We start from the raw sequence: 56,183 nt of genomic DNA on the forward strand, positions 1-56,183 counted from the left end.
CGCCGATGGTAGTGTGGGGTTTCCCCATGTGAGAGTAGGTCATCGTCAAGATTAAATTCCAAAAACCCTCATCGCTTACGCTTTGAGGGTTTTTGTTTTTTGGCTTTTGAAAACTTTACCCGCGCCCTTCGAACATAGCCTTGCGAGTTGATAGAATCTCGAACGAGTTTCAGGTCTTTTCCATGTCGCACCGCGAAATCATCAAGGTGCGAAATGTTTCACTTTCAATGCGCTAGGAAGGTCAGTCGTATGGTTAAAAAAGCTCCCTCCGCCAAGCCTGAAGCAGATCTGCTGGTGCTGTACATTGAGTTGAAAGAGGTTAAGCCCAAGGTCTGGCGTCGCGTCGTAGTGCCAGAGACCATTACCCTGGTCAAGTTGCATGCTGTCATTCAGCGAGTAATGGGCTGGGAAGGCGGGCACTTGCATGAGTACGAAATTGGCGGTGAGCGTTACGGTATTCCAGACGCAGATGGCGGCGAATCCTCGCTAAAGTCCCAGAGCAGGAAGACGCTGATCCAGACGCTGGCTGGTAAAAAGACATTTACCTACCTCTACGATCTTGGCGACTGCTGGGACCACAAAATCAAAGTCGAGAAGAAGCTGCCAGAAGAGTTCTGTCCTCAGGTGCCTTATTGCATTGATGGTGCCAATGCGTGTCCTCCAGAAGATGTCGGTGGCAGCTGGGGCTATGCGGAGTTTCTCGCTGCAGTCACAACGCCCAATCACCCCGAGCACGACAACATGCTCGACTGGTACGGCGATGATTTTGATCCTGCTTTCTTCGACCATACCCGCGTCAATTATCGGTTGTATGGTATGAAGGTCTGAATAACAGACAAAAAAAGGCCGCATTTTCATGCGGCCTTCCATATCAGCAAACAGCCCTTACGAAGCCAGCTCCGGCATCTCAGGCTTCACATCATCACGACGCTGAATATACTTCCAGTCCGCTTCATCGATGTAGATGCCATTAGGTCCGCTACCGCCTTCAAGATCAATAGCCACATGGGCCGAGACCTGCGGCTTGACGCTCGCCAGAATAGGGACAAAGCCCAGTTGCAGGCTGGTTTCCAGCAGTGCTGCCTGGTTTTTCTCGTCGATGTCGGCTGCTTCGTCGAGGTAGTAAGGCAAACGCACACGCCCGGCTTGATCGCGATCCATCAAGTGAAGCAACAAGTACATGTTGGTCAGTGCTTTGATGGTCATGGTTGTGCCGTTGGAGGCTGCGCCGTCGATGTCGGTATGAATGACCGGTTGACCGTTGACCTTGGTAATCTCGAACGCCAGCTCGAACAGGTCTTTCAGACCCAACTGGTTATGGTTGGCAGCCACCAGGCGTGCCAGATATTCCTTGGCCTCTTCGTTCTTGTTGTCCTGCTCGGCGCTCTGGCTGAGATCAAACACCGACAGCGTTTCGCCTTCTTCGTATTGCCCGGCGCTGTGGATAATCTGATCAATGTGCTTGAGCGCTTCCTTGTTCGGAGCCAGCACGATACGGAAGCTGGCCAGGTTCGACACCTGACGCTTGTTGATCTCCCGATTGAACAGCGCCAACTGGTGCTCGAGGCTGTCGTAGTCGCTACGAATGTTGCGCAGCGTACGGGCGATGTCTGTTACCGCAGCACGGCGCGCCTTGCCCAGCGTCAGCGCTTCCTCGCTGCGGTGCGCATAAGCGTTGATCAGCAGTTGCAGACGACGCTCCATGTCGTCCTCGCTGTCGAACTTCGCCACGCCCTTGAGGCGAACCTGAGCATAAAGCGCCTCTATCTGCCCATCGCTGCGCAGCAAACCTTGCCAGCTGTCCTGATAATCGTTGAGCAACGGCAGCAGGTTGTCCATCGAATCGTCAATCGGGTCCATGAACGGCGTGCCGAACGGCAGGTCCGCTGGCAACAACTGTCGGCGACGCAGTGCATCATCCAGTGTGCGTTGCTTGGATTCCATATCGCCGATCTGACGCGCAATCAGTTGCAGCTTGGCCGACAGCTGCTGGACGCGCTCGGTAAAGGCGTCACTGGAACGTTTCAGTTCATCCTGAGCCGCTTCCATCTGCGCCAACTCTTCCAGCTTGGCAGACTCTTCTACGCTCAGTGTCTGGCAGCGACGGAAGTCTTCCAGTGCTTTCTGGGCATCCAGCACCTGCTGATAAAGTGCCTCGGTCTGGAGCTTGCTCGCCGAACGGTCAGCGGCCACTGCTTGCTGGGTTTTCAGTTGCTTGAGTTCTTTCTCCAGACGTTCTTTCTGATCGCGCAGCGCGGCGCGGTCCGCCAACGCTTGCAAGGCGGGAGGTTCGATGCTCGACAGGTTGACGTTCAACCCCGGAACGGCAAACTGATCGCCTTTGAAACCGTCCAGGATGATTTCCAGCGATTTGACCCAGGCACCGTCATCGTCCAGCGCGATACCTTGCTCGCCCAGCGGCAGGCTGAACAGCGCACTGTTGAACAGGCGCATCAGGCGTTCTACGTCCGGCTGGGAAAACTCTTCACGCAAGCGGGCATAGCTGTTGTTGTCCGCGTGATCGAGTTGCTGCTTGACCGACTTGAGGCGTTTTTCCAGATCGCGCAAGCGTTCGTCCAGATCCTCGGCGCTGAACTGCCGGGACTGGGCCAGCGCACCGGCCAGTTCATCGTGCGCATCCTTGGCGGCCAGCAGTTGTTGCTCCAGCACCTTCACGTCGTCGACCAGCGCGAAGCGATTCTTGAGCACGGAAAGCTCGCCGATCCAGCGTTGAAGGCTGCTGATCTCCCGCTCCAGACGCATCAGCTCCTGAGTGCTGCTGCGCTGGTCGTTCTGCATTTCATCCTGTTGGGCACGGTAATGCTCGGCCTGGATAACCAATTCCTCTTTTCGCGCACCTGAATAGTCCGACCAGGTGCCAAGCAGCGAATCAAGGATGGGTGACAGGCGATGCAGCTTGCCACGCAGCACGTCGCGCTGTTTGACGCCAGCAGCCAGCGCTTCTACCAGCGGGCCAGCCAGGACCAGTGAGTTGTAATCCTGTTCCATGCGGCGCACATCGCGAAACGCTTCTTCGCAGGCGGCAATGTAGTCGACGCTGCCCGAGCGCAGGCTGTGTTCGAACGCATCCAGAAACAGTTGCTTGAGCTTGGCCGCCGTGATTTCACGCATATGCAGCAGGTTGATGAACAGCGCACGGAAGGTCTTGAGGCTCTGTTCGCTGGTGGAGCGCAGCGGGATCAGTGTCAGGTCCAACGGAATGGACGTATGGCCGCCGACCAGAAGACGGCGTAGCTCGTCGGGCTTGAGTTCGTAAGCTTTCAGGCCCTGGCTTTCCAGATTGCTGAACAGCTCTTTCTGACGCAGGCAGGTGTCGTTTTTCTGATAGTGACCCAGATCCAGTTCGCCGGCGTAGGCGAAGAACTGATGGCCGAAACCGCCGCCCGGCCCACGGCCTACCACGCCAATCACATGCGGGCCGTGGGGCAACGAGACTTCTACCAGGATGTAGCTGGTGTCGGAGGCAAAGTAGAAGCGTCGCGATTGTTCCAGGCTGTACTTGCCGAAGCTCATGTCCGACATGCGCGCCAGAATCGGGAATTGCAGGGCGTTGATCGAGGCGCTCTTGCCGAGGTTGTTCGCGCCATACACCGACAATGGGTTTTCCAGCGGGAACAGCCCCAAGCTGTAACCGGCCGTGTTCAACAGAGCAAAGCGGCGGATGCCATAACGTTCCTGGCTCATGTGTCCATCTCCTGTCGTTGCTCATCGGCGATTGCCCGGGCCAACGCTTCTTCCTCGGTCTCTTCACCGAATTCGGCGAGGTCCAGCGGGTCATCGGTTTCCAGCAGCTTTTCGTCGCTGTCGTCATCGATAAGCACTGGCGTCGGCAAGGGCAGGGCGCTGTGCAGGCTGGCCGCCAGGTCGCGGTCCTGTTGCACCGACAGGCAGACATCGAGAAAGCGGTGCATCGGCGGCAGGAAGCGGTAGATGCCGACTTCTTCGCTGGCGAAGCCCAGTTGAGTCATGCGGCGCATGATCTTCTCTTCCAGCTCTTCCTGGGTCTGCACTTCGGCCTGCAGGAACAGATCGCGGTACTTTTCCAGCATCGAAGGCAGTTCGTCGCGGCCCAGGCTGCCGCCGTCCAGCACCGACATCGGGTCACGGCCCTGATCGGCCAGGTGCTCGACGAGGATGAAGGTAAACAGCGCCAGACGCTGAGCGGTCTTGTTGACCTGCGCGGCCGCCAGCTCAGGCACGAAGTAATAAAAGCCACGGGTGTCACAGACCAGCTCGTAACCCAGCGCCTTGAACAGCGTGCGGTACTGGTCCTGACAGTTGGACAATTGGGCGTACAGCTCCGGATCTCGGCGGCTGATGTGATAGCCCTTGAATAGCTCGCGAAAGATCGGCGCAAGCTGGGACATTTCGGATAGATCAAGATGCATGAACAGGGCTCTCGGAATTCTCTGGCTGCTCGTCTTTTGGAGCGAGCAGGGCAAAGGAGCGCAGGCTGACGCGGTGCTCCCGGGTGAAATATTCGCGGCGCTCCAGGCGTTCGCGGGCAAAGCGCTTGTCACGCGACAGCCGCGAAAACCAATACAACAGCTCGTCGGTTTCGCCGGTCGGCTCCTGCTCCAGTAGCCAGACCATCAGGTCGGGCATCGGCAGAGCGTCTTCGCAGCGTTCAAGCATTTCCTTGACCGTACGTGGCGCGCGAGGCGGCTCGCCCTTGCGTGTGCCACTGGCCTTGGGAAACTTCGCAGGCTTGGGTTCGAAGCGCGCCAAGGCATAGACATAAGCCTCGACCTGGCTCGCGCTGCCCAGAAAGGTGCTTTGCGGCCGGGTGAACATCGGCATGGCAGCCTGCGGCACAGCGTCCAGCCCTTTGCGCCGGATCGCGGACAAGGCCAGCGCCGCGCCTCGGGTCACGGCATTATGACGACGCGCCTCTTCGCGCAGCGGCAACAGCAACTCACGCGCATGACGCAAGGTCAGCTGGGCGCTGGTCTGCATTTCCAGGATGCGCGCGTGGGTGCGCAGCAGCATGTCGTCGTCGACCAGGTGACCAAGCCGTTGCTGCTCGGTCAGAAGGCGCAGCAGGACGACTTCGACCTTGCGCACGCCTTGTTCGAAGGCGCCGTCGGCGTTGACCAGCTGGATCATCGGCTCGACGTATTCGTCCCAGGTGGCCAGCACTTCAGCGTAGCGCTGGCGCAGCGGAATCTGTCGATCACTGGTCTTGGCCCGGTCAGCGACCGCCACCAGTGCCTGTTCGTCGTTGGCCAGCTTCTTGAGTACGTCGCGAACGCGCATGTCCAGCAGCCGTAGTTGTCTGGCCAGGTCGTTGGCATCGCGAACATCGAAGGCGTCCTGAATGTAGCCGGCCAGCCGCTCCAGATGGCGCAGGTAGGCTTCGATTTCCAGACACAGGCCCAGCCGGTGTTCGCGGCGCAGATAGGACAGGAAGTCGTGGATCTGCGCATTCAGCTCGAAGCGGTTCGGGCTTTTCGCGACGGGCACCAGAATGTCCAGACGAATCCACACATCCAGCAGATTGGTGATGTCTTGCGGGGTGCTGTCCTGTTGCTGTGCGGCCAGTTGCAGACGCAGCTCGCTCAGGCTCAGCGTACCCTGGTCGAAATGTTCGCATAAGGGCTCAAGTAGCGCCCAGTGCTCGGCAAGGGCGCGCAGGACGCGCTTGGGTTCGATCATCGTTAGGCCGACTGTTGGCAAGTGAAAAGCAGCGATTGTACTGCATCAGTCGCCCGATATTTCACCTCGCAGCGATATGCTGCAGCGCGAAAAGGCGAACAACGCTAGAATTGCGCGCTCAACTTATCCACAGGTGGCTGACCCTTGCTCAACGAGTCCCGTCGCCGCGCTTACTTGACCGCCATGCAGGTGGTCAACTGGCTGCCGCGCACAGAACTGCCATTCGCCGCACCGTCGCGTCCGGAGCTGCTTGCGCCGTTGCCGCCGGTAGAGGTGCAAGGCCTTGCGCCTGTTGCCGCGCCGGTCGAGCAGGCTGCGCCGGCTGAAGCGTCGAACGTGGTGCCGATGGTTCGCCAGCCCGAGCGCCCGAAGATCGAAGTGCCGCGGCCGTCGCTGGCCAGTACCCGCACGGCCGCCCCGGTGACCGAAGAAGCCGAGCCGGCGCCGCCCAAGGCTCCTGTTGTGCCGCCGCCGCGCTTTGCCCTGCAACTGCTGCGCGCCGGGCACTGTCTGTTGCTGGTCGAACTGACCACCGGCCAGCCGTTTCAGAGCCGTGATCCTTCCTACCTGCTGCTCAAAGACATGCTGCGCGCTGCCGGGCTGCCCGACAGCCCGCAGATCATCGGCGAGCCGGTGCGCTGGCCATTGTTGGTGCGCGGGCAGATGGATCAGGGGCCGGAAGCCGCGCGCGATTTCGTGCAGGGTTTTGTCGGCGCCCGGCTGGAAGACGAAGCGTGCGCCTGCCTGTGGCTGGTCGGTCTGCCAGCGATGAAATACGCCGGTGAGGTGGATGCCGAGTCGTACAATCTGGAACTTCAGGTCGAAGGTCTGGGGGCTGCCTGGGCGCTGCCGGGCCTGGAATTAATGATGGACGAGCCGCAACGCAAGGCTGACGTCTGGAAAGCCATGCGTCGGCTGATGACGCGCTGGAAATCGATTGATGAGTGACGCCGTAACCTTCCGCCGCATGACCGAAGCCGATCTGGATGCGGTGCTGAAAATCGAATACGCGGCGTTCACCCACCCGTGGACACGCGGAATTTTTCTCGACGGGCTCAAATCCTACGAAATCTGGCTGATGTTCGAGGGGGCACAGCAGGTGGGCCATGGTGTGATTCAGGTCATCATCGATGAAGCGCATCTGCTCAACATCACCGTCAAACCGGAAAATCAGGGCCGTGGTCTGGGTTTGCTGCTGCTCGATCATCTGATGAAGCGTGCTTACCAGCTCAATGCCCGCGAATGCTTTCTGGAATTGCGTGACAGTAACCGGCCAGCCTATCGTCTGTATGAACACTACGGTTTCAACGAGATAGGCCGGCGTCGTGATTACTATCCGGCAGCGGACGGCGGCCGTGAAGACGCGGTGGTCATGGCCTGCACGTTGCTGGACTGACAGCGCGGGATCAGCGCTGATTACCGTCCAGCGGATCGACAATCGCCAGTTCTCCCTCGTCCAGCCCGTCGCCACCGCCAATGTCACCTTCGTCGACGACGGTCAGGTCCAGGTCGGCTGGATCGCCTTCGCCTTGTTCGGACGCAGAGTGGGCGCCGTCTTCATGGATCAGGATTTCCGGAGACAGGTCGTCGTCGGTCGAATGATGGTCGTCAGTCGACGCGCCGGTCAGCCCGGCTTCACGCACTCGCTGATCCGGAATTTCATGTTGCAGCTCGTCTTCAGGGATAAGATCGCCGATACGGGCCGGTTGTTCCTCATCGAAATCGAGTGTTTCCATGGAGCCCATGCGGTCTTCGTTGTCATCGATGGGTTCTGGTTCGGTGGCACCGAACGGGCGGTGTGAATCGTTCATGAGAAATCCTCATTTCAGGTGGTCGTAAAAAGTGGACCGGGCCTGACTTTGAAGATTCCTTTTTGTTGATAGGCAGTCGTTGACCGACGGACTTTCGCAGGTAGTGGCACAACGGCGTGACTTGAAGGATCGGACACCAGTCCAAGGCTGGGCATCATTATCGAGGCGTCAAAGCATGAACGAGCTACAAGACCTGATTGATAACAATGCACGCTGGGCCGATGCGATAAAGCAGGAAGACCCTGACTTTTTCGCCAAGCTGGCCCGCCAGCAAACGCCGGAATTTCTGTGGATCGGTTGTTCGGACGCGCGCGTGCCGGCCAACGAGATCGTCGGCATGCTGCCCGGTGATCTGTTCGTGCACCGTAACGTGGCCAACGTCGTGCTGCACACGGACCTGAACTGCCTGTCGGTGATCCAGTACGCGGTCGACGTGTTGAAAGTCAAACACATCCTCGTCACCGGCCACTATGGCTGTGGCGGCGTACGCGCCTCCATGCAGGATCGCCAGTTCGGCCTGATCGACGGCTGGCTGCGCACCATTCGTGATCTGTATTATGAAAACCGCGAATTGCTCGCCAAACTGCCGACCGAAGAAGAGCGTGTCGACCGCCTGTGCGAACTGAACGTAATTCAGCAGGTGGCCAACGTCGGTCATACCAGCATTGTGCAGAACGCCTGGCACCGTGGGCAGAGCCTGTCTGTACATGGCTGCATCTACGGCATCAAGGATGGCCGCTGGAAAAGCCTCGACGTGACCATCAGCGGTTTCGAGCAACTGCCGCCGCAATACCGCCTGCGCCCGCAGGACTGATCAGCGCGCGTTTGAGCGCGCTATCGCCTGCCAGTCCGTTTTCGAACGTGCTGGTGGGCGGTAATCAGACCATTACAAGACAAATCGTTGCACCATCGTATTCAAATCGGTCGCCAGCATCGACAGCGCGTTACTTGCAACGGTGGTCTGCTGTGCGCCTGAAGCTGTCTGGCTCGACAGGTCACGGATGCTGCTCAGGTTGCGATCCACTTCCCCTGCAACCTGCGCCTGCTGTTCAGCGGCACTGGCGATCAGCAGATTGCGATCGTTGATGGTCGCCGTCGAGCTGATGATGACGTTCAATGCCTCACCGGTTGCTGCGGCCTGCTCAAGGGTGAGGTTTGCCTGATTGGCCGTATGGCGCAGCGAACTGGCGGTCTGTTGAGTGCTTTGCTGCACGCCGTTGATCAGCCCCTCGATTTCTGCCGTGGACGCGCTGGTGCGTTGCGCCAACGAACGGACTTCATCGGCCACCACGGCAAACCCGCGTCCTGCTTCGCCCGCGCGTGCCGCTTCAATGGCAGCGTTCAACGCCAGCAGGTTGGTCTGGTTGGCGATGGCACGAATCACGTCCAGAATGCTGCTGATGCTCTGTGTACGTTCGGCCAGCCCTTCAGCCTGATGCGAAGAGTCGAGCACGTTTTCGGTGAGTTCCTTGATCGAACTGATGGTTGCCGACAGCTTGTCCTTGCCTTGTGCTGCCGCCTGGGTCGAAGCCTCGGATTCGGTCACGGTATTGCTGGCGTTACCCGCCACTTCCACGGCAGCCTGGCTCATCTGATTGACCGCAACGGCGGCCTGTTCGATTTCATCGTTTTGTAATTGCAGATTGAGCGCGCTGGCCTCGGCGATGCTGCCCATCTCCTGCACCGACTGCGATAACTGGGTCGCCGCCGCGTAAATCTGGTCAATGGTGCTGTGCAGGTTAGTGCGCATACGGCCCAGCGTGATCAGCAGTTGCGCAGTCTCGTCTTTGCCATCCGGGATCTGGTGCTCGCTCAGGTCGCCATCGGCAATCGTGCTGGCAATGTGCAAGGCGTGACGCACCGGACGGATAATGCTGACACTCAGCCGCCAGGCCAACAGCAGGGTCAGCGCCAAGGCTATGGCAATCGCGCTCAACGCGATGATTCGGGTCTGTTCGTAGCTGGCGCCTGCCACCTCGACAGCACTGGCGGCACTTTGCTTGTTCAGTTCGCGCAGCAGTTGCACTTGCATATCCATCAGGTCGCCTTGCAGCGACAGCATGGTGTTGGTCAGCATTCTGGCGTCATCCAGTTTGTTCTGTTCGATCAGTGCAGTCTGCTCCTGCAAGCCGGGCATGAACGCTTTGTAAGCATCCTGCAGCGCCACGATGGAATCGTGTTCGGTGCCGGACTGCACGCGCGCCAGGTAGTCCGCGAAACCTTTCTCGACCTCGTTTTTGAGCTGTTCGACGTTGATCTTGCTGTTGATGACCGCGCCCGGGTCATCGGCATTGGCAATCAGGCGGGTGGTTTCGCTGCGCAGTTTGACCAGGCCGATGGCGATGGCGTCGGCCATGGCGATACTCGGCAGCGCGCCGCTCTCGACAGCCTCGCCCTGTTCGCGGATAGCCTGCATTTGCAGCAGGCAGAACGCGCCCAGTGCGACCATCAGCATCGAGCTGATGCCGAAACAGATCACGAGCCGCGGGGTGATCCTGAAGCGGCGTAGCAGCGTCGTTGTGGTTCGCCGACGTAAAAAACCAGGCGTAAATCGTTTCACGGCACACGACCCCTATAAACACACGGACCTTCTCGGAGAGCCGTTTATAGGGCAGTTGCGTGATGTCTTTATGACATCTTTCGATTAATCCGAAAGCAGACGATGGCTTGCAATCAAGACGCGCCGATTTCCTCCATCAATTCGTCGAGAAAGCGCTTCAATCGAGTGTGTCTGACCTTCGCCATCTGCTCACCTGTGTGGGTTTTGAAGCCATCAGCGAGGTGCAGCAGCTTGGTGTGAAAGTGATCAACGGCAAACTGCTTGTCGTCATAAGGGCGCTGGCTGGCGTGAGGATCGGTCGGGTCGTAGAGCGATCTGCCCATCCGGCCTGATACATAAAAGGTTCGCGCCACGCCGAGCATGCCCAGTGAATCAAGGCGGTCAGCGTCCTGCAGAATCTTCGCTTCCAGCGTTAACGGAGTGATCGCCGCCGAGAAACTGTGCGCTTCGATGGCATGGGCGACCGCTGCGATGCTTTCTTCATCCCACCCCATGCCGGTCAGCAATTCACCGGCCCGTGCCGCCGCCAATCGCGATGCACCGGCGCGAAACGGTGAATCCTTTTCCACCGGCACGCAGTCGTGCAGCAGTGTGGCGGCGATCAGTACGCGCGCATCGCCGCCTTCGTGATTCCGGATGACACAGACGTTATTCCAGACGCGCAGCAAGTGCGAGACGTCGTGCGAGCCGTCGATTTTTTCGGCGTGGGTGTGTGGAATCAACCGCTCGGCGAGATCCTCGAATGGGGCAAAGCGTGCGGCGATCATCAGGTTTCCTTGTGCATCTGCATGGGCAGCAGCGTGACCAAAAATCCTGCCGTGAAAAAGCCTACTGCGCAAGCAACTGGCCGATCGGGCCGCCAAGCCGCGCAGCGCCATGGGCGTTGAGGTGATTGAAGTCCTTGTAATACGAGGTCAGGTTACCTATCAGGCATTGCCCGCCACTGCAGAATGCGTCGTCCAGGGTGACCAGTTTGATCTGATTCCGCTGGCTGGCCTGCCCGAACAGTTCGCGTGTGAAGTGTTGCAAGACATCATGCTGCTCGACAGAAACCGACAGTTCGCCGACCCGCTGCAATTTCTGCACGTCGCTGTCCGAGGTATCGCGCGCCAGGCGGTAGTAGAGGTTTTCCGGATTGATCAGTTGCTGCGGCACTTGCGCCACGATGAACACCTCGCTGCCGATATCGCGGTAGGCCTGAATGGTTTTTTCAAAGGCCTGTTTGAAGACGGCTCTTGAGGCAGCCCGGGTTCTTTCCTGATGATCGTCGGAGATCAGGAAATACTTGCTCATCTTTCTCTCGTCATAATCCCCATCGGTGTAAAGCGTCCAGCGTGCAACCAGCAACACGTTCCTGATCCGGTGCTGCCTGACGTATTCAAACTCGCGACTGGCCAGCGCCTGGCACACGCCGGGGTCGTAATTGCCACTGGCAACGTCCACGCCCAGCAACGGAAGGCAGCCGCCCAGGCCGATATGCACGAGGGTTTTGCCCTGTGCACGCGCGGCGCTGTCGAATGTCGACAACAGGGCTTCCGAATGACTGTCGCCAAACAGCGCCCAGTCCGGTGACTGCTCGGGATTGGCCAGACCAAACAGGCAGAAATCGATCGTCCAGCCCTTGCCGTTGTAGCCCTTATCACAGGTATCGCGTGTCTGCGGGTCGGCGAACGCTTGGTGCATCGCAGCCGGGTTGACGTTGAAGCGCTGAGTGAAGCCGTTGTTGAGATAACCGGTCAGCCCTAGGGCGATGAACAGCGCTGAGGCGAGTCCGGCCGAGGTGAATACCTGCTGACGATCGAGTTTCCCCGCTTTGCGAAAGGGCTGCTCGACGAAACGCCAGCTCAGCCAGGCCAGCAGCAAGGCAAGTACGGTAAGCGCGAGCATCACCGCAGGGTGCGGTTCGCGCAGGCTGGTTTGGCGGGCGAAGGCAAACAGCGGTTGGTGCCACAGGTAAGCGCTGTAGCTGAGCATGCCGATGAATACCGGGGCTCGGCCACTCAATAGCTGGCCAACCCAGGTCTTGCCGTTGGCGAACACAATGATCAGCGTTGTGCCCAGCACCGGCACCAAGGCATTGAGGCCGGGGAAGGGCGTGCTGCTGTCGAAAAATATGACGCCGTAAACAATCAGCAGAACGCCCAGCACTGCCGCGGCCTGAGCAACGGGGCTAGCGGTGTCGGCGTTTCGCGGGCGTGAGGCAAAGTAGAAGGCGATAAAAGAGCCTGCCAGTAATTCCCAGGCCCGCGCGTGCAGCAGATAGAACGTGTCGCTGGCATCCTGGCGTGCGCCCAGTTGCGCCAGCATCAGGCTCGCAACAGCGACAATCGCCAGCAGTGCAACGAGCCTGGTGCGGCCCATGCGCCAGCCCAGCATCAACACCAGCGGAAAAAACAGGTAGTACTGTTCCTCCACGGCGAGCGTCCAGGTGTGCAGCAGTGGTTTGAGTTCCGCCGTTGCATCGAAATAGCCGCTTTCCAGCCAGAACAACAGGTTGGATGAAAACGTCGGTACCGCCACCAGGCTCTTGGCAAAATACTTCAGATCAGGTGGGTCAAGCGTTGCCCAGGCGACAGGCAGGCAGACCAGCATGACCACGAACAGGGCCGGCAGGATGCGCCGTGCACGCCGCTCGTAGAAGTTGATCAGCGAAAATCGGTCGTTTGCCATCTCGGCAATGATGATCGAGGTGATCAAATAGCCGGAGATCACGAAAAAGATGTCGACGCCGACGAAGCCACCGCTGAAGAGTGGCAAACCGGAGTGAAACAGAATGACAGGAAGCACCGCCAGCGCGCGCAGGCCGTCGATCTCGGGACGATAGCCGAGCGCGGGATTATGAGAAATGCCCATGAGGTGTGTTCTCGCAGTGTCGATGGAAGGTGTCGATGGCAACAGGCGGGAGGCTGCAACAAGGAATGGCTACCGCCAGCGCGGAGCGCCGGGCGGATGTGGCTGAAGAGCGGAACTGGTGCAAGAGGAAATAGCGGGAAATATCGGCTCAATCGCCTTTATTTTTTAGTTCAGGTCTCTGCATTTGTCCACTCGGCTGATGGCAGTATTGAGCCGCAAATGAGCGGCGCCCACCCTGAAACAGGAAAAGCCCTTTATAATTCATGGTTTTTACCTCCACTCGATGCGAGAACCACTGTGAGCTTACCGTCCTGCCCGAAATGCAATTCCGAATTCACCTATGAAGATGGCAGCTTGCTGATTTGCCCGGAATGCGCCCATGAGTGGTCCGCTGACGCCGGTGGCGCCGATGCATCAGACGACGTGAAAGTGATCAAGGACTCCACCGGCAATGTACTGCAGGACGGCGACACGATTACCGTGATCAAGGACCTTAAAGTCAAAGGTTCGTCGCTGGTGGTCAAGGTGGGCACCAAGGTCAAGAATATTCGCCTGGTCGACGGTGATCACGACATCGACTGCAAGATCGATGGCATCGGCGCCATGAAGCTGAAGTCCGAGTTCGTCCGGAAAGTTTGATCCGGACGCGCAATCGCTTTAACGTGAACGCCTCGCCGGTCAATCGACCGACGAGGCGTTCGGGTTTTCGGACGTCACATGCCTGTGTTCTGCTGCAACAGGCGGTGGCTCTTTCCAAGGCAGGTGAATTGCATGTCGACAAGCCCCGCACCTTATTTGCAACCTGATGAATGCGTCGTGCTGTTCGATGGCGTCTGCAAGCTGTGCAATGGCGTGGTCCGGTTTCTGATCCGCCATGACCCGCACCGGCGTCTGCGACTGGCAGCGGTGCAATCAAAAGAAGGCCAGGCCCTGTTGCAATGGGCCGGTCTGCCGCTGGACGAATTTCACACCATCGCGGTCATCGTCAACAATCGTGTGTTTGTTCGTTCGGACGCCTTTTTGCACATCATGGGGTTGTTGCCTGCGCCATGGCCGCTGCTCAAAGTGCTGCGTATTTTTCCGCGCATTCTGCGCGACTGGGCCTACAACCGCATCGCGCTCAATCGCTATCGCCTGTTCGGGCGCTATGATCATTGCCTGTTGCCGTCGCCCGAGCACCGGCAGCGCTTCCTTGGCGACTGACGACCGGCGGTCATTTGTAAAGTCTCATAGCCATGGACGGGTTGTGATCCACCTTGGCGGTCCGTAGAATTCGCAGCATCTGGCTGTATTCCCCATATTCACAATAATCCACTTTGCACACTGCGCCCGATCCTGAAGGTCGAGCGGAGCGTTTTTGCGTTGGTTTTTCAGTGGGGCAGGCTGTGGTTTCTGTACAGGTGCCAGGCGTGTTGTTACGTGTGGCGGTCGACCTTCGGGTTGGAACATTTCTAGAGAGCTGTAAATTCTTGATAACGATACCTCCGAACGCCAAAGAAAATGAAAGCCCAGGCAGCTGGCTGGGCGTCTTCGCGCTGGCCTTGGCGGCTTTTATTTTCAATACCACCGAGTTTGTGCCGATTGGCCTGTTGAGTAACATCGGCCAGAGCTTCGACATGACCCCGGCACAGGTCGGGCTGATGCTCACGATCTATGCCTGGGTTGTGTCACTGATGTCGCTGCCGATGATGCTGGCAACCCGCAACATTGAGCGCCGCAAGCTGTTGATGTTTGTGTTCGGCCTGTTTGTGGTCAGCCATGTTATCTCTGCGATGGCCTCCAGCTTTGCGATCCTGCTGGTGAGCCGGGTCGGTATTGCGTTTGCGCACGCGGTGTTCTGGTCGGTCACCGCGTCGCTGGCCGTGCGCATTGCGCCGCCGGGCAAGCAGGTCCAGGCGCTCGGCTTGCTGGCGACCGGTACTTCGCTGGCGATGGTGCTGGGTATTCCGCTGGGGCGCGTGCTGGGTGAAGCGCTGGGCTGGCGCACTACGTTCCTGGGCATCGCCGGGGTCGCTGCGCTGGTCGTCTTCCTGCTGGCGCGCGCGCTGCCGTTGCTGCCCAGCCAGAACTCTGGCTCGTTGCGCAGCCTGCCGATTCTGTTCAAGCGTCCGCGCTTGATGGCGATTTACCTGCTGACCGCCATTGTGGTCACCGCGCATTTTACCGCCTACAGCTATATCGAGCCGTTCACGCAGACCGTGTCCAGACTCAGCGGCGAAATGACCACCATCCTGCTGCTGGTCTTCGGCGGTGCCGGGATCATGGGCTCGATCATCTTCAGCCTGTTCAGCGATCGCTTCCCGAACGGGCTGCTGATCACCGCCATCGGTACGCTGACCATGTGCCTGCTGATGCTGCTGCCGCTTTCCGGTGACTCAACCATGCTCGGCACGCTGACTGTGGTCTGGGGTATGGCGATCATGTGTTTCGGACTTTTGTTGCAGGCACGGGTGCTGGCGCTGGCACCGGATGCGACCGACGTGGCAATGGCGCTGTTCTCGGGCATCTTCAACATCGGGATCGGCGGCGGTGCGCTGCTCGGCAGCGTGGTGAGCAGCCACTTGGGCGTTGCGAACGTCGGTATCGTCGGCGGCCTGCTGGCCCTTGGCGGGTTGGGGTTGTGCTGCTTCACGACGCATCACTTCGGCAAGGTCCGGCCCGCAGCCGAGGTGCAGGCCGAGAGCAAATGATGTGCGCATAAAAAAGCTCGCTGACCGCGCAAGGCGATCAGCGAGCTTTTATGTATTCACGGCTGACTCAGGCCTTGAGCCGGCCCAGCCATTCCAGCGACGTTCTCCAGATGCAGATCCCGAGGAAGTACGCCGACATGGCCAGCCACAGGCCCATGACCAGCGGGCCGTTGTGCGGATGGTTGATGATCAGCAGCGCGCTGGACAACAACCAGACGGTAGTGACCGCGATGTTGATCGGCATGAAGCGGCGCACGCGGAACGGGTGCAGGAACTTCATGCGGGTCAACGTCAGCAATGCCAGGGCAATGATGGTGACGAACGTCAGCCACGGCGCCGGTGAGAGAATATAAAGACACAGCGCAACCACGTTCCATGCCGCCGGGAAGCCCTGGAAGTAGTTGTCCTTGCTCTTCATGTCGACATTGCAGAAGCAGAACAGCGACGAGACCAGAATCACCGAAACGCTCAGCAGCAGCGTGTAGTCCGGGACCGGAATGTATCGATAGATGAACAATGCCGGGATGAACACGTAAGTCAGGTAATCGATCACCAGGTCCAGCACCGAGCCGTCGAAGTGCGGCAGTACGGAGGTGGTGTTGACCTTGCGCGCCAGCGAGCCGTCCACGCCGTCCACGATCAGCGCGGCGCCGAGCCACAACAGGCAGGCTTTGGGTTCATTGTTGAACAAGGCAATGGTCGCCAGAAACGCAAGGACTACGCCGGTGGCGGTGAAGCCATGCGCGCCCCAGGCGTTGAGTCTGGCTATGCGTTGATTGGTTATCACGGGGGCGCTCTCCAGGAAATAATGCTTGCCAGGGTGTGCCGCAAACCTGACTGGTAGCAACTATCGACCCGGCAATTGCCGATAAGTTTAGCGGTGACTATCCCTTGTTTCCCGGTTGTTTTCCAGAAAACTGCGATCTGTTTCAGACCGCTCGTCACCGTATTCTTCCGGTTCGACGAAGCAGGTAGGTGATTCACCGTTGGCATTGAGTTGGTTGATCAGGGTCGGCTGGCCTTGTTCATTGAAAAAAACCTGACCGACACCTGCCGAGTTCCATAAGCGTTCACCGGCCTTGCTGTGCTCTGGCGTACGCGGGATGACCTTCATCAGGCGTCGCTTGGTGAACCAGTTCAGCGGTGAGCGTGGTGAGTATAACCAGCGATTCAGCCGATCAAAAGTGTCCAGTAAGCGTCGGGGGAATTCATTCTTGATACCACTGCTGGTTATCTGCCAGATATGAGGCCCGCCGCTGCGGTGGCGAATCAGGATTTCGTAGACGAACGAGTAGTGCACGTCGCCCGACAGAATCACGTAATTGCCCGGGGTTCTGGAGTGGCGAAAGATGTTCAGAATGACATTCGCTGCGCCACGGTGCGCCATCCAGTTCTCTGCATCCACCAGCAGCGGGTAGCCGCACCAGCTGAAAATCCGCTGTATCGCTTCGATCAGCTTGACCCCGAACACCGGCGCTGGCGACACGATAATCGCTGACTTGTGGTCGATCAGCTCCTGTTGCAGTTCGCTGAGTGCCTCCCAGTCAAGCAGACCGGACGGGTGATTGAAGTTCGACTCGCTGCGCCAGCGCCGCGTCCGTGTATCCAGCACCACCAGTGCCGGGCTGGTGGGCAGCACGTAATGCCACTGTTGAAACTTCAGCAACTGATCGATCAGCGCGTTCTGGGCGTGGCTGTCGAGTTGATTGTCTTTGCCGACAGCCTGTTCACTCAACCCATGTGCCTGTTGCACCAGCTCGTTGAGCGCGTCGGGGTTGTTGCCCCAGCCCTGACACAGCAGATAGGCGAGCAACGCGTTACCGATGATGCGTTTCGAGAACGGATGGCTATACGCCGTCTGCTCCCAGTTGGCCGACAGATTCCAGTCATCGGTGATGTCGTGGTCATCGAAGATCATCATGCACGGCAAATGAGCCATCGCACGCGCCACGCCCCCAAGCCCGGTGACGAATTCGTCGATCAACAGCTGCTCTTTGGCGTAACGCTCGAGTTCTTCTGCGTCGAGCGGGGGCATGTCCGGTTCGATCAGTGTCCAGGGCGTTGGCGACCAGACCAACAGGTACATCGCCAGCACTTCCGCCAGCGTCACCAGGTGGTTGTCGGCGGTGCTGCTGGTAAACACCGGCTTGCTGGCACCGCCAAAGAATCGCTCGCGCAGGGTGTCGTTGCTTTTCAGCGCCGGCAACAGATCGGCGCGCTGGTAATAGCTGGCCGGATGCGTGTAGAGGCTGGCGCTGTCCTCGACCACAGCGCCCTCCAGTTGCTCATCGAACAGTTCCAGGCGTTCGATCAGCGCATGAACGACACGCAGCATAGGCCCGGCGACGTCATCAGCGTAGATCTGGTCGCCGCTCATCATCAACAGGGCAGGGCGTTGCTGCGGTTCTTTGGTGTCGGCCAGCAAGCGGTCCACGCAGAGCAGACCGTCTGCTGCGCAATGGTGTGGCTTGCGGCAGGAGCCGTGCAGCAAGTGATCAATGCTGCTGCGCACTACAAAGTTCGGGTAACGGGCGCCTTCGTACAGCAGGTGCGGTGCCCATTCGGCAATGCCGCCGGGCTCGCCGTCCACCAGCAAGTCGTATTCGATCCAGCTGTCTCGGGGCAGATCGGCATCCAGTTGCAGGTCAATCAGGTGAATGAACGCGTGGCGGCCCACGGCGATGACCTGGCATTGCGGGTCGGCGAGCAAATAGTCGACGAAACCGTCTGCTGCGTTATCCGCCGTTGCTTGTTGCAGGCGTAACGTGAGACTCAACGGACGCGAACCCACCAGCCACAACACCAGGCGGCCGGCTTCCTGACGGCGTAACAGCGGGCCTGCGAGGACTGGGGGTAATGACGCGGGTTGTTCTGCGGGCGAAGAGGGCATCCTGATTCAAAACTCTGATGAGACCTTAGGCGGGAAATAGTAACGCAGCAGGCGTTGAAAGTTCTTGTTACACGGTTGAGGCACCAAGGTCAGCCTGTTTCAAGGCATTGCAGCATGGGCGGCAAAGTCCTGAACCCATTCGGACGAAGCGCTTTGCTTTGGCTCTTCAGTGACACCCGCCAAGGCCGATAGCTTCTCTCATACAGAGTCTGAAACGGTCTACACTCCGTGTTCCCTTCATCAGCCTTTTCCCGTTGTTCTGACGAGAGATCTCCCCGTATGAACTGGTTCTACAACGCTAAGCTGTCGACCAAGCTGTTTATCTCATTCGCATTATGCGCGGTGATTACTCTGGGTGTGGGGATGGTTGCCAGTCGGGGCATTGCCGAACTTGCGACCAGTCTCAAACTCGCGTTCTCCAACAATCTGGTGTCGGTGGCCAAAACCAACGAGGCGATGATCAATACGGTCGAACAGAATCGTGACCTGTACCGCTTTATCAGTGTCGTGGCCGCCAATGCGCCGCAAAGTGCAAAAGACGATGTCATTGCCAGCCTGAAGAAAAACCGGGCTGAAGCAGAAACGGCGTACTCGGCTTATCTTGCTACCCCTCTTGAAAATGACGAACGTGCTGCGGCCGATCAGATGGACAAGGACTGGCCCGCCTATCAGGCGCTGGTCGAGCGGGCCATGGGCATCATAGCTTCCGGCGATCTTGTTGCGGCAAGGGGGCTGGTGGATGGTGAGGTGCGCACTGCTTATCTCAAGGTAATGGACGATCTGAACATCATGCTGGGCTCCAACACCCGTCAGATAGGCGAGGGTTCTATTGCTGCCGAGAAAACAGAGTCTACAGCCAACCTCAATCTGTATGTCGGCATCGGCATAGCGTTTGTGGCTGCATTTGCGCTGGCGCTGTTTATCAATCGCGTGATCAGTTCGCCCATTGCTTCTGCACTTGCCAGTGCACAGCGTATTGCCGGTGGCGATCTGACCCAGCCTATTGCCAGCGCTCGCCGCGATGAAGCAGGCTTGATGCTTACTGCTTTGAGCGGCATGCAGGACAATCTCAAAAGCACCATCGGGCAGATTTCCGGTGCTGCCGACCAACTCGCCTCTGCCGCTGAAGAGCTGAATGCGGTGACGGAGGAAAGCAGTCGCGGTCTGATACGCCAGAACGATGAGATTCAACAGGCTGCCACAGCGGTTAACGAAATGACGGCAGCGGTGGAAGAGGTCGCGCGCAACGCTATGTCGACGTCCGATGCCTCGCGACAGACCAGCACCGAGGCTGCTGCCGGGCGTGATCAGGCCCGTGATGCCGTGAATGCGATCAATCATGTCAGCGCCGAGATCAGCAGTTCGACCGTAATGGTTGAAGAACTCGCCGGACGCGTTCGTGACATTGGCAAAGTACTGGATGTGATTCGTGGTATCGCCGAGCAGACCAATCTGCTGGCGCTAAACGCCGCCATTGAAGCCGCGAGAGCGGGTGAGCAGGGCCGCGGCTTTGCGGTGGTGGCCGACGAAGTGCGCGCTCTGGCAGCTCGTACTCAGGCGTCCACAGGTGAAATCGAAGCCATGATCGGAAGCGTTCAGGCGAGCGCCGATCAGGCTGTGCGCGCCATGGGAAACAGCCGGGATCTGGCCAGCAACACTCAGGTTCTGGCCCAGGCTACCGGTCAGTCACTGGAGCGTATCGCGAAGAGCATCGCTGAAATCAACGACCGCAACATGCTCATCGCCACGGCTTCGGAAGAACAATCCCACGTTGCCCGCGAAGTGGACCGCAACCTGATCAATATTCAGGACTTGTCCACGCAGACCGCTGCCGGCGCTCACCAGACCAGTGCTTCCAGCCAGGAGCTGTCCCGTCTGGCGATTTCCTTCAACAACCTGGTGGGCCGGTTCAAGGTCTGACAAACCTCAGGGCTGTTTGCCCGACAAGCGCTTCTGAAAAAAGACGCGCTTGTGTCCACGTGGATAATCGTCGATCTGGCCGAACTCGGTGTAACCCTGACGGCGATAGAAGTCCGGTGCCTGAAAATCGAAGGTGTCCAGCCAGATGCCGACGCAGGCCCTTTCCACCGCCAGATCTTCGGCCATCTGCATCAAACGCGAACCCATGCCTTGGCCTCGTGCCTGCTCGGGTACCACCAGCAGCTCGATGAACAACCATTCGAACAGAAGACGAGCGTGCAACCCGCCGACGACCTTCCCGGTCTCGTCATCGCGAATGAACATCGCCACCTTTTCGGATTTCCCGTCCCCCGCCTGCTCAGCGTTGAAACGCTTCAACGGCTCCAGAATCGCCAGGCGATCTTCTTCTGTCGGGTTGGTATTGACGTCAATGTGAATGCCCATGCAGTGGCTCCCAGCCAAATGATTGCGCGCCGAGATTAAAGCGGGATGTAACCGGGGTAAAGCGCGAGAGTGCGTGCGGTGTCAAACGGCAAAATTCGCACGAGTACGAGTTTGGTCAGAAATCAGCGTATGAATTTAGCTGCCGTGAAAGCGAGGCCTGCAAGCACCACCGAAATCTGGATAAAGCGCCAGGAGGCATCAGAAATGGATTTTTGAACATCCGTTGATATCGATCCTCGGAGTACCTCAAGATCTGCCTTGGTCGCCATACGCTCCTCGATACCGTCGAAACGTTTGTCAACTGCATCGAAACGTTTGTCAACTGCATCGAAACGCTTGTCGACGGCTTCGAAACGTTGGTCAACAGTATCAAAGCGCTTGTCGACGGCTTCGAAACGCTTGTCAACAGCATCGAAACGCTGATCGACGGCATCGAAACGCTTGTCAACGGCTTCGAAACGCTGATTGACGGCATCGAAACGCTTGTCAACAGCATCGAAACGCTGATCAACGCCGTCGAGCTTTGTTTCGATGCGCACAAGGCGCTCTCTTACTTCAGGAATCGCCTTCTCAAGATTTGCTACACGAGCTTCCATTTGCCCATCTCCAGAGGGTTTTACGGGTCCTTCAGTTTTCTTGAATTGCCTGTATCGAGTATGAAATACCCCGAAATCAACGTTCATTCCAGTCCGTCCGGGTTCAAAGATCGCTCAACGGCTTACAGTTTCATGGCAGGCGCGGCGCGCTGTTTGGCCTGACAGAGTGGGGTGCGGAGAGACAATACCATTGGGGCTCAGTATGAGAGTTCGGACGGTTCTGGTACTGCTGTAGGAAAATACCTTTTGCCGCGTATATCCATGAACACTGGCGACCGCCGCAGCTGAGGCGGCGTTAGGGACGGGCACCAAATCCTGATCACTGTTGCCGCATACTGGACGTCCGGCGTTGCGCGAGCATGTGGTCTGCCGCTACACCAGACACTCAAAGGCGTCATTACGCGCGAAGCAGACGCAGTTGCGGCCTGCACGTTTGGCCGCGTACAGCGCGTTGTCGGCAGCGCTTATGAGGCTCTCGGGCGAGGTCTTGGGTGCAGTGGCGCAGGCTGATAGTGACGAGCGCGCCTTCACCGAGTACCGGGTGCGAGAGTTTGAGGGCTGCCACCGAAGCTTGCAGGGCTTCGGCCATCTTTCTGGCCTGACGAGCATCGGCGTTCATCAATATCAGGATTTCTTCGCCGCCGAATCGAAACGCCATGGCGCCGCATTCACTGGCCTGTTGGCGGATCACGTCGCTCAACAACTTGAGGCAGGTATCGCCTTGTGGATGGCCATAACTGTCGTTGTAGGATTTGAAATGGTCGATGTCCAGCAGGATGATGGCCACATTGGTGGTCGTCTCCCGCGCGCGCTGCCAGAACGACGTGATCACTTCGTCCTGATAGCGTCGGTTGAATAATTGAGTCAGTGCATCTGTACGCGCCATTTCTACCAGCTGCGCTTGCAGCAGGCGACCCCGCAATGCGAACAGGTAGCTCAGGCGGCTGCCGCGTTCCAGAAAATAGGAGGCCATCAACAGTAGGGCTGCCGTCGACACAAACAGCACGGCATTGGCCTGCCAGGTCAGAAAGTCAGCGAAACCGGCGATATAAGTCGTGACCAGTTGAATGATCAGCATGCATAGCATGGCGACGGTCGCGTGGCGCATCGGCAGTTGCTGGATCATGGTGCAATAGACCATGAGCAGCAGCATGCCCAGCTGATAATGAAGCTGGTAAGGGCTATTGCTGTGGATCATTACGATCAGTGGCAATAGCGAAGCGACGACAGGGCCGATTGCAGCCGTTGTTTCCAGAGACCGGCGAGAGGTGATATGTCGGGCGAGCAACATCATCACGATGAACATGGGGGTTATCAGGCACAGTCGGCTGAGCGCTGCATAGAAAAACACGTCCCGTAGCATCAGCCAGTCGCTGATCAGGTACAGGTTATAAATCAGCGCGCCGCCAATGCCGACAGTGGTAATGAATTGGACACGCTGCTGATGGGTGTCTGCTTCATAGCGCCGCTCCAGTTCCTTGCTGAAACGCAGCCCGCCTACACCTGAAGCAATCGTCTGCTCTACCTCGGCGAGGGTCTGCGAATCTTCAGAATTGGGACGATCAGTGGCGGGAGCGAGCATGTTGCACCGGAACATTGACATCGAGTCTGTTAGGACATAGAGAATGATGTCTTAGTGCTATCAATCTGCAAAGTGCTAACGTGTCATATCGACCAGCGGTATCGGTATTGGCTTGCTGGTCAGCGTTTTAGCCTACGCTGGACATTCGATTTACCATCTATAGTGGTGATGTGCCTCGACTCGAACGTGTGGTTTGCCTTCGAAGCCAGCGCGCCGAAAGCCTGAATCCAATGCCGCGCGGGAAATGCAGACCGAGCCAGCTCCAGACCGGAACCGATATCAATGAATGCACCCACAGAATCCGTAATCATCACTGGCATCACGGGCCAGGACGGCGCATACCTTACGCAGCTTCTGCTGGAAAAAGGTTACAAGGTCTACGGTACTTATCGCCGTACCAGCTCCGTCAACTTCTGGCGCCTTGAAGAACTTGGCGTCGCCCAACACCCGAATCTGCATCTGGTCGAGCATGATCTGACCGATCTGAGCGCCAGCATTCGACTGTTGCAAAAAGCCCAGCCCACTCAGATTTACAATCTGGCGGCCCTGAGTTTTGTGGGTGTTTCCTTCGATCAACCGATCACAACCGCCGAGATCACGGGGCTGGGTGCCGTCAATCTGCTTGAGGCGATACGTATCGTAGATCCCGGGATACGTTTTTATCAGGCCTCCACCTCTGAAATGTTTGGCAAGGTGCAGGAGGTGCCGCAGGTCGAAACCACATCGTTCTATCCGCGCAGCCCCTACGGTGTCGCCAAGCTGTACGCGCACTGGATGACGATCAATTATCGGGAGTCTTATGGCATCTTTGGCGCCAGCGGCATTCTCTTCAATCACGAATCGCCACTGCGTGGCAAAGAGTTCGTCACGCGCAAGATCACCGACGCAGCCGCTCGTATTTCACTGGGCATGCCGCAGCTGCTGGAGTTGGGCAATCTGGACGCCAGACGTGACTGGGGATTTGCCAAGGAGTACGTTGAAGGCATGTGGCGCATGCTGCAAGCCAAGGAGCCTGACTCATTCGTTCTGGCCACCAACCGATCCGAAACGGTTCGTGATTTTGTATCCATGGCGTTCAAGGCGGTCGACATAAGCCTTGAGTGGGTGGGCAGTGCAGAAAACGAAAAAGGCGTTGACGTGAACACGGGCAAGACTCTCGTGCAGGTCAATCCGAAGTTCTATCGCCCCTCTGAGGTCGAGTTGCTTATCGGCAACCCCGAAAAAGCCAGAAACGTGCTCGGATGGGAGGCCAAAACCGGACTTGAGGAGCTTTGCCGGCTGATGGTTGACGCAGATCTGAAGCGGAATCAGAAAGGCAGCTCGTTCTGATAGGGCTGCTGCGTGCAGCATGAAAGGCGTTTCAAGGCGTCATCGAGCATGCCGCCTTGCCTGAATACCTGCTGATTCACGTCGTTGAAGCCACTTCGCTGCGCCAGTAATCGAGCAAGGTTGTCAGCGTGTCGTTCAACGGGATCGTCGGCTTCCAGCCCGCAGCGCGTTGTATGGCAGCGTTGTCGCCATACGCGCTGGGAATGTCCGAAGGACGCATGCGCTCCGGGTCGACGGTCACTTCGATGGTGCGTGAGCTCAGTGCTATCAGACGATTGAGTATCGTCTCGATGCTGGTGGGCTCGCCGCTGCATATATTCAGGCACCTTGGAACATCGTCCTGACGGTCAGCCAGTTTCAGCAGGGTAATGTAGGCATCGCACACGTCCTGCACATCGAGAAAGTCTCGCGCTGCTTTCAGGTTGCCGACTTTCAGTTGCGCAGGCTGCTTTCCCGCCTCGATCAAAGCGATCTGCCGCGCGAACGAGGCCGTTGCGAAATCAGGTGATTGTCTGGCACCGATATGATTGAACGGGCGCACGACAATACCTTTGTGACCCTGACGAAAATGCTCGTCGACGGCTTTTTCGGCGGCAAGTTTACTGGCAGCGTAGGGGTTCATGGGTTTGCACACACTGTGTTCGTCAAGCGCATGACCTTGCTTGAATGCCTCGCCGTATACTTCCGATGAGCTTACAAATAAAACAAACGCCTGCGGCGCACATCGCTGCACTGCCTGCAGCAGGTTCACGCTGCCCATGACGTTGGTTTGCCAAGTCAGGACAGGGTCTTTGAAGCTGGTAGGAACATGCGTAATGGCCGCCAGATGCACCACGTGAGTAGGGGCGGTTCGCGACAGTGCGTTCTCCAGGCCAACAGCATCGCGAATATCACAACGCAAAAACTCGTTGGCATGCGATGAGATGGCGGACTTGGCGCCGATCAATGCAGTGACATGATGCCCGGCTTGTCGCAGCATGCTGCACAGCATCTGGCCAACGAACCCGTTGGCACCAGTGATCAGAATGCGTTGCATCAGGGCTTCCTCAGTGATCGTGTTTTAGGGGCTGTTCCGGTTTCATCGCGAGCCGCGTTGCTGGGCCAAATCTCGCCAGGCCAGGCCAGGCCAGGCCAGGCCAGGCCAGGCCAGGCNCAACAGACTCCGACGCGGCCGCGATGAAACGGGAACAGACCCCAGGCAGCGGAGCTTAACAGACACTTTCGACGCGATAGGCCAGGCCTGCTGCACATTGACATCCGCCACGTGTGCAGGGTTTCAATCGCAAGCCTAGCGCATTCGACGTTTTCGGGGCTTCAGTCTGCATTTCGCAAAAAAATTAAATTTCACCCGTCATATTCCGACGAAATGCCTCCACTGCGTCTACGCTGATGCCGATATACGCTTACAACCCCACCATCGGTGCAGCCATGTTCAATACTCGCTTGAAAAAGGAATTACAGGCACAGCAGGCCGAGTTATCCATGTACCGGCAAATGCAGAAAGGGATCGACGCGCGGATGCTGTCGCTGACCCTGGATGCCGGCAATCGTATTTCCCACGCCAACGACAATTTCCTGCAGGCGCTGGGCTACACACTCGAGCAGCTACTGGGTCGTGACCTGGACCAGCTGATCCCGAGCTACGTCCGACAGCTCAGTTGCTACCGTGACCTCAAGTCCTCGGTGCAGAACGGCGAGTCGGTCATCGACAGATACCGTTTTCTGCATGCCGACGGTAGCCTGGTCTGGATTCGCGCGATGTGGCAGCCGGTTCTGGATGAGCAGGGCAAGCTGGCGCATCTGCAGTGCTACGGATCAGATATCACCCAGACCGTCGAGACCGCTGCCGAGAACTCCGCCTTCATTCAGGCATTGCTGCGCTCGAGTGCGGTCATCGAGTTCGACCTGAGCGGGCATGTCCTGACGGCAAACGAGCAGTTCCTGCGCGGTATGGGGTACAACCTGGCGCAGATCAAAGGCAAGCATCACAGTATGTTCTGCGATCCGCAGGAAACGTCGCAGGCTCCGTATCGGGATTTCTGGGCGACGCTCAACCGTGGCGAGTTTGTCGCCGGCCGGTTCAAGCGTATCGACAGCAGTGGCCGTGAGGTCTGGCTGGAAGCGACCTATAACCCGGTCCACGACGCTCAGGGCAATCTCTATAAAGTCGTCAAATTCGCCACGCTGGTAACCGATCAGGTGGCCCGCGAAGATGAAGTCAGCCAGGCCGCCAGCGTGGCCTTCGAGATATCTCAGCAGACTGACATCAGCGCCCAGCGCGGCGCCAATGTTGTGCAGAACACGGTCGAGACCATGCGCAAGATTTCTCAAGAGATGCAGTCGGCTGCGTCCGGGATCGAAGCGTTGGGCAAGCAGTCGTTGTTGATCAATTCCATCGTGCAAACCATCGGCGGTATCGCTCAGCAGACCAACCTGCTGGCGCTCAACGCTGCCATTGAGGCGGCTCGGGCTGGCGAACAGGGCAGGGGCTTTGCCGTGGTGGCTGACGAGGTTCGTCAGTTGGCAGGTCGAACCAGCGCGGCGACCGAGGAGATCGTCAACGTCGTGCAGCAGAATCAGGCGCTGGCCGATGAGGCGGTGCGCGGCATGGCCAACAGTCGCACCCAGGCTGAGCAGGGTCTGGTGCTGGCTAACGAGGCGGGCGCGGTGATCGTTGAAATTCAGGAAGGTGCCAAGCAGGTGGTGGGTGCTGTCGGCCGGTTTGCCAATCAGCTCAGGTAACGCCCGATCTGACGACTTCAGGTGTCGCGCTGCAGTGGTGACTGGCGACACCTGATAGCTCTGGCATCATTTCTGGACGGCAGGCAAAATGCCGGATTGGATGGTCAGTGATCACAGCGCCCCAAGGTGCCCTGAATCGCTGGCTCCTCTCTGACAAGGACCGGTTGGATGCTGTTTGCTGTACTCGCTGTTCTCAACGTTTTTTGCCTTTTAGGCGGCTTGCTGTTCAATGCGGAGTTATTGAATAAAGCGGGCGCTGACATCCCTCTGAAGAGCCTGCAGACGCTTGAAATATACGGCCAGAGCCTGGCGGCGATCAGCGTGTGTCTGCTGGCTTGGCGCTTCTGCATCTGGGCTCATGGTAAATGGGGGCATCAGCAACACCTCATGCGTTCCATTCTGCTGAGCACCGTCATTCTGGCCCCGGCGACCTGGTGGGTTCAGGGTGTGGTTCCGGACGTCATTGCCGAAGAGTTTCCGTCGGATCTGCGGGTTTACAGCCTGTACGCCTATGTGACGAAAAAAGGTCTGCTTTACGATTCATTGCAGATCCCCGGCATTCCTTATCAGGCGTATCGAGACAAGGGCGAGGGCAAAGCCTTCATCGCCAACCTCGGCGTACTCATGAGTGTCCAGGGTTCGTATGTCGAGCAGATCGACCGCAATTTCCAGGGGTTCGCCCAGGCCGTCTTCAAGGGTTACACCCGGCGCAACGCCGATGTGCTTTATGAGCGTTTGCAAACGGAATTCATCCCGGCCTTTGACGATATCGCCCGTGAGTACGCACGAGTAGAGGCTTTGCGGCGCTCCGGTGTACCGGGCAACAAGCGCAGGCCGCTGGCTGTATCCCCAAACGCCGCTGAAGCGCAGGCCCGGCCAAGTGCGCAAGACTATGCGCTGGCGATGCCTTCAGGCCTTCGCACCCGGCAAGCAATGGCCAACACCCTTGAGGTCCGCCATATGGCGCGGCAGATGCTTGGCCCGCGCTATGTCGAGGGTATGGACCTGCTCGCGACCCGCGTTCAGTTCAACGCCTACCTCAACGGCATCGCCGGCAATATGGCCAGCGACGTGGCAAGTACCGACGTGCATGGCGAACAAAGCCTGAGTGTCCTGAAAAACATGTGGTTCGTGCCTTGGTCGTTGCTGAGCGGTCTTTTCATGGGGGCCCTCAATATCGTCGGCCTGCTGCTGTCGACCATCGAGCGCCGCGCCTTCATTCAGAACAGAATTCGGGCCCTCAGAATCATGGCGATTGCCTTGATCGTGGTGGTTCCGCTGCTGGCTGGCAACGCAATCATTCAATCGCCAGGCTATCGCACGGCGTTCAAGAGCATCGAGACAGGCCCGACCTTGATGGCCGGTGTCTTTCATTGGGCGATGTCTGCAGAAGCCATGTTGTACAACCTGACCAAGCCTCTGCTCAACGCGGAGTGAGCCGTTTTTAAAAGGGAGCAAAATCCAGTGCGCAAGAAATTCGTTGCATCAGTTCTGGCGATAACGGTCGCCACTTCAGTCACCGGATGCGCGCAGATGGGCATCAGCAAGGAGCAAGCGGGTACGGTGATCGGCGGCATTGCCGGTCTGGCGGTCGGTGCAACGATGGGCAAGGGCAACGGCAAGATCGCCGCAGCGCTGGTCGTTGCAGGCGTTGGCGGTTACATCGGCAACCGTATCGGTCAGCGGCTGGATGATCAGGATAAACAGGCACTGGCGCTGCGCACTCAGGAAGTTCTGAACCAGCCCGCTACCCCTGTCGCGCAACCGACAACCCTTTGGCGTTCCGATCATTCCAACGCCAGCGCACGGATCACGCCAGGCCCGGCATACACAGCAACCCGGACCATCGACGTCAAACGCACGCCCCATATTCAGGCCGTGCCGTCGATGAAACTGATCAACCAGCCTTACGTCACCCGCTCCGGTCTGAATGTGCGTTCAGCTCCCGACATGAGCGCTGGCAAAGTGGGCAGCCTGCCGGGCAATACCCAGTTCACCGCTGTGGGCTCTACAGGGGACTGGATTCTGGTCGGGCGCAAAGGTGTAACGGTCGGCTACGTGCACAAGGACTACGTGATGACGCAGTCCGATGCCGATGCCAGAAAGCGGCGGTCCGCGGTCAGGTTCGATGAGATGAACGTGTCAGCCAGCAAAGAGACCGAAGCATTCGACCTGGGCTCTATTTCGACCCTGCCGTCCAGTAAAACGGCGGCCGAGACCACCTGTCGCCCGGTTGCTGTCAGCGTGGAAACCCAGGGTGGCGGCGAGAAACAGGAAAATACCTTCTGCAGGCAGGCCAACGATACGTGGGAGTTGATTTGAGGGGCGGTCGCATGAAGCCTGTGAATACAGGCTTCATTTGCTTCGCTGTGACTCAGTTGGCGGTCAGTGCCGAATAGCTGTTCATCAGGTTGCGGTAGTTCGGGATGCGCTCGGAAAGCAGGTTGCCCAAGCCTTCGATATCGTTGCGCCAGTCACCCTGCAGCTCACAGGCCACCGAAAACCAGTTCATCAGTTGCGCACCTGCCTGCGTCATGCGCGACCACGCGGCTTGTTGAACCGTGGTGTTGAAGGTGCCGGACGCATCGGTGACCACGAACACCTCAAAACCTTCAGCCAGAGCCGACAGCGTCGGAAAGGTCACGCACACGTCGGTCACTACCCCGGCAATGATCAACTGCTTGCGGCCGGTCGCCTTGATCGCCTTTACAAAATCTTCGTTATCCCAGGCATTGATCTGGCCCGGACGGGCAACGTACGGCGCATCAGGAAACATTGCCTTGAGCTCCGGAACCAGCGGGCCATTGGGGCCCTTTTCGAAGCTGGTGGTGAGGATGGTCGGCAATTCGAAGAACTTTGCCAGGTCAGCCAAGGCCAGCACGTTGTTCTTGAACTCGTTTGGCGAGAAATCCTGCACCAGCGAGATCAGGCCTGTCTGGTGATCGATCAGCAGAACGATGGCGTCATCTTTGTTCAGGCGGTTGTAGGTAGTGTTGGTCATGATCAAGTCCTTTCGGTTGGGTAGGTGAGGTCTGGCGTGCAACATGGGCTCAGATTAATAACTCACCGGAAAGGGAAAAAGCGCCTGAAGCGGGTTTGACTGTCTCTCCACAGTGGACAATGATTTTTCAGCGCTTCGATTAACCGACAACTGCCCCAGCCTTTCCCGCCTCCACTACGAAACGTTTGAGCGTCGACACACTGGCCGCTGGGTCCAGCACGTTCGAAACCACCTGAAAACGGGTCAGCATTTGTTTTTCGCTCAGATCGACAGAGACATAGCCACGCTGGCGGCTGTCGAAAAACTTTACGTGCGGATTGAGCCCGAGAATGCTGCTGAAGGCCTCAAACGGTGGTCCGCCGGATGTTACCGACGTGCCGACGAACTCCGTGGCGATGACGTCGGAGTCAGGGTTATTCGCATCGGCATGCAGGTCGGTGGTCCAGAACGAATGGATATCGCCACCCCAGAACACCGGGTTACGGGTTTGATGGCGTTGTAATGACCGCAACATGCGCTCGCGGGTGGTCATGTAGCCGTCCCAGCCATCGGTCCAGCGGCCCAGTTCCTGAGTTTTAAGATCGCGCTGTTTCAGCGGCGCGACCAGCAAATCCTGGGCGATGACATTCCACTGCCCCGGCGATTGAGCAAAGCTGCGATCCAGCCAGGCTTCCTGTTCCCAGCCGAGCATGGTGCGCTTCTGGTCGGCGAGGTCCGGGCAGTCGCTGTGTGCGACGTAGCCCCTGTGGCTGCCATTGGCCGGGACGCAGGCTTGTTCGGAGCGGTATTGCCGACCGTCCAGCACATGGAAGCGTGCCAGGCGGCCGTAATCCAGATGGCGGTAAATGCGCATGTCCGCTCCTTTGGGCAAGCTGCTTGCCCGCAACGGCATGTGCTCGTAAAACGCCTGATAAGCGGCGGCTCTGCGACGCAGAAAGCTTTCTACCGGAACGTTGGGGTCTTGGGACCACTGCGCGGCGTAGTCATTCTGCACTTCGTGATCGTCCCAGGTGACAAGGCTCGGCGCGCAGGCATGCAGGGCTTGCAGGTCCGGGTCGGTCTTGTACTGCGCGTAGCGGTTGCGATAGCCAGCCAGGTCCATCGGGTCTGATGTGGCATGGCGGCGTGGGAACTGGGTATTTGCGGGAGAAACGTTCGCTTCATAGATGTAGTCACCGAGATAGAACACCAGGTCCGGCCGCTCCGCAGCCAGGTGCCGATAGGCGCTGAAATACCCGGCTTCCCAATGCGAACACGATACAAAGCCCAATCGCGCTGCGGCCATGGACGTCGTGGGTGGTGCCGTACAGGCCTGCCCCGTCGGGCTTTGCGCGCCCAGGCTTTCGAACTGATACCAATAGGGGCGCCCCGGCTGCAAACCGCTCACTTCAACGTGCACCGAATGCGCAAAGCGTGACTGGGCGGTGGCTTGGCCCGAGCGCACGATGCGTGTCATGCCTGCGTCGCTGGCGATTTTCCAGCGTACCTCGACGGGTTTGCTCAAGCCGCCATCGCCCGTCGGGGTGATCACCTGGGGAGCAAGGCGTGTCCAGATCACAAAACCGTCAGGCAACGGATCGCCGGACGCTACGCCCAGCGTGAACGGATAGTCGATCCCCGCACTGCGGGCAAACGGGCTGAGGATCGACAGCAGCGTGCCCCCGGCCACGCCGGTAATGATGCGGCGACGGTCCGGATTGAAATCAGTCATGACGCAGCCTCCGACGCTTCGTACTGCGTGCGCAACAACCCGAACAGCAACATGTCCTTGAAAACACCGTTCTTCATGAATGCCTCTTTCATACAGCCCTCGTACAACAACCCGCACTTCTCCAGCACCTTGGCGCTGGCCACGTTGTCGCTGAAGCACTGGCCTGCGATGCGGTTGAGGTGCATGTTATTGAAACCATACGTCAGCAACCCATGCACCGCTTCACTGGCGTATCCCTTGTTTCGGTAATCAGCACCGGTCCAGTAACCCAGGTTGGCGCTGTGATGCGAGGTCGCGAAACGTAGCGAAATGACCCCTGTCAGCTCACTGGTTTCTTTTATATGAACGCCGAGGCTCAAGGTTCGGCCGGCGGCGAAATGTTCGGGTATTTCAGCGATGAATGTCTTTGCATGCTCCAGCGTATAGGGGCTGGGCAGCGTAGAGGTCATGGCCGCAATCGTGGGCTCGTCGGCCAGACGCGACAAAGTCGCCGCCTGTTCCGGCTGCAAGGCGGCAAGCAGAAGGCGTGAAGTTCGGATACGGGGCAGCTCGGGACACATCGCAGGTTATCCATCGAGTTAAATGCTCAAACGCTGCCGCGTTGTGATGGCATTTGCGTGACAGGCGCAAGAAACATTTAAGTGCCACGTAATGTGCGAACAAACACCATGTAACAGTCATGTATCGGTCTTGAAAAACTAACCGATCGGTCATGTTCGATTGCTAGATTCTCGGCCTCTAACAAGAGGGAGAAGCGGGCATGAGAACGTGGGATGAACCCAAAAAACGCAAGGCGCACATCGAACTGATCCCGATGATCGACGTGATGATGTTCCTGTTGGTGTTTTTCGTGCTGGTCAGCCTGAACGTGATTCCGGCGCTGGGCATGAAGACTCAGTTACCCAGTGCCAGCAGTTCTCAGCAACTGAAGCCGCAGAACAAATCGATCCTGACCCTCGGGCTCAACGGCGAATTGCAGCTTGATGGCAAGGCGACCACCGTTGACGCCTTGGTGCCTGCCTTGAAGGCGCTGGAAAAACCTGACACCAAAACGACCATCATCGTGAACAGCGACAAGGGTGTAGAAGTAGCACGCCTGGTCGAAATCATGGACACGTTGCGTCTGGGTGGCTTCACGTCCGTTTCCATTGCCACGCGTAAATCCTGATGTATGCCCTGTTTCGCATGCGTCAGTGGCTGGGCGGCTTGCCTGCGCTGGTGGCGCTCATTGCAATCGTGATCGGCGTGCAAACCCGGCCTCTGAAAATGGAGCCGGTCTACGATGAGTCCGCTGTGGAACTGGCGCTGGTCGAGCCCGAACCGCCTGCGCCTGAGCCTTTGGCGCAACCCGAGCCGCCTCCGGTGCAACCTGAAGAGCCGCCACCTGCGCCGCCCGTCATCGAGAGCGAAGAAGCCGAGCCTGCGCCACCGCCTCCCAAGCCCGTTCCCAAACCCAAGCCGCAACCTAAACCGGAGCCGAAACCCGAACCGCGCCCCAAACCTTTGCCCAAGCCGGCAGTGGCCAAGCCCGTCGAACCGGTTCAGGCCCCCAGCAAGCCGATAGCCAGCGCCCCGGTCTCGCCGCCGTCACCGCCTGCACCACCGGCACCGCCGAAAGCGGACACTCAAGGTCTCGAGGGCGGCTACCTCAAAGGGCTACGCAACGAGCTGGATGGTTACAAACAATACCCGACCGGGCGTCAGGCATCGCTGGAGCGCCCGAGTGGCGAAGTGGTGGTGTGGTTGCTGGTAGATCGCCAAGGGCGCGTGCTGGATTCCGGTATTCAGACCCAGGCCTCCAGCATGCTGCTCAACCGGGCCGCTACCAACAGCCTGCGACGCATCAAGCAAGTCAAACCGTTTCCCGAACAAGCATTCGGCGGGCGTAACGAACAGCGCTTTACCGCCACCTTCAACTACAGCGTGCAATAGCACTGACAAGGAACAAAGTGATGAAGCTTTCCAGGATTCACCTTGCGTTGGTCGCCGCTGGCATGAGCCACGGCATGGTCATGGCTGACCAGAGTGTGAGTGACGTCGGCACCATTGGCGTACAGGGCAAAGCGACTGCCGGTGGCGGTTATATGGTTCAGGAGGAAAGCATCAAGGCGCGTTCCACCGTGACCAAGGAGGCGCTCGACAAACAGACCGCAACCGGCAACGCAATCGACAAGCTCAAGTACACCCCGGGCCTGAATATCTCCAGCGAAGACGCCACCGGTCTTTCGGGCTTTCGCTTCACCATGCGCGGGCTCAACTCGGATCAGGTCGGCATGTCGGTAGACGGCATGCCGATCAACGACTCCGGCAACTATGCGCTGTACTCCAACCTGCTGGGTGACCCGGAAAACATCGATCAGATATTCGTCACCCAAGGCTCTGCCGAAAGCGATGGCCCGCACATCGGTTCCAGCGGCGGCAACATCGGCATTGTGACCATTCGGCCCACCAAGGAAACCGGCGCGTTCGTCAAGCAAGTGGCGGGCAGCAACGGTACTTACAAGACCTTCGCGCGGCTCAACACCGGCGAGATCAACGGGCTGAGCAACTGGCTTTCGATGTCTCACACCGAAGGCCAGAAGTGGCGCGGTGATGGGGCGGTACGTGCCGACAAGGTGGAATGGAACAGCTTTTTCGACATGGGTTCGGGTAATACGGCCAACCTGATTCTCAAGTACCACGAACAGGACAACAACAGTTACAGCCAGCTTACCAAGAGCCAGTTCCAGCAGGGCGGGCGCAAGTTCGACCCTTATCCGTCGACGCCTGCACTGGGCAGCAATGGCAAGCTCTCCAGCTATTACGAGCTGGCGCAAAACCCCTTCCAGACCTTTACCGGGGTGCTCAATACTCAATTCAAACTGGCCGACAACCTGGCACTGTCGGTCATCCCTTACTACTTCTGGGGTAATGGCAGCGGTGTCAACAGCTCGTCTTACGCGCTCAATCGCGGCTCGAATCAGAATGGCGTATTCGACCTGAGCAACTTGCCGACGGCAGCGGCTTACAACGCAGACGGTTCATCGACCACTGGCGTTTACTATCGGCCTTCGCGCACCCAGACCTGGCGTCCGGGCATCACCACCAAGCTCAACTGGGATGTCAACGACGAGCACAGCGTGCAAGTCGGCTACTGGTATGAGCGCGCGCGCCAGTCGCAGACCCAGCCTTTCATCCGCCTGAAGAGCAACGGCAAGCCGGCAAGTATTTGGCCAGACTCCGATTATATGGTCGATGCCAACGGCAATGAGATCCAGGGTCGGGACCGCTATACCGTAACGCCCGCACAGAAAGTCTGGGCTCAGGACACCTGGTATTTCGCCCCGGACTGGACGCTGATTGGCGGTCTGGCTTACATGAACGTGAAGCGCGAAGGCACCAACCACGGCAGTCTCACCGAGCGCCCGGAAGAGCGTGACCAGACGTATAACAAGCTGCTGCCCAACGTAGGCCTCAAATACCAGTTGGATGAACGTGACCAGCTGTTCTACAGCCTGTCACGCAACATGCGCGTGCCACAGAACTACGTACTGTATGACCAGGGTGCCGGCTCTATCGACAGCAAACCGGAAACCAGCTGGAACCACGAACTGGGCTGGCGCTTTACCGATCAGGACATGACGCTGGCGGCCACCCTGTTCTATATGCAGTTCAAGGATCGCCAAGTCTCGTCTCGGGATATCAACGGTGACTTTGCCGATATCAACGCCGGCGCAGTGGACAACAGCGGTCTGGAGCTGGAGTGGAGCGGTCTGCTGCCCAACCATTTCAACTATTACACCTCGTACACCTACACCCGCGCCAAACAGAAAGATGACCTGACCGTCTTCAACAACGGCGCTGCCATCGAATTGCCCACCAGTGGCAAGCAGTTCACCAACGTGCCGAAGAACATGCTGGCGGCCAACATCGGCTACGACGACGGCAGTTATTACGGCACGTTCGGCGGCAAGGTCACCAGCAAGCTCTATGGCGACCTGACCAACGACGAGAGCATTCCGGGGCGCACCATCTTCAATCTGGGCGCCGGTATCTACCTGCCGGTGGACAAGAAAATCGTCAAGGACGCCACCTTGCGCCTGAACGTCGACAACCTGTTCGACAAGGAATACCTGGACGGCGTGTACACCACCAAGACCAACGCCGCCCGTTACAGCGGTTTCCGCGATGGCGACCCGGCCTATATCGTCGGCGTCGAGCGTACCGTCACGGTTTCCCTGGAAGCCAATTTCTAACCTTTCATTGACCAGAGGTCTGCGCCATGGACATGAATCAGCTCCACGACATCACCTTTTATGTGATGTACGCCGCGATCGCCATCGCGATCTTCGTCACGATTGAACGCGGCATCTACTTTGCCTACGTACGTCGCCAGTCGCGTGCGCTGCAAGCGGCGCTCAATGCTTCGGTACACAGTGAAAAAGACCTGCCGGAAACGCTGACACGCCGCACCAGCCTGCCGCTGGAAATGGTTCTGCCGGTGCTGGCGCAGAAAAATGCTCACGGTTCACGCCGGGATCTGGATGACGTCATTGAAACCCAGTACCTGAGCACTCGCGCGCCATTGTCCCGTAGCCTCTGGCTGATCGAGACCATCACCACGGCCGCGCCTTTGCTGGGATTGCTGGGTACCATTCTGGGCATCATCGATACCTTCAAAGCCCTGGCCAGCGCCGGGGTGTCCGACCCCGGGCAGATTTCTGCCGGTATCGGTACGGCGTTGTTCGCGACAGGTCTGGGTATTGCGATTGCGTTGTTCTGCGTGGTCTTTCACAACTACTTCCAGGACAGCCTTGAGCGCATCAACGATCAACTCAAGATCCTCCTGATCCGAGCTTCCAGCGGGGCGCGGGTTCAGGATGAAATATCGCATCCGGTCGCCATTCCCCAGCCCAATTTCCGCACGGCATGATCGACACGTCGGCGCAGGTCTCTGACGTGCGCCGCTTCCGACTGTTTTCGCTACGAGACGCTCATGCACCTCCCTATCTGGTTTCGCTCGATGTCCATGCGCTATCGCGGCCTGCTTGCCGCGTTGCTGCTCGGCAGCCCGGTCGCCCATGCGGATTTCGCCATACCCGGTTTCGAACTGGTGCACACCGTACCCGTCGGGACCGACCTGAAAACCCCTGACCTGCGGGCGCCTGGCGACGTCTGGCGCGAGCTGTTCGATGCGGCTCGCGAGCGTATCGATATCGAACAGTTCTATGTCGCAGATCAGCCAGGATCGGTGATGGGCAAGGTGCTTGAAAGCCTCACCGCAGCGGGGCAGCGCGGGGTAAAAATACGCTTTCTGCTGGAAGAAAAGGGCCTGAAGCTTTCCGATCCAGAGACCCTTGAACGCTTGCGGGCAATCCCCAACCTCACCTTGCGGGTGCTGCCTTATGCCAAGCTGACCGGCAGCGGCATCATCCACGCCAAGTTTTTCGTCGTGGATGGCCGGCAGGCGTTCATAGGCAGTCAGAATTTCGATTGGCGTTCACTGGAACACATCCACGAAACCGGTTTGCGTATTGACGAGCCCACCGTCGTCCGCCAAACGCAGGCTGTGTTCGATCAGGACTGGCTTGCCCAGGCGGCCATCGCCGACCGCAAACCTGTGCCGGTTCCTGTTTCTTTAGCGCCACCTGTCAGCGGCTCATCGCCCTCTGGCAATTATCTGGTCGCCAGCCCGCAGCGCTACAACCCGCCAGGCGTGCTCGACTCAGAGATCGAACTGCCGCGTTTGCTGGCACAAGCCAAAAGCGAGGTTCGTGTCCAGTTGCTGGACTACGCGCCCCTGGCCTATGGGCCTGATAAAGCCCGGCCTTACTATGCGGTAATCGACAACGCCCTGCGCAGCGCTGCCGCCCGCGGCGTATCCATCAAACTCATGGTTTCAGACTGGAACACCGGCAAGCCTGAAGTCGCTTACCTGAAAAGTCTGGCCTTGATGCCTAACGTGCAGGTGCGCATTGTCACACTGCCGATGGCTGCTCAAGGCTTTATCCCTTACGCACGCGTGATCCACAGCAAAACCATGGAAATTGATAACCAGATCGCCTGGGTCGGTACCAGCAACTGGCTCGGCGGCTACCTCGACAACTCACGCAACCTGGAAGTCGTGATGCACGACAGTAAGATGGCCACGCGCATCGGCCAGTTGCATGCACAACTCTGGGAGGGGCCGTATGCACAGCCCATCGACATCAATCGCGACTACCCGCAACCGCATCCTGGAAGTTTGAATGCAGCTTCCCACTAGGCCCCCACGCCTCATTCCGCCACAATGACGCCCTTTACCCACCAGCCTGCTGCAGGCTGTGAACGGATTGGTGCTGCTGATGACGTTCTCTTTCAAGCCATGGTCTCGGAGCCTGGCGCTGGCTTTGCCACTGGCCTTCATGCTGACCGCTTGTGACAAATCCGATAAACCGGCTGCGCCGCCAGCCGCACCGCACACCACTTACTCTCAAGCCACCTGGGACGCGCTGCCAGCGGTTTCGGATGCTGATTTGCAGGCCGGTTTCGCTGCATGGCGCAGCGCCTGTGTTCGCCTCAAGGCCGATGCCGTGTGGGGGGCGACGTGTGCGGCGGCGGCAAGTCTTGCGGCTGCGCCGGACGCGGCGCAGATCCGTACGTTTCTGCAGGAGCAGTTGCAGGTCTACAGCCTGCGCGCCGACATCGGCAGCGCCGATGGTCTGATCACCGGCTATTACGAGCCAGTCTATCCCGGCAGCCTGACCCAGACAGCGACCGCCAATGTGCCGGTGTATGGCATTCCGGATGATCTGATCGTGGTCAATCTGGACAGCATTTACCCGGAGCTCAAGGGCAAGCGCCTGCGCGGTCGGCTTGAGGGGCGAGTGCTCAAACCTTATGACGACGCTGCGACGATCAATGCAAAGGGCCTGAATGCGCCGGTCATTGCCTGGCTGACCGACCCGATGGATCTGCAGTTCTTGCAGATTCAGGGCTCCGGGCGGGTCAGCCTGGAAGATGGCTCGCAGCTGCGTCTGGGCTACGCCGATCAGAACGGTCGTCCGTATCGCGCCATTGGTCGCTGGCTGGTGGAGCAGGGCGAGTTGAAGAAGGAAGACGTGACCATGGGCAGCATCGCTGCGTGGGCCAAGGCGCATCCGGAGCGGATCAACGAACTGCTGGCCAGTAACCCGAGTTACGTGTTTTTCGGCCGTAACCCTGACAGTAATGAAGGTCCGCGTGGCTCGCTCAACGTGCCACTGACGCCGGGTTACAGCGTGGCCATCGATCGCAAGGTGATTCCGCTGGGCAGTCTGCTCTGGCTGTCCACCACGCGACCGGACGGCAGCAGCGTGGTGCGCCCGGTCGCTGCGCAGGACACCGGCGGTGCCATTGCCGGTGAAGTACGCGCTGACCTGTTCTGGGGCACAGGTGAAGAAGCCGGCAAGCTGGCGGGTGACATGAAGCAGAAGGGCAACATCTGGTTGTTGTGGCCCAAGGGCGTGGCATTGCCTCAGACGGATGTCGCTCAGACGCCAGCGAGTCAGTGATCAACAGCCGGGGTTTTCAAGTAGGTAGCTCTATGGCGTGTTCGTGCCAGACGTAGAGCTTTCCCTTCTGCCCGCTGTGCAAGCCGCTCACGTCAGCCGTGGGTCTACATCAAACGCCAGTTCTCGGGCCGTTGCGACAACGGCTTCGAACGCCGGGTGCCGGACGTTGAGCACGTAGTTCTGCTCGCGCGGGATGATCACGCTGGGTACGGCCAGTGCCAGGCTTTGACCAGACGCCAGCCAGGCGTCGCCGAACGTGGCCGTGGCTTGTGGCGCGGGTTCTTCGCGCCAGTCGGGTGGCAGGGTGTCGGGGCGCGCGTTGAGGATAAGGTCTTCGGCGATCTGCAGTTCAAGCATTGCGTAATGCCGGGCCACGCCGGTGTTGTTCAGGTGAACCAGTATTTCCAGCAGCGCCAGCGACTCGCTGCCCGCGCAATACAGGCACGCGTTGCCCTTGCTGTTCCAGCGTCCGCCGTAGAGCTTGGCACCTTCGCCGTCGAACGCTTGCGCCAGCCATTTGCGCTTTACCAGACGATAAACGGCAATCACGCGACCACTCCGTGCTCCAGCCGACCGATCAGGTCCAGCACGGCCTGGGCTTCGGCTGAGGTGGCAAGCATCTCCAGCGGCCTGCGATTGCCCAGCCCGTGCACTGGATTGGCCAGCCACAGGCGCGTGGCTTCGGTGTCGTCTTCAAACAGGTCCAGCGCCGCCTTGTAGACTGCGGCGAGACGAAACAGACGGTCACTTTCCTCGGCGTTGAAGCGGCGCACCTTGAGACGCCGCTGCAAGGTGGCCGGAGCGATGCCCAAGTGCTCGGCCAGTGTCGAGCGGTTCAGGTCGGTGTAATGCGCCAGACGTTCGAACACCTCATAGGGCAAGCCGCTGTGCAATGCCGTGTGCAGGCGGGTGCCACGTGCCGGAATGCCCAGGTGATGCCAGAAGTCGTCCTGCCGGGGCTTGGCCGGTTGATAGTCGCTGATGGGCAGGGACATGACTCACCTCTCTGGTACGCGGTCGATGTATCGAGTGATTGCTATTGAATCTATCACTTGATGATAGGCCTGTTTGTCCGGCGGCGGTAGTGATCTGCAACAATAGATGACGACTTAAATTACAGAAACGTCAAAGAGCGCCGATTTAGGCTATAGGTTAGTTTGAATGTTATCGATAGAGCGTTATAGGCTCAGGCCATTCTCCCCCCGATAGTGCAGTCGAACCTGTACGTGCTGCCACCGTCGGCCTGATTTTTCTGCAGTGAGAACCACACGATGTCCACGCTTGCGCTATTGATATGTGACGACTCGAACATGGCGCGCAAGCAGTTGTTGCGTGCCTTGCCCGAAGACTGGGATGTGTCGGTCACACTGGCTACCCAAGGCCAGGAAGGTCTGGAGGCCATACGCAAAGGGCAGGGCCAGGTCGTGCTGCTCGACCTGACCATGCCGGTGATGGACGGTTACCAGACGCTGGCGGCGATCCGTGCCGAAAACCTGGACGCCAGGGTGATTGTCGTGTCCGGCGACGTACAGGACGAAGCGGTGCGCCGGGTCATGGAGCTGGGTGCGCTGGCGTTCCTGAAAAAGCCGGCTGATCCGGACGAGCTCAAAAGCACGCTGGAGCGCCTCGGCCTGCTGGGCAAGCCTGCGACGGCACCGGTGCCCTTGCCGGCGCTGAACAACACGGGCGGGGTGATCAGCTTTCAGGATGCGTTCCGTGAAACCGTCAACGTCGCCATGGGGCGCGCGGCAGCATTACTGGCCAAGGTGCTGGGGGTGTTCGTGCAGTTGCCGGTGCCCAATGTGAACATGCTCGAAGTCGGCGAGTTGCACATGGCGCTGGCCGATGCGCACAGTGATCAGCGTTTGACGGCGGTATGTCAGGGTTATATCGGTGGCGGAATCGCCGGTGAAGCGCTGCTGATTTTTCATGATTCGGAGATTTCCGGCATCTCGCAACTGATGGGCGGCGATCATTCCGACAGTTCCGACATGGAAATGCTGCTGGACCTGTCCACGATCCTGATCGGTGCCTGCCTGAGCGGCATCGCCGAGCAGATCGACATCGCCTTCTCGCAGGGGCACCCACAGCTGTTGGGCGCGCAGGGCGGGATCGACGAATTGATCCGCATCAATCAGCAGCGCTGGAAAAAAACGCTGGCGGTCGAAATCAGTTACAGCGTGGAAGGCCACAATCTGCATTTCGATCTGCTGATGCTGTTCACCGAAGATTCGGTCGAGCTGCTTACCAAAAAACTCGCCTATATGATGAGCTGACCCATGAGCAACGCTATCGAAATCAACGAGCTTCATTGGTTGCTGGCCGTCACCCAGAACATTGACGTAGGCATTGTGGTACTGGACCTGAACTACCGGGTCACGGTCTGGAATACTTTTATGGAAAACCGTTCCGGTGTGGTGCCCTATGTGGCCATCGACAAGACCTTTTTCGAGATTTTTCCCGAGGTCAACGCGAAGTGGTTCAGCAAGAAAATCGATAACGTCGTGACCCTCGGCACGCCTGCGTTCACCATCTGGGAGCAGCGGCCGTACCTGGTGCGTTTCAAGAATTATCAGCCGATCACCGGGCAGGAGGAATTCATGTACCAGAACACCACGCTGTTTCCGCTGCGCTCGACCACGGGCGCGATCAGCCATGTGTGTCTGGTGATCTATGACGTTACCGATGTGGCGGCCAACCGCAATCAACTGCTGGCGGCCAACGACAAGCTACAGCAGCTTTCCGGAGTAGCGCCCGAGTGATCAGCCTGCGCTCATGACCATCCAGTAAAGCCGCCCTGCGAGCTTGATCGTCCTCGTGCTAGGATCGCGATTTTTCCGCTGACGCTCAGGGACATCATGCGATCTCAAGCCACTCTCACTGTTATGCCTGTCGAGCGCCCGCTGGTCGGGCGCGTCAGCCCGCCGGGCTCCAAGTCGATCACCAACCGGGCGCTGCTGCTGGCAGGCCTGGCCAAAGGCACCAGTCGTCTGACCGGCGCGCTGAAGAGCGACGACACCCGTGTGATGTCTGACGCGCTGCGTCTGATGGGCGTGCAGGTCGATGAGCCGGATGACAGCACCTTCGTGGTGACCAGCAGCGGCCACTGGCAGGCACCGCAGCAGGCGCTGTTTCTCGGCAACGCCGGGACCGCGACGCGCTTCTTGACGGCTGCGCTGGCCAATTTCGAAGGCAATTTCGTGGTGGACGGCGACGAGTACATGCGCAAGCGCCCGATCGGCCCGCTGGTCGATGCTTTGCAGCGCATGGGTGTGGACGTCAGCGCGCCCAGTGGCTGCCCGCCCGTGGCGATCAAGGGCAAGGGCGGTCTTGAAGCCGGGCGTATTGAAATCGACGGCAACCTGTCCAGCCAGTACGTATCGGCGCTGCTGATGGCCGGCGCCTGCGGCAAGGGCCCGCTCGAAGTGGCGCTGACCGGCAGCGAAATAGGTGCGCGCGGTTACGTGGATCTGACCCTCGCCGCCATGCAGGCGTTTGGCGCAGAGGTCCAGGCCATTGGCGACTCAGCCTGGAAAGTCTCGGCCACTGGCTACTGCGCGACCGATTTCCATATCGAACCGGACGCCTCCGCCGCGACCTACCTCTGGGCCGCGCAGGCGTTGACAGAAGGCAACATCGACCTCGGCGTGGCGAGCGACGCGTTCACTCAGCCGGATGCCCTCGCCAGCCAGATCATCGACCGCTTCCCGAACATGCCCGCCGTGATCGATGGCTCGCAGATGCAGGACGCGATCCCGACGCTGGCGGTGCTCGCAGCGTTCAATCGTCAGACAGTGCGCTTTGTTGGCATCGCCAACCTGCGGGTCAAGGAATGCGACCGTATTTCAGCCTTGTCGCAAGGCCTGTGCGCCATCGCGCCCGGCCTGGCGGTTGAAGAGGGCGACGACCTGATCGTGCACGCCAACCCGGCGCTGGCAGGCACCACGGTCGATGCGCTGATCGACACCCACGCCGACCACCGGATCGCCATGTGCTTTGCATTGGCCGGCCTGAAAATCAAAGGCATCCGCATCCAGGACCCGGATTGCGTCGGCAAGACTTACCCGGGTTATTGGGATGCGCTGGCTTCGCTAGGGGTGAATGTTCAGCGCTGACAGCTGTTGCAGCGGCCGTTCTTCAAATCCCGAAAAACGGCTGCATCATCCGCGCCATCAAGCCATGAAAGCGCAGTTTTGACTCAGCTGCCAGCACGCAGATGCATTCCCGGTCGGGGTAGGCAATCGGCTGGTGCTGGATGTGGCTGTCCAGATCTGCCACATCGTTGAGTCCGAATTCACCCTGCACGTCGTGATAAGCGCCCTTGAGCACCATGGTCATTTCGCCGCTTTCATGGCTGTGGACCGGCATGCTGACGCCGGGGGCGATTTTCAGCAGCATGAGGTTGCCCTGTTCGATTCCCTGGGCGCTGATGCGCTGGACACCGGGGATAAGGGTTTTCCACTTCAGTGTGCTCAGATGCCGGCCGAAATGCGCGTGCATGCAGTGGGGCAGCAAGTCAGGGTCATGATTGGTCGTTTGCATGGCATGCAAAGCCGAATCGACACTGGTTTCCTGCTCATCCAGACGCGCCAGCATGGCCATCCGGCCCTTGAGTGGCACCACGCGGCTGATGGACTGCTGCATCAAAACGCCGCCGATCTGTTCGGCTTGCCGCAGCCGCGCCCGGCATTCGGCGCAACGCTCCAGGTGAGCGGCGGTGACTACCGCGATGACCTGCGACAACGCCCCTGCGGCGTAGCTGATCAGAGTCGCGTCATCCGGATGATGTACTGGGCTCATCATGACTCCTCGATCCGAGAGCGCAATTTTTGAAAGGCCAGGCGCAGGCACGACTTCACCGTGCCCAGTGGCATATCAAGGCGTTCGGAAATTTCCCGATGACTGAGCGCTTCGAAATAAGACATTCGCAACACTTTGGCCTGATCGGCAGGCAGGTTCTGGATCGCGGTGTTCAGTTGTTGCTCCTGACGCTGGCTGTAATCGAGCGTTCTGTCTACCGGGGCCTCCAGACGTTCGAGTTGTTCCAGCGAATTTTGCACCTGCACCCACCCCCGATCCTTGCGCACGCTGTCGATGTACAAATTGCGCGCGATGCGGAACAGCCAGGTTCCCAGGCTGGCTTTGGACGGGTCGAAGGACTCGGCCTTGTGCCAGAGCTTCAGGAGCACTTCCTGCACCAGTTCTTCAGCCTGCCCTTCAGGCACATTCAGGCCCGTCAGATAGCGCAATAAACGTGGGGCGAAGTGATCGTAAATGCGCATGAAACTGTCGCGGTCCCTCTCGCGGGCCACGGCGGTGACTTCATCAATCCAAAGTCGGCTTGTTGTCGAGTCGCTGTGAGGGATGGGCAAGTGACAGAAGGTCCTGAGACTGGCAGTAGTGCGCATAATCCACCTTCTGATCACCATTGTCTGGTTTTGGTTCGCGATGCACAGGTGTTACGTAGCGGGATGGGGAATGGATCACAGGATGTGACGAGCGGCGCGGAGGATTTTTACAGGTTCGGCCATGACAATGGCTGCGGGCCGGTCATGCAGCCAACATCCAGCAGGAAATGGGTCATTACCTGGAGTGATGGAGTCACCAGCACTTATGAGTTCAAAGCGACGATCAATAATATCGGTACTTTAAACACAACTATTGTTGGTGTTGGGACAATGGTGGACGGCCGTTATAACGGCGCCAATGTGACAAGTACATTTTTACTTGGCAATTTTCAGTCAACGTTGGAGGACAGCTGCAACACCGCCATCGGCGTTACCAGCGTCAGCGGTCTTTCAACACTGGTGATTACACCGTAACCATATACCAGTCAGGGCACGGATAAGGCCTGCTGTACATTTTTGTACTGCAGGTTGAATCCCAACGTCATCGACTCGCCGCGCCGCAACAGCTTCAACCCCGGATGCCCAGGCAAATGATGGGCATTCACCGGGTGGCTGACGGGCTCAAAACAGAAGAGGCATTACAGTTATCGCGATGACGTGCCGTAAAGCCTTCCACAACGGCGAGATTTCTTTCAGGTCTTGAAGACTTTTCTGCGCCGTAGACAAGCTCCACCAGCGTGATAGCGCTGATACACAGTTGTCCATAATGAAGGTTGAAGGCTTCACGTATCGAGGTGGGTTCGTTATTGACCGTGAAGATGCAGATGTTAGTGTCAAGCATGTACGTGAGCATCAGAACGATTCGGGCTGTTGTTCTGCCGGTTGCCCGCGCTCTGTCATGAAGTCATCACTGACGCCTTCGCCATCGAACCAGCTGTTCCACATTTCACCTGCGGGCTAAATGATCCGGCTCCTGCCCACGGCGACAACATCGACTCGTTTCACATCGTCGGGCAAGGCCATGGCTTTTGGAAGCCGGATAGCCTGGCTGCGATTGATTTTGAACAGAGTGGATTGCTCCATTGATGATTCCCTAGGCTGCATGATAACCAGGAATGGGATTTTTCCGGGAGATGTCAACGGGACATCCCGGTGGTTTTCGAACGCTTTGCCCGTGCCGATCGCGGACTGGAACCGTAGCGGCTCTCGGTAGAGCGGCTAACCCGATGTTGATAGATTTGCCCTGTCCTTAAAACCTGAACCTTGGATGTGCAGGCTGATAGGGGCTTTGACGGCGTGCCGAGGATTACAGGAAGGAATGGCAGGTCTTGCAGACGGATGCGCCAAGCGTCGCGGCCATTGGCTGTTACTGTCATTTCTGACAGTAGAGTAATCAACGCCGGCTGATTATCCTGAGGTCTGGACGTTATCAAGGTCAGGGAGACCATTATGGATATTCATGTCGCGCGCGCTTCATCTGGTTCAGTCAAGCTGGCCACGCTATCGCTGGTCATTGTGTGTACGGGGCTTCTATTAGCGCCCGAGCGATCACAGGCTGAAGACGCTAACCGGACGATTTGTCTGGCAGGAACTCATACTGCAAACTGGTCGCCCGGGGTGACCAACACCGCGAAGGATGTCAACGTCTCGACAACCAGCAAATGGGGCCCCTGTGCATCGCACCCGCAACTGAAGGGGATCAGCGCCTCATCCAGCGCACGTTTCAAAGCGAATTTTTCCTGCAAATCCTTGCTCCTGCAAACCAACCCGATTGTTTGGGACATCAAATGGGGTGATGGTGCCGCCAGCACTTACAAGTTCATCGCGATCCTCAACAACATCGGTAATCTGAGTACAACAATTCTCGGTGTCGGAACGATTATGGACGGCCGCTACAAGGGCGCCAGCGCGGTCAGTACGTTTGTACTGGGCAGTGACAGTTCCTCACCGAATAACGATTGCAATAAATGGAGCGGTGTCACCCAGGTCAGCGGCCTTTCGACACTGGTTATCGCCCCATGATGTGCGTCACAGCGTCTGATAATGCAGGCTGAACGCCAGCGTTGTTGTATCTCCCTGGCGCAACAGCTTCAGCCCCGGATGCCCAGGCAAATGATGGGCGTTGACCGGGTGGCTGACCGGCTCGAAGCAAAAGAAATCCAGCCCCGGCGGGCAGAACACCAGACAGTAATCGCTGCCGGTGGCCTGGCAGTGCAGTTCATAACCCAGGTCCGGCTGGCTGATGACGCTGTGTCCATCCCAGCCGGTAAAGCCGTTGTCGAGGCGTGTGTCGGGCAGAGCGTTGCTGTGCTGGAAGTCCCATTCGGCAGGAATGTCCTTTAAGGCAGCCGGCAAGCCGTTTTCATCACTCAGCCAAACCTGCGCGACGTTGGCCTGCAAGCGCGTGTGGGCGGTGCGAGGAAGGTAAGGATGCAAGCCCTGGCCGTGCCAGGCAGCGTGGTTGTCCAGGTGAGTGGTGGTCAGTTCGACACTCAGTTTGCCGTCGTGCAGGGTGTAGCGAAGTTGCGCGCGGTAGGCGAACGGCGTCTGGCTGTCGAGTTGCAGGCAGATCTGCCGAGGCGTCTGCTCAATGACTATCCATGGCTGCTGCCAGGCGCTGCCGTGAATCGGCAGCGGGTCGTTGGCGCTGTTGGGGGCCAGTGCGAGCCAGCCATCCGGCGTGTCAAAACCGCCGTTGCCGATCCGGTTCGACCAGGGTGCCAGCGGGTAGCAGGCCAGTCGACGCGGCATGCCTGCCGCCAGTGCGTCATCGTTGCTTGTGCGCAGCAACGGCTGGCCGCTTGCCAATACCGTCCAGTTGACAATACTGCCGCCGATTTCGGGAGCGACGCTCAGGCGGGTAATACCGTCTTCAAGGGTCAGAACGTTCACGGGCATTATGCAGGGCCTTGTCGGATAGTTGGGGGGCTGGCGGGTTGGCGCGGCGCCAGGTCAGCAGCACGATGCCGCTGACCACGATCAACCCGCCGAGGATCTGGCCGCTGCTGAGCAACTGATCCAGAATCAGCCAGCCGAACAGCAGGCTCGCCACCGGCTCGATGTTCATCACCGGTGCATTGCGGCTGATATCCAGGCGCGCCATGCAGATGAACAGCAGCGAGAAACCCAGCCCGTAGAGCAGCACCAGACTGGCCAGTGCGGTCCAGCCGATACGGCTGGAGGGTAGATCCACGCCGCCGGGCAATACGCCACTGCTGCCTGCAACGGCGGCGACCACAAATACCACGGCCATGGTCAGCATGCTGCGAACGCTACCGCGCATGCCCGCCAGTTTGTTATCGGTTATCCACAAGGCGAACGCGAATACCACCGCGGCGGTGGACGCGTAGGCGATGCCCTCCAGCCATTGCGGCTCGCTGCTGCCCGGGTTCGACAAGCGCTGTGGCACGTCCAGCGCCAGTGCCAGGCCAAACAGAATCAGCGCCATCAGGCCTGCCGCACGGCGTGTCGGCCTGGTACCGCCCAGCGCCCAGGTCAGTAACGCCAGCAGGATCGGCGAGACATTGACCACCAGTAATGCCAGCGCGACCGGAATGCGCGCGACTGCCGAGTAGATGCAAAAGCTTTGGGTCGCGATCAGCAGCCCGAGCAACAACTGCCAGCGCCAGGTGCTGGCCGGCAGACTGAGTGTTTCACGTTGCCACAGCACCAGGCTGGTGAGCGCCAGCAAGGTCACGCCAGAGCGACAAAGGATGGCCAGCAGCAGGCCGGTGTCGTGATCGAAGGCAATACGTGCGGCGATGTGATTGCCGGCAAACGAGCAGGCCAGCAGCGCGAGGATCAGCACGGCGATGTGACGGGGGAACAGGGCAGGGGCGGACATACGCAACCAGCCTCCTTGGCTGGATAACAGAGAGTGCGCACCGGAGCTCTTTGCAGAGCCCCGGTGGCGTTGCAGCGACAGACCTTAGAGCACCACGCTCGGCAGCCACAGCGAAATGGCCGGCACATAGGTCACCAGCATCAGCACCAGAAACAATGCGACGTAGAAAGGCACCAGCGCTTTCACGGTGGCTTCGATGGTGACTTTACCCACCGCCGCACCGACGAACAGCACCGCACCCACCGGCGGTGTGATCAGTCCGATCCCCAGGTTGACCAGCATGATCATGCCGAAATGCACCGGGTCGATGCCGACGCCGACGATCACCGGCAACAGGATCGGGGTCAGGATCAGAATCAGCGGGGCCATGTCCATGACGGTGCCCAGCAACAGCAGCATCACGTTGATGCACATCAGGATCACGTAACGGTTATCCGACAGGGTCAGGAACGCTGTCGTGATCTTCATCGGGATTTCCATCAGCGTCAGGATGTAACCGAAGCTGGCAGCAAAACCGATCAGGATCATCACGATGGAAATGGTCCGTGCCGCCCGGTGCATCAGCTTGGGCAGATCGCGCCATTTGTAGTCGCGGTAGATGAACATGGTGACAAAGAACGCCCACAACACGGCAATGGCAGCCGACTCGGTGGCGGTGAAGATACCCGACAGAATGCCGCCGAGGATGATGACCATGGCCATCATGCCCCAGAGCGCTTCACCGGCGATTTTCAGCGCCTGACGTAGCGGTATGACTTCGCCCTTGGGGTAGTTGCGCTTGCGCGCGAAGATCATGCATAAGCCCATCATCACCGCGCTGAGCAGCAGGCCCGGCATTATCCCGGCCATGAACAGCGAAGCGATCGACACGGTTCCGCCTGCCGCCAGCGAGTAAAGCACCGAGTTATGGCTGGGTGGCGTCAATAGCGCCTGAACCGAGCCGCTGACGGTTACCGCGGTCGAGAAGTCGCGAGGGTAGCCGTTACGCTCCATTTCCGGGATCAGCACCGAGCCGACCGAAGCGGTATCGGCAACTGACGAGCCTGAAATCGCGCCAAAGAACGTCGAGGCCACGATGTTGACCAGCGACAGACCGCCGCGCACAAAGCCGACCAGCACGGCAGCGAAGGCGACCAGTCGCCGTGACATGCCACCTTCGGCCATGATCGCCCCGGCGAGGACGAAGAACGGGATCGCCAGCAACGAGAATTTGTTCACGCCACCGGCAATCTGAATCATCAGCGCATCGGCCGGAATATCGATCCACCAGGCGCCGATCAGGGCTGACAGGCCCAGTGCATAAGCAACCGGCATGCCGATGAGAATCAACGCGATGAAGCTGCCCAGCAGTATAAAAGCGTCCATTTATGCGGCACCTTCGCTTTCTTCAATGACGTCGAAGCGCATCACCGCGCGATGACTCTGGTCGCCCAGAAACAAACGTTCCAGCACGAAAATCAGGGTCACGATACCGCCGATGGGGATTGGCAGATAAGAGATCCCCACGCGCAGAAAGGGCAGTTCGCCAACAAACTGATTCCAGGTGGTGGCGCACAACTTGAAGCCCTTGACGATCATGAACAGGGCCACAATTGCCATCAGGACCTGCACCGCCACGGCGGCGACACGACGTACCTGCTGCGGCATGCGGTCCACGGCCATCGAGACCGCCATGTGTGCGCCCGCCCGGTAACTGGCCGCTGCGCCGAAGAATGTAAACACCACCATCAGCAGAATGGCGGTGGGCTCCGGCCAGCTGGAGCCGCTGCCCAGGATGTAGCGGGCAAAAATGCCCCAGGGAATAATCAGCGTCATGATCAGCACCGACAGACCCGCAATGCCGATACAGACGCGATAGAGCGTGTCGTTGATGCGCAATAGATTACTTTTCATAGGGGCTCACCACGGCGGCGAACGAGCCTGGGCTCGTTCCCGCTGCTTGATCGGACTGGCTTATTGGGCCGCTTGGGTGTTGCTCGCGGCCAGCGCCGGGTTGGTCTTGACCTCTTCGATGCGGCGGATCAGATCCTTGTAAGGCGCGCCGTATTTGTCACGCACCGGCTGGGTCGCGTCGTAGAAGGCTTTCTTCTGCTCCGGTGTCAGCGTGATGAACTCCACGCCCGCAGCCTTGAGTTTGGTCTCGGCTTCGGCTGACGACTTGTCCCACAGTACGCGCTCTTCCATCTGTGCTTCACGCGCGAGCTTTTTCACCAGCGCCTGTTGCTCGGGCTTGAGCTTTTCCCATGTGCTTTTCGACATCACGATCGGCTCCGGCAGGATCAAGTGCTCGGTGATCGTGAAGAACTTGGCGTTCTGGTAGTGATTGTGCTGGAGGTAGGTCGGCGGGTTGTTTTCAGCACCGTCGATCACGCCGGTCTGCAGGGCGCTGAAGATCTCGCCGGTGGCCATGGCGATGCCGTTGCCGCCCATGTCATTGATGGTGTCGATGAACACCGGGTTGCCCTGAACACGGATCTTCATGCCCTTGAGGTCCGACATCTGCCGTACCGGCTTCTTGGTATACAGGTTGCGGGTGCCGCCATCCATCCAGGCCAGGGCGACCATGTTGAATTGCGAGTTGGTGATCTTGTCGAGAATCTCCTGGCCGATCTCACCGTCGATGATCGTGCGCATGTGCGCCTGATCGCGGAACACGAACGGCAGGTTGAAGACGTTGACGTCTGGCACCACCGGGCCGACGATGCCGAGACTGACACGGGTCATCTGCACGGCACCGCTCTGCACCTGCTCGACGACTTCCTTCTCGGAGCCGAGCACGCCGCCTGCGTACATCTTGAAGCTGATCTCGCCCTTGGATTGCTCGTCGAGCTTCTTGCCCATGTTCTGTTCAGCCACAACCGGCGCGTAGCCTGCCGGGTGAATCTCGGCGAACTTGATCTTGACCTCTGCCTGGGCCATGCCCGACATGCAGAAAGCCAGCGGAAGTGCTGCGATGAGGAGCTTGCGTTTGAAATCCATGGATATCTCCAATGTTGTTATTTTTGGTCGAGCTACGGGATTTTCGGAAGGCGCAGTCAGCCCTTGAACGCGGGTTCCTCCAGGCCTTTGACGCCAGGTCGCAAAGCGAACACGCCACCGGCGAGCGGCTGGTCGCTGAGATCGCCGCCCGGGCGAATCGAGGTGACGAACAGGATGTCCAGGTTCGGGCCACCAAACGCACACATGGCGGGCTTTTTCACCGGCACCACCAGTGAGCGGTCAAGTTTGCCTTTGGGCGTGAAGCGGTGAATCAGCCCGGCGTCGTTGCCGCAGATCCAGTAACAGCCGTCGACATCGATTGCCGCGCCGTCGGGGCGCCCCAAGTGATGGTTCATGTCCACGAACAGGCGGCGGTCATGCGGCGTGCCGCTGTCAGTGTCGTAATCGAAGGCCCAGATCTTTTGCACGTCGGGGTGTGAGTCAGACAGGTACATCGTGTTGCCGTCAGGGCTGAAAGCCAGGCCGTTGGGGACAATGAAGTCTTGCAGCAGCGGGTCCAGCGTCTTCTGGTTCGCGCTGTAGCGATACATCGCGCCAACCACCGCACCTGCTGCCATGTCCATCAGCATGGTGCCCGCCCAGAAACGACCTTGACGGTCGCAGCGGCCGTCATTGAAGCGCATGCCCGTGCGCAGGTGCTCGACGCTGACCAGCAGCGTGCTGATCAGGTTGCCGTCTTCACAGGGTTGCAGATGAAAAATCCCGCTCTCCATTCCGGCGATCCAGCCACCGCGGCTATCGGCGGCAATACAGGCGAGCATCTGCGGTGCTTTCCAGCTGCGCGTTGTGTTGTCTGCGCAGCTCCAGCAATGCAGTTGGCCTTGCGGAATATCCACCCAGTACAACGCCTGGTCACGCACGCTCCAGACCGGGCTTTCGCCTGTGGCATTTTGTGCATCGACGATCAGTTCGGCATCCATGACGGTTCGTGTCTCCGGATTTCTGAAAGAAAGCAGTGATGCTTATTGGTCGCCGAACGGCCCCGAGGCCACGAATGCGCCACCCTGATAAACCATCGCCGGATCATCGGCCGCCGGCTGCGGCTGGGCCTCGATCTTGGCACGGAACTGCTCTGAGCTGTCTTCGGGGGCATAGCCCAGCTTGCTGGCCAGGCTGTTGTCCCACCATACGTTTTTGTTGTCCGACATGCCGTAGACCACGGTATGACCTACATCCGGTGTGTACAGGGAGCGCTTGATGAGTTGGGTCAGGTCGCCAAAGCTCAGCCAGGTGCTCATCATTCGGCGGTTCTGCGGTTCGGGAAATGACGAGCCAATGCGGATGCTGACGGTTTCGATGCCGTAACGATCAAAGTAGAAACTGGCCATGTCTTCGCCGTAGGACTTGGACAGGCCGTAATAACTGTCCGGACGACGCGGGGAGTGCGCGTCGATGGTTTCGTTCTGCTTGTAGAAACCGATCACATGATTGGAGCTGGCGAAGATCACGCGTTTCACGCCGTGCCGGCGAGCGGCCTCGTAGATGTGAAAAACGCCGCAGATATTGGCGCCGAGGATTTCCTCGAACGGCCGTTCCACCGACACGCCGCCGAAATGCAGAATCGCATCCACGCCTTCGACCAGTTGATGTACCGCATGCTTGTCAGCCAGATCGCAGACCTGAACTTCTTCGGTGGCGTCGATGGCTGGGGCCATATCGGCGATGTCGGAAAGTCGCAGCACCTTCGCGTAAGGGCGCAAGGTCTCGCGTAATACTTTGCCCAGGCCACCTGCCGCGCCTGTCAGCAGGAGGCGATTGAAGGGAGTTTGCGTGGTATGAGCCGATATCATGAGAAAAGTCCTGATTGTTATTGTTGTCATCTGTTGTCGTATGACTTGCTGAATTATTTGCACCGCCTACGCGGATTGTCAACGCGGCCAACGTCTAATTCCGGCCTTTGCACACTTCGCAACACAGCTGGTTACAAAGGCAAAGTCTGCAGTCATCGCCAGACTTTGCCACAGGGCGTCAGAGCAGCGAAATCGGATAGCTGATGAACACGCGGTTCTCATCGAATTCGTTGGCACTGAAGTCGCGACGTAGTGTGGAATTGCGCCACTTGACGTTCAGGTTCTTGAAGGCGCCGCTCTGCACGGTGTAAGCCAGTTCGGACTCGCGCCCCCATTCCTTGCCGTCGGTGATGTTGCCGGTATGCACGTTATCACCGCTGATGTAACGGTTCATCATTGTCAGGCCGGGTACGCCGAGCACCACAAAGTTATAGTCATGCCGTAATTGCCAGGACTTCTCTTTGGCGTTGTCATAACTGGAGTTGTAACTGTCGTTGGCCAGCGTGCCGCCGCTGGTGCCGTTGACGCGCATCCACCCGGTATCGCCAGTGATCTTTTGCAGGCCGACATAGAAGGTACTGCCGCCATAGCGCGCGGAGAGCAATGCGTAGGCGGTCTTGTTGTCCAGATCGCCCGCCAGTTTGTTGCCGTCTTCCTTGCCGTTGAAGAAGCCGAGGTTGGCGCCGAGTGTCCAGTCGCCGATTGGCTGACTGTGCAGCAGATTGAAGAACTGTTGCTGATAGATATCCTGCAGTTCCGAGTACCAGATACCTGCCTGAGTACGTTTGTCGTTGAACACGTATTCACCGCCGCCGAAGTTGAAGCGGTCCGAAGTGAATGCGCCGCGTCCGTTCAGCGACATGTCCTCCATGCTGGCATCGTTACGCGGGCTGTTGCCACGGAATTGCCCGCCGTACAGGGTCAGGCCGTCGATCTCTTTGGAAGTGACCTGACCGCCCTGGAAGGTTTGCGGCAGGGAGCGACCGTCATCGGAGCGCAGGATGGGCAACACCGGCATCCATTCACCGACTTTCAGTTCAGTCTTGGAAACCCGCGCCTTGCCCGCCACACCCAGACGTCCGAAATCATCGGCCGGACGCCCGTCGCCATGGATCGGCAGCAACTGGGTGCCGCCGGTGCCTTTGCCGCCATCGAGTTTGACCGAGTACAGACCCAGCACATCAACTCCGAAACCCACAACGCCCTGAGTGAACCCGGACTTGGCATCAAGAATGAAGCTTTGCGTCCACTCTTCGGCCTTGTTCTGCGGTGCCGCACTGTTCGGAAAAGCCGGATTGGTGAAGTTGCGGTTGAAGTACGCGTTACGCAGGGTGAGCGTCGCCTTGGTGTCGTCCACGAAGCCTTCGGCCATGCCGAGCATCGGGAAAACCAGCGTCATGCCGCCGACCCCTAGCAGGATGCGCGAACGGGTGGTGTGAGATGTCATTATTGTTGTGCTCCCTTGTTTATCGAAAACTGTCCCCTTTTCTGGCTGTGTACTCTTTGCAGCCGACACCTTCGAGGATTGCGTGATGCCCGTTGCCAGGCAGGGTCTCGGCCGCAAGACAGCCGAATACCGCTCGCCGAACGTCAGCGAATGCTATGAATCAGGAAGGGTGTCGAATACTGCAAGGCAGACAGCGCGGGCAAAGTCTCAATAACGATGGAGCAAGCGAGCAGGCGCGAGTCTTCATATGAACGTACCCCGATTTTGTTTTTATTGTTGGCGTTATAGGTTGTCGTACAACCTTGGCGATTATTTGCAGCATGAGCGTTGTTTGTCAACGAGCGGTTAGTCGCGCTTTACCGATTCACCTGGTTTTCGTGCGCCAAAAAGGGCGGTAAACGAATGGGAGTGAACGTAGCGGACGCGCAGGCAGTCCACCCGGTAACCCCATTCTTTTATTGGAGCGGCCACATGAATCGGTTCACCCAGAAAGTCGTTGTCATCACAGGAGCAGGTTCCGGGATCGGCGCAGCAGCCGCCAAGCGTTTCGCGCGTGAAGGTGCAAGCGTGGTGCTGGTCGGCCGCAACCGCGAGAAACTTGCCAACGTGGCCGCGCAACTGTCAGGCGCAGAGCATTTGATCAGAGCCACCGACGTGGCTGATCTGACTGACGTGGAGGCGCTTTTCAAGGAAGTGGCTGAGCGCTTTGGTCGTCTGGATGTGCTGGTCAACAACGCGGGTGTCGTAACGTCCGGCAAAGTGACCGAACTGGGCGTGGACGACTGGAAAGCGCTGATGTCCGTGGACCTGGATGGCGTGTTCTATTGCACCCGCACCGCCATGCCAGCGCTGATCGCCAGCAAGGGCAACATCATTAATGTGTCGTCGGTGTCCGGCCTGGGCGGCGACTGGGGCATGAGTTTCTACAATGCGGCCAAGGGCGCAATCACCAATTTTACGCGCGCGCTGGCCATGGATCATGGCGTGGACGGCGTGCGTATCAACGCAGTGTGCCCTTCACTGACCCGCAGCGAGCTGACCGAAGACATGCTGGGTGATGAAGCGCTGATGGCCAAATTCAAGGAGCGCATCCCGCTGGGCCGCCCGGGCGAAGCTGAGGACGTTGGCGATGTTATCGCGTTTCTGGCCAGCGACGATGCGCGCTTCGTGACCGGCGTCAACCTGCCGGTGGATGGCGGCTTGTCTGCCTCCAATGGGCAGCCGCCGCAGGCTTGATGTTCGGCAGCACGCCTCATTGGAATGCCAGGTGGCCAGTATCAAAGTACCTCGGTGCAAAATATTGCAGGCGTTACGATACGAGTTCGTTCAATGTGCCCGCGCTGCAATAGACCCGCGCGGCGATCACCAGTGACGAGATAGTCTGCATTACCTGCGAGCGCCATGGCCAATAGAAACGAGTCGTCCGGATCGTCGGCCT

Annotated in this window: 50 protein-coding genes and 9 pseudogenes (1 of these 59 running past the window's edge); 26 read left to right on the forward strand and 33 right to left on the reverse strand. The window is 58.7% G+C overall.

The window, feature by feature from the left end; translation table 11 throughout:
• Positions 1 to 249: 249 nt before the first annotated feature.
• Positions 250 to 828: a plasmid pRiA4b ORF-3 family protein gene (locus tag ABJ99_RS14585; RefSeq protein ID WP_054086399.1), complete on the forward strand. Its 579-nt coding sequence runs from the start codon at positions 250 to 252 to the stop codon at positions 826 to 828.
• Positions 829 to 885: 57 nt separating this feature from the next.
• Here ABJ99_RS14585 and mksF read toward each other — a convergent pair whose 3' ends face one another.
• The 3 genes from mksF to mksB are packed head-to-tail and all read right to left on the reverse strand — an operon-like array spanning position 886 to position 5,676.
• Complete coding sequence (gene mksF / locus ABJ99_RS14590) at positions 886 to 3,705, reverse strand: Mks condensin complex protein MksF (protein ID WP_054086400.1); 2,820 nt, start codon at positions 3,703 to 3,705, stop codon at positions 886 to 888.
• Positions 3,702 to 4,409, reverse strand: a complete 708-nt coding sequence (gene mksE / locus ABJ99_RS14595; protein WP_005890955.1) for an Mks condensin complex protein MksE — start codon at positions 4,407 to 4,409, stop codon at positions 3,702 to 3,704. Before mksE ends, mksF begins: the two co-directional genes overlap by 4 nt.
• A complete protein-coding gene (mksB, locus tag ABJ99_RS14600; protein ID WP_054086401.1) occupies positions 4,399 to 5,676 on the reverse strand; it encodes an Mks condensin complex protein MksB in 1,278 nt (425 codons plus the stop codon). The genes mksE and mksB overlap by 11 nt, the downstream gene beginning before the upstream one ends.
• 144 nt (positions 5,677 to 5,820) lie before the next feature.
• On the opposite strand from mksB, the gene ABJ99_RS14605 reads away from it, so the two are divergent.
• Both ABJ99_RS14605 and rimI read left to right on the forward strand, forming a co-directional pair.
• Positions 5,821 to 6,624, forward strand: a complete 804-nt coding sequence (locus ABJ99_RS14605) for a hypothetical protein (protein WP_054086402.1) — start codon at positions 5,821 to 5,823, stop codon at positions 6,622 to 6,624.
• On the forward strand, positions 6,617 to 7,072 hold the full coding sequence (gene rimI, locus ABJ99_RS14610) for a ribosomal protein S18-alanine N-acetyltransferase (protein ID WP_007253084.1): 456 nt from the start codon (positions 6,617 to 6,619) through the stop codon (positions 7,070 to 7,072). Before ABJ99_RS14605 ends, rimI begins: the two co-directional genes overlap by 8 nt.
• A gap of 10 nt (positions 7,073 to 7,082) precedes the next feature.
• Here rimI and ABJ99_RS14615 read toward each other — a convergent pair whose 3' ends face one another.
• A complete protein-coding gene (locus ABJ99_RS14615; RefSeq protein WP_054086403.1) occupies positions 7,083 to 7,487 on the reverse strand; it encodes a hypothetical protein in 405 nt (134 codons plus the stop codon).
• A 175-nt stretch (positions 7,488 to 7,662) separates the two neighbouring features.
• Between ABJ99_RS14615 and can the strand changes: the two genes are divergently transcribed.
• Positions 7,663 to 8,301 (forward strand): carbonate dehydratase, encoded by a 639-nt coding sequence (gene can / locus ABJ99_RS14620; RefSeq protein WP_005890963.1) that lies wholly within the window; start codon positions 7,663 to 7,665, stop codon positions 8,299 to 8,301.
• Between the two features lie 72 nt (positions 8,302 to 8,373).
• Here can and ABJ99_RS29855 read toward each other — a convergent pair whose 3' ends face one another.
• The 4 genes and pseudogenes from ABJ99_RS29855 to ABJ99_RS14635 form a co-directional block, all read right to left on the reverse strand.
• Positions 8,374 to 9,237: a methyl-accepting chemotaxis protein gene (locus tag ABJ99_RS29855; protein WP_412032782.1), complete on the reverse strand. Its 864-nt coding sequence runs from the start codon at positions 9,235 to 9,237 to the stop codon at positions 8,374 to 8,376.
• Positions 9,232 to 10,047: pseudogene (locus ABJ99_RS29860) on the reverse strand (MCP four helix bundle domain-containing protein); the annotation flags it as partial. The pseudogene ABJ99_RS29860 and the gene ABJ99_RS29855, both read right to left, overlap by 6 nt.
• A gap of 113 nt (positions 10,048 to 10,160) precedes the next feature.
• A complete protein-coding gene (locus ABJ99_RS14630; RefSeq protein WP_054086404.1) occupies positions 10,161 to 10,814 on the reverse strand; it encodes an HD domain-containing protein in 654 nt (217 codons plus the stop codon).
• Positions 10,815 to 10,875: 61 nt separating this feature from the next.
• On the reverse strand, positions 10,876 to 12,900 hold the full coding sequence (locus tag ABJ99_RS14635; protein WP_054086405.1) for an acyltransferase family protein: 2,025 nt from the start codon (positions 12,898 to 12,900) through the stop codon (positions 10,876 to 10,878).
• A 297-nt stretch (positions 12,901 to 13,197) separates the two neighbouring features.
• On the opposite strand from ABJ99_RS14635, the gene ABJ99_RS14640 reads away from it, so the two are divergent.
• The 3 genes from ABJ99_RS14640 (at position 13,198) to ABJ99_RS14650 (ending at position 15,590) form a co-directional block, all read left to right on the forward strand.
• The gene (locus ABJ99_RS14640) at positions 13,198 to 13,539 is read left to right on the forward strand and encodes a zinc ribbon domain-containing protein YjdM (RefSeq protein ID WP_054086406.1); all 342 of its coding nucleotides are present in this window, start codon (positions 13,198 to 13,200) and stop codon (positions 13,537 to 13,539) included.
• Positions 13,540 to 13,671: 132 nt separating this feature from the next.
• Positions 13,672 to 14,103, forward strand: a complete 432-nt coding sequence (locus ABJ99_RS14645; protein ID WP_054086407.1) for a thiol-disulfide oxidoreductase DCC family protein — start codon at positions 13,672 to 13,674, stop codon at positions 14,101 to 14,103.
• Positions 14,104 to 14,369: 266 nt separating this feature from the next.
• Positions 14,370 to 15,590: a sugar transporter gene (locus ABJ99_RS14650; protein ID WP_054086408.1), complete on the forward strand. Its 1,221-nt coding sequence runs from the start codon at positions 14,370 to 14,372 to the stop codon at positions 15,588 to 15,590.
• A 67-nt stretch (positions 15,591 to 15,657) separates the two neighbouring features.
• On the opposite strand, the gene pcsA is transcribed toward ABJ99_RS14650, so the two are convergent.
• Both pcsA and ABJ99_RS14660 read right to left on the reverse strand, forming a co-directional pair.
• On the reverse strand, positions 15,658 to 16,377 hold the full coding sequence (gene pcsA, locus ABJ99_RS14655; RefSeq protein ID WP_007253077.1) for a phosphatidylcholine synthase: 720 nt from the start codon (positions 16,375 to 16,377) through the stop codon (positions 15,658 to 15,660).
• 87 nt (positions 16,378 to 16,464) lie between these two features.
• Positions 16,465 to 18,480, reverse strand: coding sequence for an alkaline phosphatase D family protein (locus ABJ99_RS14660; protein ID WP_054086409.1), 2,016 nt, complete (start codon positions 18,478 to 18,480; stop codon positions 16,465 to 16,467).
• A 279-nt stretch (positions 18,481 to 18,759) separates the two neighbouring features.
• Here ABJ99_RS14660 and ABJ99_RS29865 point away from each other — a divergent pair.
• Both ABJ99_RS29865 and ABJ99_RS29870 read left to right on the forward strand, forming a co-directional pair.
• Positions 18,760 to 19,272, forward strand: a pseudogene (locus tag ABJ99_RS29865) (Tar ligand binding domain-containing protein); the annotation flags it as partial.
• Positions 19,270 to 20,247 (forward strand): annotated as a pseudogene (locus ABJ99_RS29870) (methyl-accepting chemotaxis protein); the annotation flags it as partial. The pseudogenes ABJ99_RS29865 and ABJ99_RS29870, both read left to right, overlap by 3 nt.
• A 159-nt stretch (positions 20,248 to 20,406) precedes the next feature.
• On the opposite strand, the gene ABJ99_RS14670 reads toward ABJ99_RS29870, so the two are convergent.
• From ABJ99_RS14670 to ABJ99_RS14680, 3 genes and pseudogenes are all read right to left on the reverse strand, one after another.
• A complete protein-coding gene (locus tag ABJ99_RS14670; protein WP_054086411.1) occupies positions 20,407 to 20,844 on the reverse strand; it encodes a GNAT family N-acetyltransferase in 438 nt (145 codons plus the stop codon).
• Between the two features lie 122 nt (positions 20,845 to 20,966).
• Positions 20,967 to 21,440 carry a hypothetical protein gene (locus tag ABJ99_RS14675; protein WP_054086412.1) on the reverse strand — a complete coding sequence of 158 codons (474 nt, stop codon included), beginning with the start codon at positions 21,438 to 21,440 and terminating at the stop codon, positions 20,967 to 20,969.
• Between the two features lie 372 nt (positions 21,441 to 21,812).
• Positions 21,813 to 23,022, reverse strand: a pseudogene (locus ABJ99_RS14680) (GGDEF domain-containing protein).
• Between the two features lie 282 nt (positions 23,023 to 23,304).
• Here ABJ99_RS14680 and gmd point away from each other — a divergent pair.
• Entirely contained in the window at positions 23,305 to 24,351 is a 1,047-nt protein-coding gene (gmd, locus tag ABJ99_RS14685; RefSeq protein WP_054086413.1) for a GDP-mannose 4,6-dehydratase, read from the forward strand.
• 76 nt (positions 24,352 to 24,427) lie between these two features.
• Here the strand turns inward: gmd and ABJ99_RS14690 are convergent, their stop codons facing one another.
• Positions 24,428 to 25,387, reverse strand: a complete 960-nt coding sequence (locus ABJ99_RS14690; RefSeq protein WP_054086414.1) for a GDP-mannose 4,6-dehydratase — start codon at positions 25,385 to 25,387, stop codon at positions 24,428 to 24,430.
• A gap of 482 nt (positions 25,388 to 25,869) precedes the next feature.
• Between ABJ99_RS14690 and ABJ99_RS29875 the strand changes: the two are divergent.
• The 4 genes and pseudogenes from ABJ99_RS29875 to ABJ99_RS14705 form a co-directional block, all read left to right on the forward strand.
• Positions 25,870 to 26,502 (forward strand): annotated as a pseudogene (locus tag ABJ99_RS29875) (PAS domain-containing protein); the annotation flags it as partial.
• A gap of 156 nt (positions 26,503 to 26,658) precedes the next feature.
• Positions 26,659 to 27,093 (forward strand): annotated as a pseudogene (locus tag ABJ99_RS29880) (methyl-accepting chemotaxis protein); the annotation flags it as partial.
• A 168-nt stretch (positions 27,094 to 27,261) separates the two neighbouring features.
• Positions 27,262 to 28,530, forward strand: a complete 1,269-nt coding sequence (locus tag ABJ99_RS14700; RefSeq protein ID WP_054086415.1) for a hypothetical protein — start codon at positions 27,262 to 27,264, stop codon at positions 28,528 to 28,530.
• Positions 28,531 to 28,557: 27 nt separating this feature from the next.
• Positions 28,558 to 29,415 (forward strand): SH3 domain-containing protein, encoded by an 858-nt coding sequence (locus ABJ99_RS14705; protein ID WP_054086416.1) that lies wholly within the window; start codon positions 28,558 to 28,560, stop codon positions 29,413 to 29,415.
• A 52-nt stretch (positions 29,416 to 29,467) separates the two neighbouring features.
• Here the strand turns inward: ABJ99_RS14705 and ycaC are convergent, their stop codons facing one another.
• From ycaC to ABJ99_RS14720, 3 genes are all read right to left on the reverse strand, one after another.
• Positions 29,468 to 30,094, reverse strand: coding sequence for an isochorismate family cysteine hydrolase YcaC (gene ycaC / locus ABJ99_RS14710; protein ID WP_054086417.1), 627 nt, complete (start codon positions 30,092 to 30,094; stop codon positions 29,468 to 29,470).
• Positions 30,095 to 30,233: 139 nt separating this feature from the next.
• Entirely contained in the window at positions 30,234 to 31,805 is a 1,572-nt protein-coding gene (locus tag ABJ99_RS14715; RefSeq protein ID WP_054086418.1) for an alkaline phosphatase D family protein, read from the reverse strand.
• Entirely contained in the window at positions 31,802 to 32,365 is a 564-nt protein-coding gene (locus ABJ99_RS14720; protein ID WP_054086419.1) for a GNAT family N-acetyltransferase, read from the reverse strand. Before ABJ99_RS14720 ends, ABJ99_RS14715 begins: the two co-directional genes overlap by 4 nt.
• A 200-nt stretch (positions 32,366 to 32,565) precedes the next feature.
• Here ABJ99_RS14720 and ABJ99_RS14725 point away from each other — a divergent pair, with 200 nt between their 5' ends.
• The 6 genes from ABJ99_RS14725 to mltA all read left to right on the forward strand — a co-directional run bounded on the left by ABJ99_RS14725 (position 32,566) and on the right by mltA (position 39,316).
• On the forward strand, positions 32,566 to 32,973 hold the full coding sequence (locus tag ABJ99_RS14725) for an ExbD/TolR family protein (protein ID WP_003380333.1): 408 nt from the start codon (positions 32,566 to 32,568) through the stop codon (positions 32,971 to 32,973).
• On the forward strand, positions 32,973 to 33,737 hold the full coding sequence (locus ABJ99_RS14730; protein ID WP_054086420.1) for an energy transducer TonB family protein: 765 nt from the start codon (positions 32,973 to 32,975) through the stop codon (positions 33,735 to 33,737). Before ABJ99_RS14725 ends, ABJ99_RS14730 begins: the two co-directional genes overlap by 1 nt.
• A gap of 20 nt (positions 33,738 to 33,757) precedes the next feature.
• A complete protein-coding gene (locus tag ABJ99_RS14735; RefSeq protein ID WP_054086421.1) occupies positions 33,758 to 36,040 on the forward strand; it encodes a TonB-dependent receptor in 2,283 nt (760 codons plus the stop codon).
• 26 nt (positions 36,041 to 36,066) lie between these two features.
• A complete protein-coding gene (locus ABJ99_RS14740) occupies positions 36,067 to 36,717 on the forward strand; it encodes a MotA/TolQ/ExbB proton channel family protein (protein WP_054086422.1) in 651 nt (216 codons plus the stop codon).
• A 63-nt stretch (positions 36,718 to 36,780) separates the two neighbouring features.
• The gene (locus ABJ99_RS14745; RefSeq protein WP_054086423.1) at positions 36,781 to 38,049 is read left to right on the forward strand and encodes a phospholipase D-like domain-containing protein; all 1,269 of its coding nucleotides are present in this window, start codon (positions 36,781 to 36,783) and stop codon (positions 38,047 to 38,049) included.
• Positions 38,050 to 38,116: 67 nt separating this feature from the next.
• Entirely contained in the window at positions 38,117 to 39,316 is a 1,200-nt protein-coding gene (mltA, locus tag ABJ99_RS14750) for a murein transglycosylase A (protein ID WP_162491547.1), read from the forward strand.
• 87 nt (positions 39,317 to 39,403) lie between these two features.
• On the opposite strand, the gene ABJ99_RS14755 is transcribed toward mltA, so the two are convergent.
• Complete coding sequence (locus ABJ99_RS14755; RefSeq protein ID WP_054086424.1) at positions 39,404 to 39,865, reverse strand: RES family NAD+ phosphorylase; 462 nt, start codon at positions 39,863 to 39,865, stop codon at positions 39,404 to 39,406.
• Entirely contained in the window at positions 39,862 to 40,311 is a 450-nt protein-coding gene (gene parS / locus ABJ99_RS14760) for a type II RES/Xre toxin-antitoxin system antitoxin (RefSeq protein ID WP_054086425.1), read from the reverse strand. Before parS ends, ABJ99_RS14755 begins: the two co-directional genes overlap by 4 nt.
• A gap of 276 nt (positions 40,312 to 40,587) precedes the next feature.
• Here parS and ABJ99_RS14765 point away from each other — a divergent pair, with 276 nt between their 5' ends.
• From ABJ99_RS14765 to aroA, 3 genes are all read left to right on the forward strand, one after another.
• On the forward strand, positions 40,588 to 41,592 hold the full coding sequence (locus ABJ99_RS14765) for a response regulator (protein WP_054086426.1): 1,005 nt from the start codon (positions 40,588 to 40,590) through the stop codon (positions 41,590 to 41,592).
• A 3-nt stretch (positions 41,593 to 41,595) separates the two neighbouring features.
• A complete protein-coding gene (locus ABJ99_RS14770) occupies positions 41,596 to 42,078 on the forward strand; it encodes a PAS domain-containing protein (RefSeq protein WP_007253055.1) in 483 nt (160 codons plus the stop codon).
• 96 nt (positions 42,079 to 42,174) lie between these two features.
• On the forward strand, positions 42,175 to 43,431 hold the full coding sequence (aroA, locus tag ABJ99_RS14775) for a 3-phosphoshikimate 1-carboxyvinyltransferase (RefSeq protein WP_054086427.1): 1,257 nt from the start codon (positions 42,175 to 42,177) through the stop codon (positions 43,429 to 43,431).
• 22 nt (positions 43,432 to 43,453) lie between these two features.
• On the opposite strand, the gene ABJ99_RS14780 is transcribed toward aroA, so the two are convergent.
• Together ABJ99_RS14780 and ABJ99_RS14785 are read right to left on the reverse strand one after the other, a co-directional pair.
• On the reverse strand, positions 43,454 to 44,116 hold the full coding sequence (locus tag ABJ99_RS14780) for a ChrR family anti-sigma-E factor (protein WP_054086428.1): 663 nt from the start codon (positions 44,114 to 44,116) through the stop codon (positions 43,454 to 43,456).
• Entirely contained in the window at positions 44,116 to 44,628 is a 513-nt protein-coding gene (locus ABJ99_RS14785) for a sigma-70 family RNA polymerase sigma factor (RefSeq protein ID WP_054086429.1), read from the reverse strand. Before ABJ99_RS14785 ends, ABJ99_RS14780 begins: the two co-directional genes overlap by 1 nt.
• A gap of 60 nt (positions 44,629 to 44,688) precedes the next feature.
• Between ABJ99_RS14785 and ABJ99_RS29215 the strand changes: the two genes are divergently transcribed.
• On the forward strand, positions 44,689 to 45,138 hold the full coding sequence (locus tag ABJ99_RS29215) for a hypothetical protein (protein WP_230081035.1): 450 nt from the start codon (positions 44,689 to 44,691) through the stop codon (positions 45,136 to 45,138).
• A gap of 11 nt (positions 45,139 to 45,149) precedes the next feature.
• On the opposite strand, the pseudogene ABJ99_RS28305 reads toward ABJ99_RS29215, so the two are convergent.
• From ABJ99_RS28305 to vapB, 3 pseudogenes are all read right to left on the reverse strand, one after another.
• Positions 45,150 to 45,296 (reverse strand): annotated as a pseudogene (locus ABJ99_RS28305) (aldose 1-epimerase); the annotation flags it as partial.
• A 23-nt stretch (positions 45,297 to 45,319) separates the two neighbouring features.
• Positions 45,320 to 45,517 (reverse strand): annotated as a pseudogene (locus ABJ99_RS27205) (PIN domain-containing protein); the annotation flags it as partial.
• Positions 45,517 to 45,747 (reverse strand): annotated as a pseudogene (gene vapB, locus ABJ99_RS14795) (type II toxin-antitoxin system VapB family antitoxin). The pseudogenes ABJ99_RS27205 and vapB, both read right to left, overlap by 1 nt.
• Positions 45,748 to 46,113: 366 nt before the next feature.
• Here vapB and ABJ99_RS14800 point away from each other — a divergent pair.
• Complete coding sequence (locus ABJ99_RS14800; protein WP_054086430.1) at positions 46,114 to 46,686, forward strand: hypothetical protein; 573 nt, start codon at positions 46,114 to 46,116, stop codon at positions 46,684 to 46,686.
• 6 nt (positions 46,687 to 46,692) lie between these two features.
• On the opposite strand, the gene ABJ99_RS14805 is transcribed toward ABJ99_RS14800, so the two are convergent.
• From ABJ99_RS14805 to ABJ99_RS14840, 8 genes are all read right to left on the reverse strand, one after another.
• The gene (locus tag ABJ99_RS14805; protein ID WP_054086431.1) at positions 46,693 to 47,562 is read right to left on the reverse strand and encodes an aldose 1-epimerase; all 870 of its coding nucleotides are present in this window, start codon (positions 47,560 to 47,562) and stop codon (positions 46,693 to 46,695) included.
• Entirely contained in the window at positions 47,537 to 48,508 is a 972-nt protein-coding gene (locus ABJ99_RS14810) for an EamA family transporter (protein WP_054086432.1), read from the reverse strand. Before ABJ99_RS14810 ends, ABJ99_RS14805 begins: the two co-directional genes overlap by 26 nt.
• An 84-nt stretch (positions 48,509 to 48,592) precedes the next feature.
• Positions 48,593 to 49,873, reverse strand: coding sequence for a TRAP transporter large permease (locus ABJ99_RS14815; RefSeq protein WP_007253046.1), 1,281 nt, complete (start codon positions 49,871 to 49,873; stop codon positions 48,593 to 48,595).
• The gene (locus ABJ99_RS14820) at positions 49,874 to 50,401 is read right to left on the reverse strand and encodes a TRAP transporter small permease (protein ID WP_054086433.1); all 528 of its coding nucleotides are present in this window, start codon (positions 50,399 to 50,401) and stop codon (positions 49,874 to 49,876) included.
• A 60-nt stretch (positions 50,402 to 50,461) separates the two neighbouring features.
• Complete coding sequence (locus ABJ99_RS14825; RefSeq protein ID WP_054086434.1) at positions 50,462 to 51,487, reverse strand: TRAP transporter substrate-binding protein; 1,026 nt, start codon at positions 51,485 to 51,487, stop codon at positions 50,462 to 50,464.
• Positions 51,488 to 51,543: 56 nt separating this feature from the next.
• A complete protein-coding gene (locus ABJ99_RS14830) occupies positions 51,544 to 52,428 on the reverse strand; it encodes a glucurono-1,5-lactonase (protein WP_054086435.1) in 885 nt (294 codons plus the stop codon).
• A gap of 42 nt (positions 52,429 to 52,470) precedes the next feature.
• Positions 52,471 to 53,298 (reverse strand): NAD-dependent epimerase/dehydratase family protein, encoded by an 828-nt coding sequence (locus ABJ99_RS14835; RefSeq protein WP_054086436.1) that lies wholly within the window; start codon positions 53,296 to 53,298, stop codon positions 52,471 to 52,473.
• 178 nt (positions 53,299 to 53,476) lie between these two features.
• The gene (locus ABJ99_RS14840; RefSeq protein WP_054086437.1) at positions 53,477 to 54,745 is read right to left on the reverse strand and encodes an OprD family porin; all 1,269 of its coding nucleotides are present in this window, start codon (positions 54,743 to 54,745) and stop codon (positions 53,477 to 53,479) included.
• Between the two features lie 471 nt (positions 54,746 to 55,216).
• On the opposite strand from ABJ99_RS14840, the gene budC reads away from it, so the two are divergent.
• Complete coding sequence (gene budC / locus ABJ99_RS14845; protein ID WP_054086438.1) at positions 55,217 to 55,981, forward strand: meso-2,3-butanediol dehydrogenase; 765 nt, start codon at positions 55,217 to 55,219, stop codon at positions 55,979 to 55,981.
• Positions 55,982 to 56,022: 41 nt separating this feature from the next.
• Here the strand turns inward: budC and ABJ99_RS14850 are convergent, their stop codons facing one another.
• Positions 56,023 to 56,183, reverse strand: partial view of a putative toxin-antitoxin system toxin component, PIN family gene (locus tag ABJ99_RS14850; RefSeq protein ID WP_054086439.1) — the end only. Its footprint extends 250 nt past the window's final position; only the last 161 of its 411 coding nucleotides appear in the window; its start codon lies beyond the right edge, outside the window; its stop codon occupies positions 56,023 to 56,025.

The organism is Pseudomonas syringae pv. cilantro, from assembly GCF_001293775.1.
In the GTDB taxonomy this organism is placed as follows: Bacteria; Pseudomonadota; Gammaproteobacteria; order Pseudomonadales; family Pseudomonadaceae; genus Aquipseudomonas; species Aquipseudomonas syringae_P.

Bases quoted from the DNA above. Each gene is read 5' to 3' on its own strand.
- ABJ99_RS14690 (WP_054086414.1), bottom strand. From the start codon at position 25,387: ATGCAACGCATTCTGATCACTGGTGCCAACGGGTTCGTTGGCCAGATG.
- ABJ99_RS14805 (WP_054086431.1), bottom strand. From the start codon at position 47,562: ATGCCCGTGAACGTTCTGACCCTTGAAGACGGTATTACCCGCCTGAGC.
- ABJ99_RS14740 (WP_054086422.1), top strand. From the start codon at position 36,067: ATGGACATGAATCAGCTCCACGACATCACCTTTTATGTGATGTACGCC.
- ABJ99_RS14715 (WP_054086418.1), bottom strand. From the start codon at position 31,805: ATGACTGATTTCAATCCGGACCGTCGCCGCATCATTACCGGCGTGGCC.
- ycaC (WP_054086417.1), bottom strand. From the start codon at position 30,094: ATGACCAACACTACCTACAACCGCCTGAACAAAGATGACGCCATCGTT.
- ABJ99_RS14810 (WP_054086432.1), bottom strand. From the start codon at position 48,508: ATGTCCGCCCCTGCCCTGTTCCCCCGTCACATCGCCGTGCTGATCCTC.
- can (WP_005890963.1), top strand. From the start codon at position 7,663: ATGAACGAGCTACAAGACCTGATTGATAACAATGCACGCTGGGCCGAT.
- aroA (WP_054086427.1), top strand. From the start codon at position 42,175: ATGCGATCTCAAGCCACTCTCACTGTTATGCCTGTCGAGCGCCCGCTG.
- ABJ99_RS14820 (WP_054086433.1), bottom strand. From the start codon at position 50,401: ATGAAAAGTAATCTATTGCGCATCAACGACACGCTCTATCGCGTCTGT.
- ABJ99_RS14815 (WP_007253046.1), bottom strand. From the start codon at position 49,873: ATGGACGCTTTTATACTGCTGGGCAGCTTCATCGCGTTGATTCTCATC.
- ABJ99_RS14675 (WP_054086412.1), bottom strand. From the start codon at position 21,440: ATGGAAGCTCGTGTAGCAAATCTTGAGAAGGCGATTCCTGAAGTAAGA.
- ABJ99_RS14670 (WP_054086411.1), bottom strand. From the start codon at position 20,844: ATGGGCATTCACATTGACGTCAATACCAACCCGACAGAAGAAGATCGC.
- ABJ99_RS14645 (WP_054086407.1), top strand. From the start codon at position 13,672: ATGTCGACAAGCCCCGCACCTTATTTGCAACCTGATGAATGCGTCGTG.
- ABJ99_RS14745 (WP_054086423.1), top strand. From the start codon at position 36,781: ATGCACCTCCCTATCTGGTTTCGCTCGATGTCCATGCGCTATCGCGGC.
- ABJ99_RS14720 (WP_054086419.1), bottom strand. From the start codon at position 32,365: ATGTGTCCCGAGCTGCCCCGTATCCGAACTTCACGCCTTCTGCTTGCC.
- ABJ99_RS14830 (WP_054086435.1), bottom strand. From the start codon at position 52,428: ATGGATGCCGAACTGATCGTCGATGCACAAAATGCCACAGGCGAAAGC.
- budC (WP_054086438.1), top strand. From the start codon at position 55,217: ATGAATCGGTTCACCCAGAAAGTCGTTGTCATCACAGGAGCAGGTTCC.
- ABJ99_RS14700 (WP_054086415.1), top strand. From the start codon at position 27,262: ATGCTGTTTGCTGTACTCGCTGTTCTCAACGTTTTTTGCCTTTTAGGC.
- ABJ99_RS14835 (WP_054086436.1), bottom strand. From the start codon at position 53,298: ATGATATCGGCTCATACCACGCAAACTCCCTTCAATCGCCTCCTGCTG.
- mksE (WP_005890955.1), bottom strand. From the start codon at position 4,409: ATGCATCTTGATCTATCCGAAATGTCCCAGCTTGCGCCGATCTTTCGC.
- ABJ99_RS14765 (WP_054086426.1), top strand. From the start codon at position 40,588: ATGTCCACGCTTGCGCTATTGATATGTGACGACTCGAACATGGCGCGC.
- ABJ99_RS14615 (WP_054086403.1), bottom strand. From the start codon at position 7,487: ATGAACGATTCACACCGCCCGTTCGGTGCCACCGAACCAGAACCCATC.
- ABJ99_RS14635 (WP_054086405.1), bottom strand. From the start codon at position 12,900: ATGGGCATTTCTCATAATCCCGCGCTCGGCTATCGTCCCGAGATCGAC.
- parS (WP_054086425.1), bottom strand. From the start codon at position 40,311: ATGTCCCTGCCCATCAGCGACTATCAACCGGCCAAGCCCCGGCAGGAC.
- ABJ99_RS14585 (WP_054086399.1), top strand. From the start codon at position 250: ATGGTTAAAAAAGCTCCCTCCGCCAAGCCTGAAGCAGATCTGCTGGTG.
- mksF (WP_054086400.1), bottom strand. From the start codon at position 3,705: ATGAGCCAGGAACGTTATGGCATCCGCCGCTTTGCTCTGTTGAACACG.
- ABJ99_RS14800 (WP_054086430.1), top strand. From the start codon at position 46,114: ATGGATATTCATGTCGCGCGCGCTTCATCTGGTTCAGTCAAGCTGGCC.
- gmd (WP_054086413.1), top strand. From the start codon at position 23,305: ATGAATGCACCCACAGAATCCGTAATCATCACTGGCATCACGGGCCAG.
- ABJ99_RS29855 (WP_412032782.1), bottom strand. From the start codon at position 9,237: ATGCGCACTAACCTGCACAGCACCATTGACCAGATTTACGCGGCGGCG.
- ABJ99_RS14730 (WP_054086420.1), top strand. From the start codon at position 32,973: ATGTATGCCCTGTTTCGCATGCGTCAGTGGCTGGGCGGCTTGCCTGCG.
- ABJ99_RS14840 (WP_054086437.1), bottom strand. From the start codon at position 54,745: ATGACATCTCACACCACCCGTTCGCGCATCCTGCTAGGGGTCGGCGGC.
- rimI (WP_007253084.1), top strand. From the start codon at position 6,617: ATGAGTGACGCCGTAACCTTCCGCCGCATGACCGAAGCCGATCTGGAT.
- ABJ99_RS14825 (WP_054086434.1), bottom strand. From the start codon at position 51,487: ATGGATTTCAAACGCAAGCTCCTCATCGCAGCACTTCCGCTGGCTTTC.
- ABJ99_RS14725 (WP_003380333.1), top strand. From the start codon at position 32,566: ATGAGAACGTGGGATGAACCCAAAAAACGCAAGGCGCACATCGAACTG.
- ABJ99_RS14780 (WP_054086428.1), bottom strand. From the start codon at position 44,116: ATGAGCCCAGTACATCATCCGGATGACGCGACTCTGATCAGCTACGCC.
- ABJ99_RS14660 (WP_054086409.1), bottom strand. From the start codon at position 18,480: ATGCCCTCTTCGCCCGCAGAACAACCCGCGTCATTACCCCCAGTCCTC.
- mksB (WP_054086401.1), bottom strand. From the start codon at position 5,676: ATGATCGAACCCAAGCGCGTCCTGCGCGCCCTTGCCGAGCACTGGGCG.
- ABJ99_RS14735 (WP_054086421.1), top strand. From the start codon at position 33,758: ATGAAGCTTTCCAGGATTCACCTTGCGTTGGTCGCCGCTGGCATGAGC.
- ABJ99_RS14630 (WP_054086404.1), bottom strand. From the start codon at position 10,814: ATGATCGCCGCACGCTTTGCCCCATTCGAGGATCTCGCCGAGCGGTTG.
- ABJ99_RS14770 (WP_007253055.1), top strand. From the start codon at position 41,596: ATGAGCAACGCTATCGAAATCAACGAGCTTCATTGGTTGCTGGCCGTC.